This is a genomic window from Bacteroides sp. AR29 (genome assembly GCF_900217715.1).
In the GTDB taxonomy this organism is placed as follows: domain Bacteria; phylum Bacteroidota; class Bacteroidia; order Bacteroidales; family Bacteroidaceae; genus Bacteroides; species Bacteroides uniformis.
In genome coordinates this window covers 1-57671 of sequence record NZ_OBMS01000002.1, presented here as the reverse complement: position 1 = coordinate 57671, position 57671 = coordinate 1, and the positions used below count along the sequence as shown (strand labels likewise).

40 protein-coding genes (1 of these 40 running past the window's edge) are annotated in these 57671 nt (G+C 46.0%); 8 read left to right on the top strand and 32 right to left on the bottom strand.

Going from position 1 to position 57671, the window contains the following annotated elements:
* The 11 genes from CSD97_RS00200 to CSD97_RS00150 form a co-directional block, all read right to left on the bottom strand.
* On the bottom strand, positions 1 to 4013 hold the 5' portion of the coding sequence (locus CSD97_RS00200; protein ID WP_098031796.1) for a hybrid sensor histidine kinase/response regulator transcription factor. The gene continues 10 nt to the left of window position 1, outside the view; 4013 of the gene's 4023 nt are visible here — the first part of the coding sequence; it begins with the start codon at positions 4011 to 4013; its stop codon lies off the left edge, out of view.
* Positions 4014 to 4185: 172 nt separating this feature from the next.
* A complete protein-coding gene (locus tag CSD97_RS00195) occupies positions 4186 to 4395 on the bottom strand; it encodes a helix-turn-helix transcriptional regulator (RefSeq protein WP_098031795.1) in 210 nt (69 codons plus the stop codon).
* 43 nt (positions 4396 to 4438) lie between these two features.
* Positions 4439 to 5080 (bottom strand): DUF2975 domain-containing protein, encoded by a 642-nt coding sequence (locus CSD97_RS00190; RefSeq protein ID WP_005830526.1) that lies wholly within the window; start codon positions 5078 to 5080, stop codon positions 4439 to 4441.
* A 15-nt stretch (positions 5081 to 5095) separates the two neighbouring features.
* Positions 5096 to 5701: a DUF2975 domain-containing protein gene (locus CSD97_RS00185; RefSeq protein ID WP_098031794.1), complete on the bottom strand. Its 606-nt coding sequence runs from the start codon at positions 5699 to 5701 to the stop codon at positions 5096 to 5098.
* Positions 5702 to 5724: 23 nt separating this feature from the next.
* Entirely contained in the window at positions 5725 to 6393 is a 669-nt protein-coding gene (locus tag CSD97_RS00180) for a DUF2975 domain-containing protein (RefSeq protein WP_009037683.1), read from the bottom strand.
* On the bottom strand, positions 6390 to 7184 hold the full coding sequence (locus CSD97_RS00175; RefSeq protein WP_016272429.1) for a type II CAAX endopeptidase family protein: 795 nt from the start codon (positions 7182 to 7184) through the stop codon (positions 6390 to 6392). Before CSD97_RS00175 ends, CSD97_RS00180 begins: the two co-directional genes overlap by 4 nt.
* 181 nt (positions 7185 to 7365) lie before the next feature.
* Positions 7366 to 7851 (bottom strand): DUF3836 domain-containing protein, encoded by a 486-nt coding sequence (locus CSD97_RS00170; RefSeq protein WP_016272428.1) that lies wholly within the window; start codon positions 7849 to 7851, stop codon positions 7366 to 7368.
* A 225-nt stretch (positions 7852 to 8076) separates the two neighbouring features.
* Positions 8077 to 9018, bottom strand: coding sequence for a bifunctional riboflavin kinase/FAD synthetase (locus tag CSD97_RS00165; RefSeq protein ID WP_098031793.1), 942 nt, complete (start codon positions 9016 to 9018; stop codon positions 8077 to 8079).
* Positions 9002 to 9622 (bottom strand): HAD family phosphatase, encoded by a 621-nt coding sequence (locus CSD97_RS00160; RefSeq protein WP_098031792.1) that lies wholly within the window; start codon positions 9620 to 9622, stop codon positions 9002 to 9004. Before CSD97_RS00160 ends, CSD97_RS00165 begins: the two co-directional genes overlap by 17 nt.
* 2 nt (positions 9623 to 9624) lie before the next feature.
* Positions 9625 to 12309, bottom strand: a complete 2685-nt coding sequence (locus CSD97_RS00155; protein WP_098031791.1) for a calcium-translocating P-type ATPase, PMCA-type — start codon at positions 12307 to 12309, stop codon at positions 9625 to 9627.
* Between the two features lie 90 nt (positions 12310 to 12399).
* Positions 12400 to 13566: a HAMP domain-containing sensor histidine kinase gene (locus tag CSD97_RS00150; RefSeq protein ID WP_098031790.1), complete on the bottom strand. Its 1167-nt coding sequence runs from the start codon at positions 13564 to 13566 to the stop codon at positions 12400 to 12402.
* Between the two features lie 75 nt (positions 13567 to 13641).
* Between CSD97_RS00150 and rd the strand changes: the two genes are divergently transcribed.
* The gene (gene rd, locus CSD97_RS00145; RefSeq protein WP_005830549.1) at positions 13642 to 13803 is read left to right on the top strand and encodes a rubredoxin; all 162 of its coding nucleotides are present in this window, start codon (positions 13642 to 13644) and stop codon (positions 13801 to 13803) included.
* Here the strand turns inward: rd and CSD97_RS00140 are convergent.
* Positions 13800 to 15497 (bottom strand): Na/Pi cotransporter family protein, encoded by a 1698-nt coding sequence (locus CSD97_RS00140; protein ID WP_005834507.1) that lies wholly within the window; start codon positions 15495 to 15497, stop codon positions 13800 to 13802. The genes rd and CSD97_RS00140 overlap by 4 nt on opposite strands.
* 83 nt (positions 15498 to 15580) lie before the next feature.
* Between CSD97_RS00140 and CSD97_RS00135 the strand changes: the two genes are divergently transcribed.
* The gene (locus CSD97_RS00135; RefSeq protein WP_005834505.1) at positions 15581 to 17254 is read left to right on the top strand and encodes a nucleoside kinase; all 1674 of its coding nucleotides are present in this window, start codon (positions 15581 to 15583) and stop codon (positions 17252 to 17254) included.
* A 42-nt stretch (positions 17255 to 17296) separates the two neighbouring features.
* The gene (locus CSD97_RS00130; RefSeq protein WP_005830555.1) at positions 17297 to 18802 is read left to right on the top strand and encodes a sensor histidine kinase; all 1506 of its coding nucleotides are present in this window, start codon (positions 17297 to 17299) and stop codon (positions 18800 to 18802) included.
* A gap of 101 nt (positions 18803 to 18903) precedes the next feature.
* Here CSD97_RS00130 and CSD97_RS00125 read toward each other — a convergent pair whose 3' ends face one another.
* Complete coding sequence (locus CSD97_RS00125; RefSeq protein ID WP_005830557.1) at positions 18904 to 20277, bottom strand: aminopeptidase P family protein; 1374 nt, start codon at positions 20275 to 20277, stop codon at positions 18904 to 18906.
* Positions 20278 to 20604: 327 nt separating this feature from the next.
* Between CSD97_RS00125 and rpoN the strand changes: the two genes are divergently transcribed.
* From rpoN to CSD97_RS00100, 5 genes are all read left to right on the top strand, one after another.
* Positions 20605 to 22095: an RNA polymerase factor sigma-54 gene (rpoN, locus tag CSD97_RS00120; protein WP_005830563.1), complete on the top strand. Its 1491-nt coding sequence runs from the start codon at positions 20605 to 20607 to the stop codon at positions 22093 to 22095.
* Between the two features lie 93 nt (positions 22096 to 22188).
* On the top strand, positions 22189 to 22851 hold the full coding sequence (locus CSD97_RS00115; RefSeq protein WP_005830565.1) for a membrane protein: 663 nt from the start codon (positions 22189 to 22191) through the stop codon (positions 22849 to 22851).
* A gap of 68 nt (positions 22852 to 22919) precedes the next feature.
* A complete protein-coding gene (gcvH, locus tag CSD97_RS00110) occupies positions 22920 to 23300 on the top strand; it encodes a glycine cleavage system protein GcvH (RefSeq protein ID WP_005834498.1) in 381 nt (126 codons plus the stop codon).
* Positions 23301 to 23416: 116 nt separating this feature from the next.
* Positions 23417 to 23926 carry a 5-(carboxyamino)imidazole ribonucleotide mutase gene (gene purE / locus CSD97_RS00105; protein ID WP_057256695.1) on the top strand — a complete coding sequence of 170 codons (510 nt, stop codon included), beginning with the start codon at positions 23417 to 23419 and terminating at the stop codon, positions 23924 to 23926.
* Positions 23927 to 24040: 114 nt separating this feature from the next.
* Entirely contained in the window at positions 24041 to 25909 is a 1869-nt protein-coding gene (locus CSD97_RS00100) for a 4-hydroxy-3-methylbut-2-en-1-yl diphosphate synthase (RefSeq protein WP_081029006.1), read from the top strand.
* Between the two features lie 3 nt (positions 25910 to 25912).
* Here CSD97_RS00100 and CSD97_RS00095 read toward each other — a convergent pair whose 3' ends face one another.
* From CSD97_RS00095 to CSD97_RS00010, 19 genes are all read right to left on the bottom strand, one after another.
* Positions 25913 to 26914 (bottom strand): metallophosphoesterase, encoded by a 1002-nt coding sequence (locus tag CSD97_RS00095; protein WP_005830571.1) that lies wholly within the window; start codon positions 26912 to 26914, stop codon positions 25913 to 25915.
* Positions 26911 to 27690 (bottom strand): prolyl oligopeptidase family serine peptidase, encoded by a 780-nt coding sequence (locus CSD97_RS00090; RefSeq protein ID WP_005830573.1) that lies wholly within the window; start codon positions 27688 to 27690, stop codon positions 26911 to 26913. The genes CSD97_RS00095 and CSD97_RS00090 overlap by 4 nt, the downstream gene beginning before the upstream one ends.
* A 22-nt stretch (positions 27691 to 27712) precedes the next feature.
* Positions 27713 to 28306, bottom strand: a complete 594-nt coding sequence (locus tag CSD97_RS18980) for a hypothetical protein (protein WP_244284002.1) — start codon at positions 28304 to 28306, stop codon at positions 27713 to 27715.
* Positions 28257 to 29363, bottom strand: coding sequence for a sulfatase (locus CSD97_RS00085; protein WP_227224330.1), 1107 nt, complete (start codon positions 29361 to 29363; stop codon positions 28257 to 28259). Before CSD97_RS00085 ends, CSD97_RS18980 begins: the two co-directional genes overlap by 50 nt.
* Positions 29364 to 29382: 19 nt before the next feature.
* Positions 29383 to 31086, bottom strand: coding sequence for a family 43 glycosylhydrolase (locus CSD97_RS00080; RefSeq protein WP_227224335.1), 1704 nt, complete (start codon positions 31084 to 31086; stop codon positions 29383 to 29385).
* Between the two features lie 127 nt (positions 31087 to 31213).
* Positions 31214 to 32947, bottom strand: coding sequence for a family 43 glycosylhydrolase (locus tag CSD97_RS00075; protein WP_098031788.1), 1734 nt, complete (start codon positions 32945 to 32947; stop codon positions 31214 to 31216).
* 56 nt (positions 32948 to 33003) lie between these two features.
* Positions 33004 to 34569 (bottom strand): sulfatase, encoded by a 1566-nt coding sequence (locus CSD97_RS00070; protein ID WP_098031877.1) that lies wholly within the window; start codon positions 34567 to 34569, stop codon positions 33004 to 33006.
* A gap of 33 nt (positions 34570 to 34602) precedes the next feature.
* The gene (locus CSD97_RS00065) at positions 34603 to 36873 is read right to left on the bottom strand and encodes a glycoside hydrolase family 3 N-terminal domain-containing protein (protein WP_098031787.1); all 2271 of its coding nucleotides are present in this window, start codon (positions 36871 to 36873) and stop codon (positions 34603 to 34605) included.
* Positions 36874 to 36884: 11 nt separating this feature from the next.
* On the bottom strand, positions 36885 to 37736 hold the full coding sequence (locus CSD97_RS00060) for an endonuclease/exonuclease/phosphatase family protein (protein ID WP_008662617.1): 852 nt from the start codon (positions 37734 to 37736) through the stop codon (positions 36885 to 36887).
* 62 nt (positions 37737 to 37798) lie between these two features.
* Positions 37799 to 39130, bottom strand: a complete 1332-nt coding sequence (locus tag CSD97_RS00055) for a glucoamylase family protein (RefSeq protein WP_098031786.1) — start codon at positions 39128 to 39130, stop codon at positions 37799 to 37801.
* Positions 39131 to 39198: 68 nt separating this feature from the next.
* The gene (locus CSD97_RS00050; protein ID WP_229075205.1) at positions 39199 to 40707 is read right to left on the bottom strand and encodes a RagB/SusD family nutrient uptake outer membrane protein; all 1509 of its coding nucleotides are present in this window, start codon (positions 40705 to 40707) and stop codon (positions 39199 to 39201) included.
* Between the two features lie 25 nt (positions 40708 to 40732).
* Positions 40733 to 43738 (bottom strand): TonB-dependent receptor, encoded by a 3006-nt coding sequence (locus CSD97_RS00045; RefSeq protein WP_098031784.1) that lies wholly within the window; start codon positions 43736 to 43738, stop codon positions 40733 to 40735.
* Between the two features lie 173 nt (positions 43739 to 43911).
* Positions 43912 to 45063 carry a glycoside hydrolase family 172 protein gene (locus CSD97_RS00040; protein WP_243634936.1) on the bottom strand — a complete coding sequence of 384 codons (1152 nt, stop codon included), beginning with the start codon at positions 45061 to 45063 and terminating at the stop codon, positions 43912 to 43914.
* Positions 45064 to 45081: 18 nt separating this feature from the next.
* Positions 45082 to 46263: a glycoside hydrolase family 172 protein gene (locus CSD97_RS00035; protein WP_229095740.1), complete on the bottom strand. Its 1182-nt coding sequence runs from the start codon at positions 46261 to 46263 to the stop codon at positions 45082 to 45084.
* A 50-nt stretch (positions 46264 to 46313) separates the two neighbouring features.
* Positions 46314 to 47879 (bottom strand): arylsulfatase, encoded by a 1566-nt coding sequence (locus tag CSD97_RS00030; protein WP_098031782.1) that lies wholly within the window; start codon positions 47877 to 47879, stop codon positions 46314 to 46316.
* A gap of 47 nt (positions 47880 to 47926) precedes the next feature.
* The gene (locus CSD97_RS00025; RefSeq protein ID WP_098031781.1) at positions 47927 to 50578 is read right to left on the bottom strand and encodes a glycoside hydrolase family 2 TIM barrel-domain containing protein; all 2652 of its coding nucleotides are present in this window, start codon (positions 50576 to 50578) and stop codon (positions 47927 to 47929) included.
* A gap of 152 nt (positions 50579 to 50730) precedes the next feature.
* The gene (gene bglX / locus CSD97_RS00020; protein ID WP_098031875.1) at positions 50731 to 53022 is read right to left on the bottom strand and encodes a beta-glucosidase BglX; all 2292 of its coding nucleotides are present in this window, start codon (positions 53020 to 53022) and stop codon (positions 50731 to 50733) included.
* A 167-nt stretch (positions 53023 to 53189) separates the two neighbouring features.
* On the bottom strand, positions 53190 to 56024 hold the full coding sequence (locus CSD97_RS00015) for a hypothetical protein (protein WP_098031780.1): 2835 nt from the start codon (positions 56022 to 56024) through the stop codon (positions 53190 to 53192).
* Between the two features lie 120 nt (positions 56025 to 56144).
* A complete protein-coding gene (locus CSD97_RS00010) occupies positions 56145 to 57542 on the bottom strand; it encodes a DUF5723 family protein (protein ID WP_098031874.1) in 1398 nt (465 codons plus the stop codon).
* Positions 57543 to 57671: the final 129 nt, after the last annotated feature.

Genomic DNA, 57671 nt, shown 5'->3' with positions numbered 1-57671 from the left:
ACACTCTCTCGATATTCTTTTGGAGTCATATTATACTCTCTTAAGAATAATCGATAGAAATAAGCCTTGTTATTGAAGCCACATTTATACATAACCTCCAAAACTGTTTCATTCGTTGTTTTCAATAAATGTTCTGCTTGTTTCAAACGCATCTTTCTAATAAAATCTGTAGGAGTCTCGTTCTTTATATCTTTCAATTTACGATATAGCTGCATTTTACTGATGCCCATTTCTAAGGTAAGAGTTTCCAAAGAGAAGTCGTCATTACCCATATTTGCAGTGATAATCTTCGTCAAGTTGTATATAAATTCTTTATCTTCCTTATGAATCAGTTTTCCATCTACGTATTCAATAGAAGATATAGGAGAATTAAAATAGTCTTTCAATCCCTTACGATTACTCAACAACTGTCTGACAGTAGCCAACAAATGTTTCTCATGAAAAGGTTTAGTTAAATACGCATCGGCTCCTATATGCGCACTCTCTATCTTACTGTCAACCGAAGCATCAGACGATAATAAAATAATTGGTATATGAGCAGTCAGCTCCTGAGCTTTTATCTGCTCAATTAGTTCAAAACCATTCATCCCAGGCATAATAATATCACAGATAACTAAATCCGGAATCCGCTTCTTTAGTAAATCCAAAGCATCTTTACCATCGGTAGCTGCCAATACATTGTACTGCTCTTGCAATATATCCAATAGGAGTATCCTAATTTCATCGTCATCATCAACTATCAACAATGTATTCAAGTCATTTTGCAAGTTTACTTCCACATCTTGTTTTTCAACGAGCACTTTCTCTGATGGCAATTCAATCCTTGGCGACTTCGCAGTCTCCTCTACCTTCGAACGAGAAGCAGACTTCTCCAACATAGGAAACTGCAAAATGAAAGCAGTATATTCATTCAATTTACTATCTATTTTAATCGAACCTTTCATTAAATCGACCAAGGTCTTACATAAAGCCAACCCGATGCCAGTCCGGGTTTCAACCCCACTCAAAATCTGATCTTCAAGACGATCAAGCACTTTAAAACGGTTAAAAACCAAAGATTGCTCTTCTTCCTTAATACCCTTACCCGTATTCTTTATTATTAAATGTAGATATCCGTCTATCAAAGTCATATTCAACGATACGGTTCCCTTGTCAGGGGTATATTTAAAAGCATTAGACAGTAAATTAAACAAGACTTTCTCAAATGCACTCCGATCTGTATTCCAAGTTCTTACATCAGGAGTAATCTCTATAGTAAAAGTTATCTCTTTTTCTTCTGCAATATCCACAAAGTTGCCAGTAGTATTAGCAACCAGTTCCCACATATCTACATCCTGTACATACAATTCCAAATATCCAGTCTCTACTTTACGGAACTCCATTAATTGCTGTATCAGCGACTGCATACGTTCTGCATTCGACTTTATCACAGACAAATATCGTTTCAATACAGGGTTGTCACCGCACAATTTGAACAACCTTTCAGAAGGGCCATAAATAAGCGTCAACGAATTGCAAAACTCATGAGCTATATTAGTGAAAAAACGAAGTTTAGCCTGATGAATCTCTTCGGCTTTCTGATTTTCGAGCATCTCCAACTCCAACTTCCGCTTCATCTTTATCTTATGTATGGAGTTTCTATACAGAAAGCCGATACAAACCACCAATAAGACTGTATATATCAAATATGCATACCAGCTAAGCCACCATGGTGGATAAACCCGAATATTCAAAGTGTAGCCATCTTGACTCCATTCTTTATTTGCATTGCAGCATTTCACATATAAGGTATATTCTCCCGAAGGCAGATTGTTTAAAACAATCGTTCCAGACGTGCCCAAATAGGCCCAATCCTTACTATACCCCTCCACCATATAAGCAATCTCACATTTTGAGCTTTGTATATAATCAATAGGTACAAATCTGAATGTTACCAGATTTTCCTTATGATTCAGCTTCAAGTACTTTTTTTCATCCAACCGATCTTCAATCTGTACCTCGTCATTATTGATAGAGAAGGCCGTCAGATAGAGGCTTGGCATATAAGTATCTTCTTTAATTTCCAAAGGATTAAACTTGCTGTAGCCATTCATTCCTCCAAAATAAAAATAGTGGGAGTAAGGTGATTGATATGAAGCTCCGTCAGAAAATTCATCATCCTGTAAACCATCAGTCAGAAAATAAGATACTATCTTCTCTCTTTTACTATCCAGGCGGGCCAACCCACGATTGGTACTGACCCACAAATTACCAGCCTCATCCTTTAAAATGCCATGTATTGTATTGTTAGGAATACCTTCTTTTTCCGTATACCATTGAAATAAACTATCTTTTCTGTCAACCAAATGATTCAATCCATTACTTGTCCCCACCCATAACGAATTATCTGTATCTTCATAAAGACAAAGAACATCATCATTACTGATTGTCTCTTTTTTCGCCGAAGAGTGGCGATAATGAGCGAATTGTTCTGTTGCAAAATTCAAGTAGTTCAAACCACCACCTCGGGTAGCTACCCATAGGCCTTCTTTTCCATCTGGCAGAACAGAAAAAATAGAATTATTATTCAAGCAGTTATTACAATCAAATTGATACCGGTATTGCTTATAAGATTTAACGGAAACAGGATAAGAGCCTCTATCGAGTACAATTTTAAACAGCCCCCACCCATTTGTGCCAATCCATAAAACCGAATCACTCTGCGCACAAATAGAGAATTCACCTTTCAAGTCTGCGGGAGTCTTTTCCACTTGAATCAGTTTTTTCTCTTTTATGGAATAGTAATTCAACCCGGTTCCTTCCGTACAAATCCAAACATACTCGTCATCTCCAGTAAATGCGTAAACCGAGTTATGCAATAGTCCTTCAGTAATGGTCAGGTTCTGTACAGACTGCTCTTCTTCATTGAAAAGGAATAACCCTTTTCCCTTAGTACCAATAAATAACGTACCATCCTGGGTTTCCCAGAAAGCTCTGACCGGAGCGTTACCAAAGTTTATGGCAGGTATTTTAGAAGAGCGCATGAATTTATTTTGCTGCTCCGACAATAAAACGACACCGCGCGTGTCTGTTCCCACCCAAAGAATATGTTGTTCCCCTAAACAAAGAGAGTTGATTGAAATATCTTTCAGTAAAGCTTCCGTTGTATTACTATCAATGTCCCAACGATACAGCCCTTTCAATGTTCCAACGTAGCAATAATCATTCTGGAAAATCATGGCGGTTATCTTATCATGAAAATTAATTTCTGCCTTTCTAATCGCTTTATTGCCCGAACTAATCCTAAACAAGTTTTTTTCAATAGTTTGAGCCCAAATTATATCCCGTACAGCATCATAAAATACAGCTTCTACTTGATTGATATTCGCCACTTGCTGCATACTATCTACCAGTACTTCCTCTTCTGATATATGATGAAACTTTATGCAATACAATTCATTTGCTTCTGTACACAACCACAACCGGCTGGCATTATCAAAGAACATTTGCTTTACATTGAAAGAGATTTTTATATCCAATCGGACAAAGTCATGTTTAGACGTTTCATAGAAATAGATACCATATTCATTTACCGATGCAAAAATACGCCCTTTCATATCTTTCGCTAAAAAGAAAGAACGCTCTTTAAAAACATTTTTCCTGGTGTTTGCGCAAAAAAAGTTCTGAAACTCATCCTTATTTATATCATACCGATTTATACCATAATCTGTTGCAACCCAAATTACTCCTTTTCTTTCTTCAATAACGTTTCTGATGATATTATTACTTATACTGGGAAGAGAAGATAATAAGTCCGGTTTGAAAACTCTTATATCCCGGCTATTAAACATATTGAGTCCATCCCATGTCCCAAACCAAAGTAAGCCGCAAGAATCTTGAAAGATGCAGTTGACAGAACTGTTCGACAAGCCATCTTGATTCGTTAAATAACGCCCGTCCAATCCACTTCCCCATAGGCAGGGAGAAATAAGGCAGAAAAGAGAAATTATGAAATCTTTTATTCCAACATTCATTTGTAAGTTTTAATTTGAGTTAACAAATCACTATTATGTTTATTGCAAAGCTAACAAAACTTCGTTTACTCCCAATACTATCACGACTTTTTAATACTTCTCATCTGCATCCCTTAACAAGGATGCAGATATCAAGGTTCTGTACCAAATAGGAATGACGAACAGCCTTTCATCACTCCTTCCCTTCCTGATACTCCAATATATCCCCCGGCTGGCAATCGAGTTCCTTGCAGATTGCTTCCAGTGTAGAGAAACGGATGGCTTTAGCCTTTCCGGTTTTGAGAATAGAGAGATTGGCAGGCGTAATATCAATCTTCTCCGCCAGTTCGCCCAAAGATATCTTTCTTCGGGCCATCATTATGTCAAGGTTTACTATAATCATATAATTGTGTTCTATTTATCAATTATTCTTTTCCCACTCACACCTAAATAGTCAAGTCCTGTTCTTCCTTTATCTTCACCCCGGCGGCAAATATCTCGGTGAAAAGAATTATAATAACCAGGGATGTGAAATCCGTATCATGCGATGCAACCACTTCATAGCCCAGCAGAGCCACTTGCTTCACTGCTTCAAGATGATTCAGCCAATCGTGCAAAGTCATCAAGCCGTACAATGCAGCAAACGAATAAGTAAAGAAACGCAACCGGGCTACATTATCCGAAGTAAACACTTCCCGCTTTGAGATGGATACCAGCAAACGTATCAGACAATAGATTCCTACAAAGAAAGGAATGATGGCAAACATGGCAAAGAAGTTCACTATGGAACTCCAGACAGTGGGGACAATCACAGTGCCTATTCTCTTTACCTGATAAGGTACTGACTTATCGGCAAAACGATTCGTCAAGGAATCGACTGCTGTCGTTTCCAAAGGTCTTACATCCACATATACCTTATCAAATAAACCGGAATACTCCGGCTGTGGAGTTCCCGAATGCACATTTACACTATTGTAACCCTCAAGAAAACTATTCTTCATATCCACCCAGCCCGCTATCATCGCATAGGTAAACTCTGCAACAATGACCAATATAGCCAGGATACCCAATATACTTATCTTTTTCATAATCCTCCCCCCACATTAAACCGTTAAATCCTGCTCTTCCTTTATCTTCACGCCGATGGCGAATATCTCGGTGAACAATGCCAACAGCATATAATTGAACCAAGCATACTTGAAAGAATAAGGCAACACCTCGTATCCCTCCAGCTGCACTTGAGAAGCCAAGTCATGATAGATGCCCCATTGCTGCAACTCGAATAAAAGACTCACCGAAATCAGCGCATAGACAAAAATGCGCATCCGACGCACATTCTTGCGCACAAACACCTCGCCTTTCGTGGCAGTAAGCACCAGCCGCGCCACACTATAGAACCCGTAAAGCGCAAACAGTCCCGCAGGAAACAGCAAGAACGATACCCACCGCCACTTCGTACTACGGAAACCTTGCACCGATACCTCACTTGTATTGCAATACATGGGCGTATCCTGTGCCGCACTAATCAAAGTATCGGCAGGCAGCGTATCATCTGCCCGCACCAAAAGTGACACGGAGGGTAAGGCATGAAAATCCTTCTGGTCGCCCGCCTCATTCCAGCCGTCCATAAATCCACTAAACATATCCGTTACAACACTACCAATAAACACTACCAAAGCCAGGAAGGCACATACTCTGATTTTATTCATATCTCTGTCCGTTCTTCTTATTATTAAATCGTCAAATCCTGCTCTTCCTTCATTTTCAATCCAATGGCAAACACTTCACCTACAATCAGCGAACAAAGCCCAAGTACCAGCGTGGTAGTGCTCACCAATTCTGAGAGGCTCAGCTCGTAACCATGCAGCGAGAATACGGTATCGATACCTATAAAATCAAGATATGATGACGCAAAGGTACAGCAGAAGCTGACAACCAGTGCCATTCCCAATCGACGCAGCCGACGTACATTCCGCCAGTTGAAGATGTCGGACTTGTTGATAGAGATTATCAAGCGGATAAACAATACTACCGCCCAAAGAGAAAAGCCCAAATGCAGATATATCAGCAAATACTTTGCCACCACTTTCCCAACAGAATCATGAGAATTTACGCTGACCATCAACGAAGAGTAGGCTGCAGGCACATAACTCCTGCTTTTCTCATTGTAGACGGAATCCCTGAAGAAATCAAACGACTCCATGGAAGAAGGTATCAGGTTGACAACCTTCAGGTTCATCAGTTCCTTGTAGGCAGCAATGTCACTCCCTTTCTTTCCCAGCTCCAGTCCGGTCTGCGCCCCCATCTTGGCTCCCAGAAAGATATAGTACCCCTGCTCCAATACCGAGTAACTCAGTACAAGCATTACCACCAGGCAGAGAATGTTCAATCTTCTTTTCATAATTCAGTTGTTGTTGTATTAGTATCAGATATATTATATTTATTCAGTTGTTTCAAGGAGAGTAGAAGCAACAATATGAAAACCACTGCCCAAACCAGTACATACGGGTTACTCAGCAGATGTGTCACATCCTCCATTTCAGGATGTTTCAGGCTCAGATAGACAGACAAGCCGTTATTCATGATATGTATCAGAATACATGCCATAAGACTCCGTGTCTTATAATAAAGCCAGGCAAGCAAGAAACCGATGAGGCAAGCACCTATTATCTGAACCGGATTCAGATGAAAGATACCGAATATCAACCCGGAAAACAAGATAGCCTTTGCCGGGCTATATCTGCGAAGCAGCTCCTTGGTAATGGCACCACGGAAAAGCAGTTCTTCCAGTACGGGTCCCAAAACAGAAATACAGAGAATACCCAGCCAACCGGATTGCAGTATATCAAATGTCTGGTCCAACAAATTGGGCAAAAAAGTAAGTTCGGACATCAGAAGACCTATTATACATATGGAAGTCATTCCGGCAAGCAGGCTCCATGCCAGATAAGGGACTGACACCGGAGAATACAGATGCTTGTCTCCCGTCAGGTAGTTCTTGCGCCACAAGTACAGTCCCATGAAAACAAAGCCCAGCAGCATGGTAGGCGCCACAGCAATCTGACCAGCCTTGTCCATGTCGAAAGTTCCATAAGCGAAATACGTATACAGCAGACAGAAAGGTCCTGCAAACAGTGCTCCTATAAGCTGCATCAAAAAGTAAATCAATACTAGTTTTATTGCCGTTTTCATTGTTCTATTCGTCTAAAAGTTCGCAAAGATACACATTTTCTCTGTCAATCCGTCAAGCTGTGGCAACAAGTCCCATCAGCAGCACCATCACTGTAGAAAGTGACAATACCAATAGTGTAATACTCATAAATGCTCTTCTCATAACCTAAGCCCCTCCCTCATTTCTATATTTGTTCTTCATTTATTTCACTGCCAGGAGCAATACGTCTTCCTCTGCAGTGGCATGTTCCACCAACAGATTCCAGTCGTTGTCCTTCTTACTCCATTTGTAACTCAAGTAGTTGATGTCATCTCCCGCCTGCAGATAAACTGCTTTTTCTTTCACATCGGAGTAGGCATGCGTCTTGTTGTCCCACAAGGCATATTCCACATCCGTACCGGCTTCTGTATAATTGTAGTTCAAGCAATAGAAGCGTTCAAACGCCTGCTCAATCTCGTTCCATTTCAACGCTTCCTTCTGTATCGTACGCCCTTGGGCATCATAGATGAAATTGTATTTCAAATGGTTCTGCAGAAACTTACCGTTCTCTACTTTATATACAATCTGGGACTCCACCTGATTTCCGTTCATCACTTCATTATAGGCAAAGTTTTCCTGGATATTACCACCAAAAGCATTTATCACTACTGTCACTACAAAGATTGTTGTCATTACTAAAGTTTTCATACCGTTATTGTTTTATTAGTTCTTTATTTTGTTTTTCGATAATCATTTATCGTTTTTCGATATGCAAATAAAAGACCTTTTTTTGATATGACAAAGAAAAACAGAAAATATTTATCGAAAAACAATAAAAAAAATATGTTTTACGATAAATACACAGAAAACAAACATTTCAAACGGGAAAATACATAGAACTGCAAGGAGATAAATGACCTTATCGCCTTATGTTTATAAAGAAAGAATGGATTTAATCTCCACCTCGTCACGGTGAAGCTGGGCAATAAGTTCTTCTATACTGTCGAATTTCAGTTCAGGACGGGTGCGGCGCACAAAGGAAAGACGCATCGGCTGCTGATAAATGTCAGCATCAAACCGGAATATATGGACCTCAATACTGCGATCGGGGCCGTTCTCCAACGTAGGTCGGTAGCCAATGCTTAGCATACCGCCGTACTCCTTGCCTTCAACACAGACACGGACGGCATACACACCATCGCAGGGAATCAGCTTGTCAGAATCGGAAACACGGAGATTAGCCGTAGGAAAACCTATTTTACGCCCCACTTGATAGCCGCCGACAACCGTACCGTCCAAAAAGAAATCATATCCCAGATACTCGGCAGCTTCCGAAACGTTTCCCTCCAGCAACAGACCGCGAATAGCCGAGGAGCTGACAGTAACCTCCGTTACCGATGTCTCCTTACTATAAGAATACGCGCGCGCAAGAAGCACCTCCATACCCAATTCGCGACCATAGTGCACATAGTCTTCAAAACCCTCGCTGCGGTTATGCCCGAAACGATGGTCGTACCCCACTACCAAAGCTTGTATCTGATAGCGATCCTTCAGTATGGACATGAATTCCCGTGCCGAAAGCCGGGCTATTTCAGGAGTAAAATCAAGCATCATGCAATAATCCACCCCAGTCTTGGCAAGCAGGGAAACTTTCTCATCACAAGTGGTCAATAACTTCGGATGATAATCGGCCTGCATCACTTTACGCGGATGTACCGGAAAAGTCACGACCGACGAAGCAAGCCCACGCTCGGCAGCTACCGCACACACTTGCTCTATCAGGTAGCGGTGTCCCCGATGTACTCCGTCAAAGAAACCGATAGTGGCTACACTTGGACGGGAACCAATGTCCGATGTTTCACAAAACAACTGCATGTCTCCAATCCTCGTGGGCCTTTGGCGTATAGGTAGAAATACCCAACGCCTCCGCTGTTCGGCAATTGGCCTCAGAATCGTCAATGAAAAGAGTCTCGTTGGGAAGAATACCGGTCTCATCCAGTACTTTCTGAAATATATCGGCATCCGGTTTTGCCATCTTCATCTCATAAGAGAGATAGATATGCTCAAAAAAGTCCTCCGCACGGAAAGCCTTGTAGCGAAACGCGTGCAGACACGACCATTGCCAATGGATTTCATTGGTGTTGCTCAGCAGATAGACAACGTATTTTTTGCGCAGTTCCAACAGTAAATCCAATTTAAAAGTAGGAATACTCACCAGGAAACTGTTCCAGGCGTCATCTATCCGGGCATCAGTCACCGGTTTCCCTATCTTTCCACGAATCACTTCCCGGAACTCCGCACTGGTAATCAATCCTTTTTCATATTTCTGGAAGAAATCCTGCTGGTGATAGAGGTCCAACATGACTTCCACGTCCGGCAATCCCAGCTTTCTGAAATTCTCCAAACAGCGCTGGCGGTCCAAATCAATCAGAACTCCGCCAAAATCAATAATAAGGTTCTTGATTCCTCTTCTTTTCATCACTATTTCTGTGTTAAACGCCGGATAAGGCGAACCAGTTCACCTATCCACAAAACAAACGAAGTAGAAACGACAATCGTCATCCAAGTCATAAAATCGAGCGGCACTGTGCGGAATACAGCTCCACCAAACTGTACAATCAGTATCTGTCCGCCCAAAATGGCAAGTATAATCAGCTCCATGCCATAAGATTTAGAAATGCCCTTGAACGCCGAGTCCGAAGTGCCGAACACACGTGCATTGAACAAGTTCCAGAACTGAAGCATAACAAAGAACGTGAAGAACACAGTCAACCGATAGGTAGTCATCCCCCCCTCTTCACTGTTAAACCAGAAGAGCATTCCCATAAGTAACACCAGGAAGGCAGACCCCATTCCCAGAATGTAATACCTCATGGACTTGGTTATAATGAAATCCGTACTCTTACGCGGTTTTTCCTTCATCACGCTCTCACTGGGTGGAATGGACGCCAGGGCCAGGGCCGCAAACGTATCCATAATCAGGTTCACCCACAACATCTGCGTGACGGTCAAAGGAAGCGTCGTACCCACCAGTGAACCCAGGAGAACGATAAACAAAGCCACAAAATTGATAGTCAGTTGAAAAACAATGAAACGCTGTATATTCTTATATAGAGAACGTCCCCACATCACGGCCGTACCTATACTGTTGAAGGAGTCATCCAGCAACGTGATGTCGCTGGCCTCCTTGGCAACGGAGGTTCCAGTACCCATCGAAAGTCCCACTTGCGCATGGTTCAACGCAGGAGCATCATTCGTGCCGTCACCCGTCACAGCCACTACCGCACCTTTCTGCTGCAACAGTTGCACCAGACGCTGTTTGTCTGTGGGGCGTGCACGCGACATTATCTTCAAGTCCATCACACGGTCCAATGCCTCCTCATCCGTCAATTCGGCAAATGCAGCTCCCGTAATGCGGTTCTTTTCCGTATCCTCCGGTTTCCACAGACCAATCTGACGTGCTATCTCGGTAGCTGTACCCGGTGTATCTCCCGTCACAATCTTCACTCCGATACCTGCCGACTGGCATTTGGCAACGGCCGCAGGCACATCCGGACGGATAGGATCACTGATGGCAACCACACCGAGGAACGACAAGTCATTTTCAGCAACCAATGACACACAATCAGACGCTTCCGCATCATCCACAATCTTGAATGCAAAGCCAAGTGTACGCATAGCCATATTCTGGTAGTTGAGCAACTGAGCCTCCACTGTAGAACGGTATTCCACCGCATCCACACGCTTGCCGTCCAACATGACATCCTTGCATTTACCCAAAACAATCTCGGGAGCTCCCTTCACATACAGCACCTTCTTCCCAATCAGGGGGGATTGCACCAGGGTAGCCATGAATTTCCTTTCCGTAGAGAAAGTCAGCTGGTCGATAACCGTAGCTTTCTCACGCAGCGCCAGGTAGTCGCATCCCTGACTGCTCAGCCAAAGCAGCAGTGCCACCTCCGTGGGGTTACCCACCCCTTTCGGCTTCTCGCCAGTCACCTCTTCTTCCAGAAAAGCAGTAGAGTTAGCACTGATACCTTCCATTACCAGCTTGCTGAGGTCATCATTCCCCAGCTGCCCGTTATTCTTCAAACCATAGAAATTGGGTTCATGCACCTGCATCAGATTTTGGGTCAATGTACCGGTCTTGTCGGTACAAATCACTGTAATGGCTCCCATCGTCTCGCATGCATGCATCTTGCGCACCAGGTTGTTGGTGGAGAGCATGCGGCGCATATTCAACGCCAGACTGAGTGTCACGCTCATCGGCAAGCCTTCGGGCACAGCCACCACAATCAGGGTAACCGCCATCATAAAGTATTGCAAAGTAGCCTGCAAGGCCGGCAGCCAATCACGGAAGGTATGAAATGAAGAAAAGTCATAGACCAGTACCACATCCTTTACAAAGAAAATGAAAAAAGCCAGACCCGCTACGGAAAAGCCAATCTTTCCAATCAGATTGGCCAATTTGGTCAACTGAATATTCAGCGGAGTAGGTTCCGTATTCTGTTCGGTACTTTGACGTGCCACTTTACCGATTTCCGTAGCATCGCCCACAGCCTCCACACGCATGGTGCCATGTCCGTCCACCACCGTTGTACCGCGCAAAATGCGGTTGGAAGCATACGTAGCCTCTTCGTCAAAGTCAGCTTCTACGGTAGTTTTCGTCACTACCGGCTCACCGGTCAGATTCGATTCGTTCACTTGCAGGGAAATGGCTTCCAGCAATTCACCGTCCGCCGGAACCTCTTCACCGGTTTCCAGCACCACTATATCACCCACCACTACATCTTTACGGGGAATCTCCTGCACATGTCCGTTACGAATTACTTTCACCAAAGTTTCTTCGTTCACTGCATTCAGCAGGTCAAACTTCTTTCCGGCATCATACTCAAAGAAGAAACCGATACCGGTAGCCAGCAGAATGGCTACTATAATGCCGATAGTCTCGGCATATTCATTCTCTACAATGGAAATAATCAAAGAAAACAGAGCGGCAACCAGCAATACCCTTACTACGGGGTCCTCAAACTTCTCCAGATACAATTTCCATAAGGAAGGCCGTTTAGGAGGCGTCAATAAATTTACTCCATGTTCGTCGCGGCTCTTCCGCACTTGTTCGTCGGTCAGTCCGACATGATAATAATCATCCTTTATTGCAGTCATGCAAGTCTTTAGGTTTAATTTTGGAACGCAAAAATACAATAATAATCCGGGAAAACAATACCTATATAATGATTAGTGATTAATTGACTGTCATTGATTCTCTTTTTCCCTCACCAGTTTCGGTCTGGTTGCAGGCTCCCACGGCAATGTGAACCAGAAAGTCGAACCTGCCCCTTCTTCCGATTCCACGCCTATTTCGCCCCCCAATTTGCGGACAATGGTCTGGCAAATGGAGAGTCCCAGTCCGGTACCGTTCTTTTCCTGCTTCAGCTTGACGAAACGTTCAAAAACATGTGGCAACTTTTCCTGGGGAATACCGGTTCCCGTGTCTTTTACGTAGAAATAGAGACCTTCCTCATAGAGTCTGAATCCGAGGGTAATACTGCCTTCCTGGGTGAACTTCAGGGCATTCGTCATAAAATTGGATATCACTTGTGCAAGCCGGTTTCTGTCTGTATGCATGGTATATTCCTTCTCAGAAGCCTCCCGGACAATCTGCACTCCACTACCCAGCTCGGCCACCCGCATACGGAACTGTTGTTCCAAATCGGACATCATCTGGTTGATGTCCACATCCGAGAACACAAATTCCAATGTTCCGGCTTCTATCTTCGAGAGGTCCAGAATATCAGCAATCAGCTGTTGCAGCATTTCATTGTTACTTTGCACAATTTCCAGGAACTGTGTCTTCTCTTCGTCTGTCGATGCAGAGGCCAGCAATTCCGAGAATCCGACAATTGCGTTCAGCGGGGTACGGATTTCATGGCTCATATTCGCCAGGAACACCGATTTGGAGCGGTCGGCATTCTCTGCCTTCTCACGTGCCAGTTTCAATTCAGCTTCCACTTGTTTCAGCCGGGTAATGTCATGCACGGTAATCACCATGCAGTCGCGGTCCTCAATCTCCATATACTCGCCGGAAACATAAGCATTGCATTCCGTAGTTCTGCCTTCGCTATCCCTAAGATTCAGAATAGCTGCCAAATCCGTGAAGTTCTTTTGCACCACAAAGGCATTCTCTATGGCATTCCGCACGGGGCAGTGCTCACACAAATCGTGAGTGCCGCAACCTCCTGCTGCCGACAAGGCATTGTTACAGCGCAGAATATCTCCCACCCGTCCAGTTTCGGCAGGCTTTACAGCTCCGGTAATATCGTAGTAATTGGTGTAGAATACAGTGAAGTCGCGGTTTATCAGCAGTACATAGGCGTGCAGATTCCGCATAATCGCCCTGAACAGCTTGTCGGTCATTTTCATAAAATGTTGTTTTAATAGAGAACAAAAAGGGCTTTTAAACGTTATTATAGGAGAATAAACCTAAAAAAGAAATTTATGGAAAAGTACATTTGCACTGTATGCGATTATGTCTATGACCCTGAATTGGGCGACCCTGAAAATGGAATAGAACCGGGAACATCTTTCGAAGACCTTCCCGAAGATTGGGTTTGCCCCTTGTGTGGAGTAGGCAAAGAAGAATTTGAGAAAGCGTCCTAAGACGCTTTCTTTTCTTTTATATCGCTGCTGGCCTCCACTACATTCACCACATAGTCGCCCAGCTTTTCACATTCTGCAATGATGTCCATATAGTAAACACCCATCTGGTAATCATATTCCTTGTTGTTCACATCCAAGATATTCTGATTCTTCAGCTGATTGCGGTAATTATTGATTTCATTCTCCAAATTAAAGGACTTGTTCACATCCGCGCCTGCATGCTCCGGATGTTCCACCACGACAATCATCTGCTCCAAGGCATCATCCGTCAGCTTCATCATGAAATGAATATGCTCGTACTGCTTCTCGGTGAAATCCTGATTGGTCTGGCGCTTGCGGTTGATGGTACGTGCCAGGTTATAGCAGCTGTCGCCGATGCTCTCTATCTCCGTCACTTCACGCAGCATGGCACGTATCTGCAACTTACTTTCCGAACTCAGGCGCCCTTCGGACACTTGATTCAGATAATTGGCAATCTCCAGCTCCATGCTGTCACTGATATTCTCGTACTTCTCCACACGGCTGAACACTTTGTTGAAATCATCATCCTTCTCCGTATGCAGCAAGTCCTGCACCATTCCGAACATACGGCGGGTACGTTCGGCAAAGAGATGTATTTCCTTGCTTGCCTGCAAGATGGACAGCTCTGCCGTAGAAAGCATACCGCCCGAGATAAAACGCAAGCGATATTCCTCGTCCTGCTCCTTCATTGGAATAATGGCACAGACCGTACGTTCGATAAACTTCACGAACCATATCAATATCAGCACGTTGCAGATATTGAAGCAAGTATGGAATGCCGAAAGCTTGAAGGATACGGCCACAGCCGGATCTTTAGTACCCATCACGTTCTCTACGAACCATGACACAGCCTCGGTAAAGGGGGTGAAAAGACACAACACCCATATCACACCAAACACATTGAATACCAAATGAGCCAAAGCAGCCCTCCTCGCCTGCGTATTACCGGTCAGCGCCGCAAGGTTTGCCGTGATGGTTGTACCGATATTCTCTCCCAAAACCAGTGCTGCCCCCAATTCGAAACTAATCCAGCCGTTGGCGCACATAATAAGCGTAATGGCCATAGTTGCCGCAGATGCCTGCACAATCATGGTCAACACCGTACCGATACCCACAAAAAGGAGTATGGAGATAAAGCCCATGTCGGTATAGTCCTGCACAAATGACAGCATATCAGGATTTTGGCTCAAGTCAGGAGCATTGTTTTTCAAATAGGAAAGCCCCATGAACAAGAATGAGAAACCGAAAATAAATTCACCGACAGACTTGCGGTTACTTTTTTGAGAGAAGAGGAGAGGAATGCCGAAAGCAAGAAGAGGAAGAGCAAAGGCGGCAATGTCCACCTTGAAACCTAAAGCTGAAATAATCCATGCCGTAACAGTCGTACCGATATTAGCACCCATTATGACACCTATGGACTGTGAAAGCGTTAACAACCCCGCATTGACAAAACTTACAACCATCACCGTGGTTGCAGAGGAAGATTGTACAAGTGCTGTAATCAGCACGCCCGTCAACACACCGGTCACTCTGTTGGTTGTCATTGCGGTCAATATTTTCCGCAGTCTGTCACCGGCAAATTTTTGAAGCCCCTCACTCATAATCTTCATTCCGTAAAGAAACAGTGCCAATGAGCCGAGTAGCTTTAAAAAATCATAAAAAGAATATTCCATCTTTAATTATTTAAGGTGTTTCATTCCTTCACGTGTTATAATGTCCTATATTTAACGTGTCAACCCACTAAAAACGAGACATCATGAAACACATGTTACAAATTTGTTGCAAAAATAATAATATTTCTAAAGAATTCCCTATAGGGAGCTCACTTTTGGATATTTATTACGGTTTTAATCTAAATTTCCCCTATCAGGTAGTCAGTGCAAAAGTCAACAACCGTTCCGAAGGACTGAATTTCCGTGTATACAACAATAAGGATGTAGAGTTTCTCGACATACGTGACTCCTCAGGCATGCGCACTTATGTCCGTTCCCTCTGCTTCATTCTTTACAAAGCTGTCAGCGAGCTGTTTCCGGAAGGAAAACTGTTCGTAGAGCATCCGGTATCCAAAGGTTACTTCTGTAACTTGCGCATCGGCCGTTCCATAGAGCTGGAAGATGTGACCGCCATCAAGAAACGGATGCAGGAAATCATCGCCGAAAACATCCCCTACCATCGTGTAGAATGCCACACCACCGAGGCTGTGCGTATCTTTAGCGAACGGGGCATGAACGACAAGGTTAAGCTGCTGGAAACCTCCGGCTCGCTATATACCTATTATTACACATTGGGCGACACCGTAGACTACTACTACGGCAACCTGCTGCCCAGTACCGGGTTCATCTGGCTGTTCGACATCGTGAAGTATTACGACGGCCTGCTGCTGCGTATCCCCAACAAGGAGAACCCGAATGTACTGGAAGAAGTGGTGAAACAGGAGAAGATGCTCGACGTATTCAAGGAACACCTGCGCTGGAACTACATCATGGGGCTGAGTAACGTGGGCGACTTCAACCTGGCTTGCGAGACAGGCCATGCCACCGACCTCATCAACGTAGCCGAAGCCCTGCAGGAGAAAAAGATAGCCCAAATAGCTGACGACATCTACCACCGCGGCGAAAACGGAAACCGGGTGAAGCTCGTACTCATCTCCGGTCCATCGTCCTCCGGAAAGACGACTTTCAGCAAGCGGCTCAGCGTGCAGTTGATGACCAACGGCCTGCGTCCCTATCCCATCTCGCTGGACAACTACTTCGTAGACCGTGAAGACACCCCACGCGACGAAAACGGAAACTACGACTACGAATCACTCTACGCCCTCGACCTCGAACTCTTCAACACCCAGCTGCAGGCATTGCTCCGTGGCGAAGAAGTGGAGCTGCCCCGCTTCAACTTCAACCTCGGGAAGAAAGAGTACAAGGGCGACAAACTTCGCATCGACGAGCATACCATCCTCATCCTGGAAGGAATCCATGCCCTGAACCCTGAACTGACACCACAGATTCCCGCCGCCAGCAAATACAAGATTTATGTATCCGCCCTGACCACCATCTCGCTGGACGACCACAACTGGATTCCCACCACGGACAACCGCCTGCTGCGCCGCATCATCCGCGACTTCAACTACCGCGGCTACTCGGCACAAGAGACCATTTCACGCTGGCCCAGTGTACGTGCCGGCGAGGACAAATGGATATTCCCCTACCAGGAAAATGCCGATGTCATGTTCAACTCCGCCCTCTTGTTCGAATTTGCCGTGCTCCGCTGCCACGCAGAGCCCATCCTTACCAGTGTTCCACGGAACTGTCCGGAATACGCAGAAGCCTACCGGTTGCTGAAATTCATCAAATATTTCACCCCCGTGCAGGACAAAGAAATTCCACCGACATCCTTATTGAGAGAATTTTTAGGAGGCAGTAGCTTCAAATACTAAGTTTTTATTCTAACTTTGTGAGCAAATAAAACAAACGTACACATGAAAAAAATTATTTCGATACTTCTCTTAGCGACTTTCTGCATCTTTACTCAACTCCATGCGCAAAACCGTGCAGACGAATTGATGAAACAAGCACAAGAAAATCTTACGAAAAAAGAATATATCAAAGCCCGCTATCTATTCCTGCAAGCCTACAATGCCTTTGCCACGCAAGACAAGTATGCCCAGGCAGTGGAATGCGGCGTCAATGCCAGCGCCCTCTACCATCGGGAGAATTACTATAAAGAAGCTTTTGAACTGCTGCGCGGTGCCGAGCAAGTGGTGGCAACCGGCGAACAGAAAACGGGCAAGGCCATGCCCAACCTACGTTTCCGCATCAACAAGGAACGCCTGCAGATGTACATCAACCTGAAAAATCCCGCACGCGCCAAGGAACAGCTGACCAAACTGGAAGAGACCGCCAAAGCCTCTCACAACGACTCTCTGAGCAACGACCTGCTTTATACGCAGGCCAACTATTACTACACCTTCGGCATGAACACACAAGGTGATGCGGCTACCAACCGCCTGATAGGGCAATATAAGGAACAGAAGAACTACGCCAAAGTAGACGAATGCTACAAGACTCTTATCAGTATCGCCCGCAAAGCAAACAATGCCGGACTGGTGGCACGCACCTACGACAAGTACATCCTATGGACCGACTCCGTAAAGGCGCTTACCGCCCAAGAGGAACTGAACGCCCTGAAGAAGAAATACGATGAAAGCCTGGCCACTATCCAGGAGAAAGATGATTCCCTAAGCGCCAAGCAGTACATCATCATCGGGCTTTGCATACTCGCCGCCATCCTTGCCGCCGCACTGGTATTCGGCGCCATCGTATTGCTGCGTTTCATCATCCTCACCCGTAAACAGAAGAAGGCCATCAGCATTGCTAATGAGCACAATGAGCTGAAAACCAAATTTATCCAGAACATTTCCGCCCAAATGGAACCGACACTGGACACGCTCGACGCCTCACTGCCGGGCGTAAAAGCCCTGCATGCATTCTCCAACCATATCCAGGAACTGTCCGAATTGGAAACCACCTTGTCCGAACCCTACGAAGTGCAGGAGAAGAATATCTCCACTTTCTGTGAAGGCATCATGGACAAAATCAAAGGAATGACACAAGAAGATGTCACCCTGACCGTGAATGCCCCCAAATTGAATGTGAAAATCAACCCTGAGCAACTGGAACGCGTCTTGCTGCATTTGTTGGAAAACGCCGCCGAGTACACCCCTGCCGGAGGAAAAATATGGCTGGACTTCAAGAAACGCGGTGCGCACACCCACCAGTTCATCATCAGCGACACCGGTTGCGGTATCCCCGAGGAGCAACGCGAAAACATCTTCAAGCCTTTCACCGAAGTGAAAGACCTGACGCAAGGCGACGGCCTGGGACTCCCCATCTGCTCACTGATTGCCACCAAGATGAACGGCAGCTTGACACTAGACAGCAGCTACAACAAGGGAGCACGGTTCGTACTGGAACTGCACGCATAAACCATACATAATACAATCTGTATGACCCCTAAATTTGAGAGCCGCTTGCCACCGGCATTATCGGGACAAACGGCTCTCTGTGTATATTAAGGATGTGGTTGTCAACGCAACGCTTCCACCTCTTCCGGTGTCAACGGAATTTTCTTGCCCAAGCGACGTGCTCCCGTTTCGGTAATCAGATAATCCTCCTCATTACGGATGCCGCCGAAATTGCGGTATTCTTCCACCTTATCGTAGTTGATGAAGTCCATGAACTTCTTCTCTCCTTTCCATAAGTCAATCAGCTCGGGGATGAAGTAGATGCCCGGCTCAACCGTATGCACAAAGCCCGGTTCCAGAGGGATGGCAAGACGCTGGCTCTTGCGGCCGAACTGCGTACTCTTGGGCTGACCGTCATAGCCTACCCAGAGCTCACCCAGGTTCTCCATATCGTGCACATCCAACCCCATCATATGACCCAGTCCATGGGGATAAAACAAGGCATGCGCCCCTTCGCGCACGGCATCTTCGGCATTGCCCTTCATCAACCCCAGCTCTTTCAGCCCCTCCACCATCACTTGGGCGGAAAGCTCGTACACCTTCATATAGGGAATGCCCGGGCGAAGCGCTTTAACAGACTCCAGATGCATGGCGTTCTGGATTTCGTAAACGGCACGCTGGCGTGGAGTAAAAGTCTTGTCCGCCGGCACGGTAGACGACATGTCACCACAGTAACCCGAAGGCAGCTCGGCGCCGGCATCAATCAAGAAAAGGTCTCCCGGTTGCACCCGGTTGCCGTGATAGTGGTTATGCAGGGTCTGGCCGTTGACAGTAGCAATCGTGGCAAAAGACAGCTCGCAGTTGTTCATCTCGGCGATACGGTTCATTTCGGCCACAACCTCGTATTCGTACATGCCCGGACGAAGCACCTTCATTGCGGTGATGTGCATGTCAGCAGTCACGTCGCATGCCTTTTCTATTTCCGCTATTTCTTCTGCCGACTTGTAGTTGCGCTGTGCCACCACCGCACGGATAAACGGCACAGACCCTTCCTGACGTGCCGGAGGAACACCCAGCCAGTCCATCAGTTTCAACTTATGCTCGGCACGATAAGGGGGCAAATAATGGATGGTCTGTCCCTTCTGTACAGCCTTGTGCAGATAACCGACGATGTCGGCAAAAGGACGGGTTTCGGAAATTCCCACAGCAGAAGCCTTTTCGTGAAGGGTGGGCTGGGTACCCATCCAGACAATATGGTCGATGGTCAGCTCATCGCCAAAAATGATTTCTTTATCTTCATCTATGTCGATGAGAGCTGACAGCCCGGCAAACGACAAGCCAAAATAGTAGAGAAAAGTGGAATCCTGGCGGTAACGGAAAGTATTGTCCTCATAGTTCAAACCTTGTTCATCGTTACCCAAAAACAGTAACACTCCGGAGCCTATCGTTTTTTTCAGCTGGGCCCTGCGCTGCACATACGTTTCTTTAGCAAACATAACATTCCTTGTTTTAGTAGTTATAGGACAAAGATATAGATAATCTTTGAAAGAAGATAATACAAAAAGGAGATTAATCTATATAGTTCATAATCAGAAGACTATTTTGCCAACGTTTTTCAAGCCTTTGGCAAAGTTTTGCCACCGCGTTGGCAAAGTCTTGCCATAGGCATGGCAAAAGTTTGCCAAGCTATTGGCAAAAGCTTGTTTTCTCTTTTCTTGTTAAATATCATCAGAGAGGTTTCGTGTTATCGAACTATTCACTATTTTTGCGGTAAATATCTGAAAGAAGATGCACAATGAGTGCATTGAATAATTTATAAAAATATGGCACAAGGCTCCCGACAAGTACAGACCCAAGCGCAACAGCAGATACAAACGCTGTCGCCGCAACAAATTCTGGTGGTAAAGCTGCTGGAACTTCCCGCCGTGGAACTAGAGGACCGCGTACGTGCCGAACTTCTGGAAAATCCGGCACTGGAAGAGGGTAAGGAGGATACTCCTGGCGACGAATACCCCGACACACCCGATGCGGAAACCGGCTCAGAAGATGGTGGAGACACTAGCTATGATTCTTTAAGCGATTATCTGAACGAAGACGATATCCCCGACTACAAGCTGCAGGAGAACAACCGCAGCAAAGGGGAGCAGGCAGAAGAAATTCCTTTCTCCGACGCCACCTCTTTCTATGAAACCTTGCGCCAGCAGCTCGGCGAGCAGGACTTGACTCCGCACCAGCGCGAACTGGCCGAATATCTCATCGGCTCGCTGGACGACGATGGCCTGCTGCGCAAATCGCTGGACAGTATCAGCGACGAACTCGCCATCTACGCCGGTATCGACGCTTCTCCCGAAGAGCTGGAAGAAGTATTGAAGATTATACAAGACTTCGACCCCGCCGGTCTGGGCGCCCGCACCCTGCAAGAGTGCCTGCTCATCCAGATTCGACGCAAGGAAGCGCAACGGCCCATGCCCTCGCCTCCACAATACTATATAGAAGAAGATATTCTTACCCAGTGCTACGAAGAGTTCACCCGCAAGCATTGGGACAAGATTATGCAGAAATTAGGTATCAGCGAAGATACCCTGCAACAAGCCGTTAAGGAAATCTGCAAGCTGAATCCCCGTCCCGGTGCCTCGCTCGGCGAAGCCATCGGCAAGAACATGCAGCAGATTGTGCCCGACTTCCTGGTAGACACTTATGACGACGGTACCATCAACGTGACACTGAACAACCGCAACGTGCCGGAACTGCGCATGAGCCGCGACTTCACCGAGATGGTGGAAGAACACACCAAGAACCGGGCCAACCAGTCTAAGGAATCCCGCGAAGCCATGATGTTCCTCAAACAAAAAATGGATGCCGCACAAGGTTTCATCGATGCCGTGAAGCAACGCCAGAATACGCTGATGACCACCATGCAGGCCATCATAGACCTGCAACGTCCTTTCTTCCTCGAAGGAGACGAGTCATTGCTCCGCCCCATGATTCTGAAAGATGTTGCCGAACGTACCGGGTTGGACATCTCGACCATCTCCCGTGTGAGCAACAGCAAGTATGTACAGACCAACTACGGCATCTACCCGCTGAAATTCTTCTTCAACGACGGCTACACAACCGAAGACGGCGAAGAGATGTCTGTACGCGAAATACGCAAGATACTCAAAGAGTGCATTGACAACGAGGACAAGAAAAAGCCTCTGACCGATGACGAACTGACCGAGCTGCTGAAGGAGAAAGGCTATCCCATAGCCCGCCGCACGGTGGCAAAGTATCGCCAACAGATGAATATCCCCGTGGCAAGACTGAGAAGATGAGAGAAAAGGATGAGCGATTAGGGATTAAGGTTTAAAGATTAGTGCATTCAAATAGTAAATTGTAAATAGTCAAATCGTAAATAAAATTAGGTTGTGGAAGAGCATATTATAGCAGATAAAACTTTAATCAGAACAGCGAAAGTGATTTCGGCGGTATTCACACCGTTCTCCATCCCTTTCCTGGCATTTCTGGTTCTGTTTATATTCTCGTACCTGCGCATCATGCCGTTGCAGTACAAGTTGATAGTATTGGGTGTGGTGTATTGCTTCACCATCCTGATGCCTACACTGACTATCTTCATCTTCCGCAAAATCAACGGTTTCAGTCCGGAAGAACTGGTGGAACGAAAAAGGAGATACATTCCCTTTATTCTGACCATCACTTCTTATGTATTCTGCCTGCTCATGATGCACCGGCTCAATATCCCGTGGTACATGACCGGTATCATACTCTCCGCCCTGGTAGTGATGATAATCTGCGTCATTGTCAACTTAAAATGGAAACTGAGCGAACACATGGCAGGCGCCGGAGCCGTAATTGGCGGACTGGTAGCTTTCAGTGCCTTGTTCAGCTACAATCCCGTATGGTGGCTATGCCTCTTTATACTGGTGGCTGGCGTGTTGGGCACCGCCCGCATCATCCTGCGACACCACACCCTGGGCGAAGTTATGGGAGGCTTTGCCGTAGGGCTTATCTGCTCGTTGCTGGTACTCCACCCGCTGAGCAACATACTGTTCCGAATCTTCCTCTTTTAAGAGCCTTGTTTAATTTTTAATTTTCAACTTTTAATTTACATAGTATCAACCCTTAAAAACTAATGATCATGAATTTCCCGACTAATGTAAAGTACACCAAAGAACACGAATGGATTCGCCTGGAAGGTGATGTAGCCTATGTAGGTATTACCGATTATGCACAAGAGCAACTGGGTGACATTGTGTTTGTCGACATCCCGACCGAAGGTGAAACATTGGCTGCCGACGAAGTGTTCGGTACCATCGAAGTAGTAAAAACCATATCAGACCTCTTCCTGCCCGTAACCGGTGAGATTCTGGAGCAAAACGAAGCCCTTGCCGACCAGCCGGAACTGGTAAACCAGGACCCATACGGCGAAGGCTGGCTCATCAAAATCAAACCCGCCGCTGATGCCGACTTCGACAGCCTGCTGGATGCCGAAGCCTACAAAGCGCTGATAAACGAATGAAATGAAAGGATTAGGGGTTAGCGATTAGCACCGGACGGAATGATAGCGCAGTCCCTAACCCCTAATCGTTAATCCCTAACCCTTATAAAATTAACCCTTTAATAATTTAAAGATTCATGTCTCCAATCGTTAGCATCATCATGGGTAGCACTTCCGACCTCCCCGTTATGGAGAAAGCCGCGCAATTGCTCAATGACCTGCATGTACCGTTCGAAATGAACGCTCTCTCTGCCCACCGCACACCGGAAGCAGTGGAGGAATTTGCCAAGAATGCCCGTCAACGCGGCATTAAAGTGATTATCGCTGCTGCCGGTATGGCTGCCGCCCTGCCCGGCGTCATTGCTGCCAATACCACACTGCCGGTAATCGGGGTTCCCGTAAAAGGGGCCGTACTCGATGGCGTAGATGCCCTCTACTCCATCATCCAGATGCCTCCGGGCATACCGGTAGCCACCGTTGCCATTAATGGTGCCATGAACGCTGCCATCCTTGCCGTACAAATGCTGGCATTGGGCGATTCCTCATTGGCCGAAACATTTGCCACCTACAAAGAAGGGCTGAAAAAGAAAATAGTCAAGGCAAATGAGGACTTGAAGGATGTGAAGTACGAATACAAAACCAATTGATTTACGATTGGATGATTTACGATGTACGATTGAAATTACTTCTTGGTATCTTCAATCGTACATCGTAAATCATCCAATCGTAAATCTTTTAATCCTTTAACTGTAAATATCATCGTGGATCTATTTAACTATTCCCGACGGGAAACGTCAGAAGTAAACATCGGAGCCACCCCTATGGGCGGCTCCAATCCTATCCGCATACAAAGTATGACGAACACCGCTACGCAGGACACAGAAGCCAGTGTAGCGCAAGCCAAACGTATTGTCGATGCCGGAGGAGAGTATGTACGCCTCACGGCCCAAGGCATCAAAGAGGCTGAAAACCTGATGAATATCAACATAGGCCTACGCCAGGACGGATATATGGTGCCGCTTGTGGCCGACATTCACTTCAACCCGAAGGTAGCGGACGTAGCAGCGCAGTATGTAGAAAAAGTCCGCATCAATCCGGGAAACTATGTGGATGCAGCACGTACTTTCAAACATTTGGAGTATACCGATGAAGAGTATGCCCAGGAGTTGCAGAAGATACACGACCGCTTTGTACCCTTCCTTAATATCTGCAAGGAGAACCATACTGCCATCCGCATCGGCGTGAACCACGGTTCATTATCCGACCGCATCATGTCGCGCTATGGCGATACACCGGAAGGTATGGTGGAATCTTGTATGGAGTTTCTGCGCATCTGCGTACAAGAGAATTTCACGGATGTGGTCATTTCCATCAAGGCATCCAATACAGTGGTCATGGTAAAGACAGTACGCTTGCTGGCAGCCGTCATGGAGCAGGAAGGTATGCGATTCCCGCTGCATCTCGGTGTAACGGAAGCCGGAGACGGAGAAGACGGACGCATCAAATCGGCCTTGGGCATCGGCGCCCTGCTGGCAGACGGCTTGGGTGACACCATCCGGGTTTCCCTGAGCGAAGCTCCGGAGGCGGAAATCCCCGTAGCCCGCAAATTGGTGGACTATATCGTGCAGCGCCACGACCATCCTTATATCCCCGGAGCAGATGTGCCGGAATTCAATTATCTCTCTCCCACCCGCCGCGAGACTGCCGCCGTACACAATATCGGCGGAGACAATCTGCCCGTGGTCATTGCCGCACGCTTAGACGGGGACATGGACTTCAATCCGCAATTCATGCCGGACTATATCTATACGGGACGTTCCATCCCGGAACAACTTCCGGAAGGCATGCAATGCATCATCGATGCCGATGTCTGGATGGAGCACAGTAACGGCAGAACGGAACCGGACAATGCCTGGCCTGCCTTTAAAGGAGACCAGCTTCCTTTCCTAAGCAGCTGCGGCGCTTCCTTGAAATTCCTCTTCATCACGTATATGGGGCTGAATGACGAAGCCATCGCCTGCCTGAAGTATCATCCGGAAGTCGTATTGATTTCGCAAAGCAATCATCCCAACCGGTTGGGAGAGCAACGCGCCCTGGCACACCAGATGATGAAGGAAGGCCTGAAGAACCCGGTAGTCTTCTTTGAACACTACGCAGAGAGCGAATTGGAAAATCTGCAAATCAAAGCGGCGGCAGACATGGGAGCACTCATCTTCGACGGTCTGTGTGACGGTATCCTTCTCTTCAACCAAGGAGAAACCATAAGCGGCAAAGTAGTGGATGCCACTGCTTTCGGTATCCTGCAAGCCGGACGTGTACGTACCAGCAAGACCGAATACATCTCTTGTCCCGGCTGCGGACGCACCCTCTACGACCTGGAAAGTACCATTGCCCGTATCAAGGCAGCCACCGGCCATCTGAAAGGACTCAAGATAGGAATCATGGGATGCATTGTCAACGGCCCCGGAGAAATGGCAGACGCCGACTACGGCTATGTGGGCGCCGGACGAGGCAAAATCAGCCTCTACAAGAAGAAGGAGTGTATCGAAAAGAACATTCCCGAAGAAGAGGCGGTAGAAAAGCTGATAGAACTGATAAAAAGTAACGGAGATTACGCTGAAAGGACTTAAGTCTCAGCGCAGATATTCGTCAAAGTCCACCTCTCTGAACTTAAAGTTATGATGTTCGGAGGGGTGGTAGGCTTTATTCCAAGTCGAATAGGTCTTCACATCTATCTCCCTTGTCTTCCGGTTAAAAGTTACAATGCGTAAGTAGCCCTCACCTCCCAATCTACTGCCTTCCACACCACGCTGATAGTTTGCCAGCATCTGATACACTTTATTTCCCTCTTTCCCTATAGAGACCAGCGTGCCGACTCCGCTTTTCAAGACATGCCCACAAAAGACAGCTATCACATTGCGATGTTTGAGAAGCAATTTCTCCCAGATTCCAGCACCATCGTTCACTGTGCGCCCAGACTCTTTACCGATGCCATATCCTTGAGGGCGCCACCAGTCTTTCCCGTCATGCAACGTACTGTCACAATACAAATAGGCGTGTGTATTCAATATGACAAGCTTATCCGGATGAATACCCACTATGGAATCGGCCCATTGCAGAGCCTCATCAGAAGGCCCGAATTCCAGATTCAAGACCAGCCAATCGGTATCGCCCGACCTAAGGTTTATGTAATAGTTATCCAATGTCTTTCCATCCGCACTGCCTCCCCAATAACTCTTCTGCTTATAGTCAGAAAGAGGGAAATACTTGTTGGCCATTGCAGTGTTATGCACGTCCGAAAACTTACCGGGCTTACTGCCAATATCGTGATTTCCCCATACGACAGAATAAGGTATTCCTGCTTGGCTAATACGATGAAAGGCTTTCTGCATATACGCCCATTCCACCGGAGAATTATCTTGTGTCAAATCTCCCACTTGGAACACGGCATCTATTTTCTTACGATTGGCAACCAACCAGTCCACTTGCGAATCAAAGACCTCCGGACATTGTTCCAGATAAGTCTGCGTATCCGGCAATACCACAAAAGTACTTACCCGACCAGAAGTGATGCAAGAAGTAAAAAAAGCGCCCCCTAAAAAGAGAATTCCGATAACAGACAATACTCTCATCATTTTTTCTTCTGATTAAACAGCCAACCCATAAACTCAGAATCATTGAACGCCGGTGTCCAACTGCCATGATTGACTCCAGGGAATTCGATATACTCAACATCGGCACCGGCAGCCTTCAAGGCCTTGTAAGCCTGACGCGAACCTTCTACCGGAACAATGTTATCGGCATCTCCGTGATAAATACGGAACTTCACGTCTTTGGCGGCAGAAAGCCTTGCCGGATTCACAATACCACAGATGGGAACGGCTGCGGCAAAAACTTCGGGATAACGTATCGCCAAATCAAACGTCCCCATACCGCCCATGGAAAGTCCCATCACATAAATCCGGTCTTTATCCACCTGGGGCATAGCCAAATAGGTATCCAGCAACTCCTTCAATGTGCGGAATATACGCGTAGGCTCCTGTACCTCGGGCATTTCTCCAGGTACAAACGACTTGGGACGACCCACATAAGCCCAATAATCTTCCTTAGGACACTGGGGAGCCAATACAAAAGCCGGATATTCTTCTCTGTTCACCGGATTGAGCCACATCTGCCCACCATGCACCAATTGCTTTTGATTATCATCTCCTCGTTCGCCCGCACCATGCAGAAAAAGCACCAACGGATATTTCTTCCCTGCCTTTTCTGCTTCGGGACGCAGCAAACGGTACTTCAACGAATCTCCCTGCGAAGAGACATACACTTTCTTTTCATACTCTCCATACAACTCCTGCGCATACATACACACAGACATCAACAGCATCAAGGCTGTACAAACTGTATTCTTCATATCCTACAAAATTAATGTTCAATTAAAAGTCTACTATCTCACTCTTCTTATATCCCACCCGGAAAGCCTGCACTGCCACCCGGTCTCCCTTATGGACAACAAACGGCTCAACATATAGATTCCAATGTTTCTCTCCATTCCGTCCCCGACCATTCAACTGATAGGCATAAGAGACTCCAGGAGTGGAACACTCCAGCTTAACCTGCCCCCCCTTTTGTACAATCTGCGGAGCTGACACGAGCGGCTGTACGCCGTCCGGCCACATAGTTTGTACTATTTCCGGTTCTGTCAGCGGACGACATTGCCAATATTTCCTTTCCCACTGCCGATATACCTTCCGCAAACGGTCAATGTCTTTCCGGTAAGCCGGATCATCAATCAGATTGCACATCTCATGAGGGTCTTTCTCCAAATCATAGAACTCTTCACGCGGACGGGGCCAAACAAACCAGCTTTCCTGATTCTCATCGAGCGCGCCTTCTTCATGGAGTTGAAGCATACGGCGCATCATCGGCATGTTCAGACGAAATCCTACCGGCTGATAGCCGGGCTGATTGGGAGTATAATTACAGATATAACGATAACGGCAATCGCGCACGCCCCCCCTGCTGGTCATAGCACTTATCCATACGGTCGCGTGCAGCAAAAACATAGTGCCGCGATGGCGAAGCATATTTTCCTGCAAACGCCTTGCCATCCATATAGGCAGGAGGCTTGATGCCCGCCAATGAAAGAATCGTGGGTGGAATGTCAATGATACTGCGAAGTCCATCATCAATACTGCCGGCCAACCGTCCGTCCGGATAACGGATAATGAGAGGAATATGGGTACCAACCTCTGTTATTTCACGCTTCTGCCGAGGAAGCGGTCCACCATTATCCGAATAAAAGATAAGAATGGTATTATCCCACTCGCCTGCCGCTTTCAATTCATCAATCATCTGGCGGACAAAACAATCCACGCGGTAAATATTGCTGTACATGACAGCAATATCGCGGCGCACAATGCTGTCCTCAGGATAATAGGGTGGCAACACCACATCGTCGGGAGAGACGTAAAGCGTATCTTTCGCACTTTCCCACACCTTTTGCTCATGCGAGGCAAGGGTATTGAATATAGCGAAAAAAGGCATCCCTTTAGGACGGTTGCGCCAATGCGCCTGCCTGCCACATTCGTCCCAAGCGGTCAAAGGCGGAAGAAACTGATAGTCGGTTTTCGGGTTGTTCGTACAATAATAGCCAGCGGCACGTAACAGCTCGGTATAGCACTTTATTCCCTCGGGTAACACAATATCGTAACCGGTTACCGCCGGTGGACGTGCAATCTGCCCCCCTTGCGTACGCATATAGTTGGCATTGATATGCGTGGGATACATTCCCGTAATAAGTGCCGCACGCGAAGGAGCACTAACACCCACTGTCCCATAAATGCTGGTATAGCGTATACCCTCTGCCGCAAGGGCGTCAATAGTCGGAGTCACTGCCACACTGTCACCGAAACAGTGCAGCCAAGGACCGATGTCTTCACATACCACACAAACAATGTTTGGGCTAACAGCATCTCCATCCTCTGTGGTAGAGACAGGAATCCCACCGGCCTTGACCTCCTGCGATACAGTACAAGCAGCCCAAACGGCACTACCATATAAAAAAGAGTGTATTATCTGTTTCATTACTGTTCATTTTATACAATCAGTGCGCCTCTCGAAGAAAGACACGTTGCGAAATACCATTTTCATTGAATGCCTCGATGGCAAAATAATATTTTTGTCCCACCGTGAGGGCACGTAAGTCTAATGAATTATCGCCATATACCATCCACGAACTATACAATTTATCAAGAGCAACACCCCACAATACATTATAGCCTTGCGCACCCTTCACCGCTTTCCAAGAAATGCGGGCATTACGTTCGTCCGCTTCACGCACTACCGTAAAACCTTTTACCGTAGCCGGTTTTTTCCCACGTCCCAAACCGAACACGCGAATATCCCCCATTGCCAGATTCTTGCCCGGCACGTAATGGTGGCGATAACGAATATAGCGTGCTTCTATCGGTTGATCCAGTTCTATGTAATTATGAGGGGCATCACGGAAACTGTTGCGATAGTCCACCAATACCCGCCAACGGGCACCATCCACCGAAGCTTCTACAAGATAGCGTTGCCGGAGGTTTGGCATACGTCCCCAAAATCCGGTTTCCTCATAGTCAAAGAAATTCAGTTGCAAGGCATACACGTCACTCACTTCTTCAAGGTCTATCTCCACCCATTGCTTATCGTCATTTTTTCCGGCCACCCAGAAGGTTTTCAAGTTCTCGTCCGTCACATTTTCCACCGGATAACTTTCCAATTGCGAAGAAGCCTTCACGGGTTTGCCATAAGAAAGCAACATCCAGCCCCGGAAACCACCGCTTGTCGTCTGTCGCGAAACCTGGTCGGGAGAATAGTGAGGATAGTCACCGAAGTAAGTATCAGAGTACATCACACCGTCTTCATCAAAAAATGTAGGAAACATACATAACCTACGCTCAAACTTATAATTAATGGACAGATGGATTGTACCGAAATGCCAGTATATTCCTCCCGGACCACAAACCGTACTTCCATGCCCGGCACCGGTAGCAAATCCTCCCGGCTTGTAGCAGAACGGATTATGAGCCGCGTACTGAAAGGGACCCAAAGGAGATTTTCCTACATAAACACCGTCACCATACACATTGAACTGAGTGCCCGGAGCGGCATATTGCAAATAATATTTCCCATTGTGTTTCGTCATCCACGCACCCTCGATGAATGGCTTGATGTCACTGGTATGATTTTCGCCAAAACGTTCCCACCCATGAATGTCAGGACGGAGAAAGAGCAGTGAATCCGGCTTTTTCGCTATCGGCAGGAATTTATTCTTCATATCAAGTTCCTTACCACGGATAGGCCAACGGTTGGAAGACCCCCAATACATATAAGCACGTTCATCATCATCAATGAAAAGGGCAGGATCCTGAAGGTCGTGGAGTACCGATGGCACTGCCTTCCAGTCCCCCCGTTTGGGATTATCGGTATACAGTATGCTCATGGCTCCGGATGGATTCCCACAAACATAGAGTACGGAATCTTTATAATTATGGGCAGCAGGAGCATTGCAACCTTCGAAATACCATTTTTCGGGAGTAATAAAGTCCCAATTCAGCAAGTCCTTGGAATGCCAGTAACCCCAGGAACGGGTAACGAACATATAATACTCCCCCCGAAACTCCACTACAGCAGGGTCGGCACCCGAACGATAGGACTTGCCCAAATGGGAATTGTGAAAAGGATAAGTATAGTCCAGATTAAGAGGGTTACAGTAGGTAGTAGTACGATATTGTGCATGTAATGAACCGACGAACAACAACATCAACCAAGCGATGCAATACGACTTTTTATCCATAGTTTTATTAAGCTGACAATAAACAAAATACACATAAAACGACAAATGAGGGTGTGTCAAAACGGTTGATGGCACACCCTCATTTTACAACACATTATCTCACTTCTTTAACGGCAGAAATTTGAGATACACCGCTTTCATTGAAAGATTCGATAGCAAAATAATATTCCTGGTCGGTAGAGAGACATTTCATCAGATGCCTACACTCGTCACCATACACCATCCAAGAACTGTAAAGCTTGTCCGGCGCAATACCCCAAAGGATGTTGTATCCTTGTGCACCTTTCACCGGTTTCCAAGTCAGCGTGATGTCACGACGATCTTCGTGACGGTGAGGGTCAAATGTCTTCACTTGAGCAGGCGCCTTACCTTCGCCCAGACCGAAAATACGGATGGCAGAAATGGAAAGGTGCGGTGTAGGAACATGAATGTTTTTGTAACGTACATAACGTACCCGAGCAGGGGTTTCCAATTCCACGTAATCGTGCGGAGTATCCTTGAAACTATTGCTGCGGTTGACGAGGCGCGTCCAGTTGATGCCGTCCACAGAACCTTCGATGGTATAACGGTGGCGTAGGCCGGGATAACGGCCATACATGTCACTCTTATAATCGTTGTAATTCACCTGAATAGCGTTTACAGTGGCAGGTGCCTGAAGGTCTATCTCCACCCACTGTGTTTCATCGTTGGAAGAAGCCAGCCAATAAGTCTTGCAATTCTCGTCCGTCAATCCGGCAGCAGTATGACCTTCTACAGCCGAAGAACCTCTGGCAGGCTTGTTGTAAGAAAGAAGCATCCAGCCGCGGAACTCCCCTTTCTTTCCCGGCACAGTAGGTGCATAACGGGGATAATCTCCAAAACGGGTGTCACAATACATGATGCCGTCTTCGTCAAAATAAGTAGGGAACATGCAGAGACGGCGTTCCCAGTGCATATTAATGGGCAGAGCCATAGAACCGAAATGCCAGTATTGCCCACCCGGTCCGAGCACCGTACTTCCATGACCGGCACCGTTGATATAACCGCCAGGCTTATAGGAAATGGGGTTATGTTTCTGATAGGTATAAGGTCCCATCGGATGGTCGGCCACATATACACCATCGGCATATACATTGAACTGAGTGCCCGGAGCGGCATATTGCATGTAATACCTCCCGTTGTGCTTTGTCAACCACGGTCCTTCGATATAGCCGCCCAGCACGGTATCGGCATGATTTTCTCCAAAACGTTCCCAACCATGTTTCTCTGGGTCGAGATTGAAAAGTTCCAGCTTCTCGCCTTCTTGTATGAAACGATGGTTCTTGTTGAGCTTCATGCCGCGAATGGGCCACTTGTTGGAAGAGCCCCAGAACATGTAAGCACTGCCGTCATCATCAAGAAAAAGGTCAGGGTCTTGCAAGTTGGTGATGATTGCAGGAGTGGCTTTCCAGTTACCCGACTTGGGGTTGTCGGTATAAAGCACACTCATCACACCCGAAGGATCGCCACAGACATAAAGTACTGAATCCTTGTAGTTATGTGCCGCCGGAGCGTTACAACCTTGTGGATACCAGTTTTCCCCCGGATTGATAAAATTCCAGTTTTGCAAATCCGTAGAATGCCAGTAGCCGTGCGTACGGGTAACGAACATATAATATTCTCCACGAAACTCTACTACGGCAGGGTCGGCACCCGAGCGGTAGGAGATATCTTTCGAAGAATTGTATATCATATAGGTATAGTCTACATTCAGCGGATTACAATAAGTATCCATGTGCATGTCCTGCGCCAAAAGGGGAGACGCCAAGCATAATAATGCCAGCAGCAGATTAGTAATCAGTCTTCTCATTATCTTTTATCTTTATTATCAGGTTATTAATGTTCAATATGTCTTCCGGTAGCTTTTCAGCGGCATAACTCCTGCGGCACATCGTATTCTTTTTGCAAGCGTGCCAGTTCAGCCTTCAGTTCGGTGGTAATCTTCTCCATTCCCTTCTTCCCATAAAGATTGTGCATTTCTTCAGGGTCTGTCTTGAGATCATAAAGTTCCCAATTGTCATCCACGTAGAAGTGCATCAGCTTGTAGCGTTCCATCTTCACACCGTAATGGGCACGCACGCTGTGGAAGCCGGGAAACTCATAATAGTGATAGTACAAGGACTTACGCCAGTCGCGCGGTGTCTTACCTTTTTCCACCAGTTCCTTGAACGAAACGCCCTGCATGTCCTGCGGAATGGAGATGCCGCACATATCAAGGAAAGTAGGAGCAAAGTCGATGTTCTGGGTCAGACCTGTAACTTGCGTACCCGGTTTGATATGTCCCGGCCAGCGCATCACCATCGGCATACCAAAAGACTCTTCGTACATGAAACGCTTGTCAAACCAGCCATGTTCGCCCAAGTAGAAGCCTTGATCGGTGGTATAGACTACAATCGTATTCTTGTCCAACCCCGTACGTTTGAGATAGTCCAGTATCTCGCCCACACTCTCGTCCACACTTGCTACACAAGCCATGTAGTCTTGCAGGTAACGTTGGTATTTCCATTCAGCCACTTCCTTAAATGAACGTGGCTTGGAATAGAACTCATTATTTCGATCGCGGTAAGCATCAAGGGAACGGCGGCGTTCTTCCGGTGTCATTGTTCCCATGAAAGCGTGCGGCCAAGGGTCAAAGAGCAGGCTGTCGCTATCGATACCCGCAACCATCTTCAAATCGTGACCTTCGTACATGTCACGGTATATATTCATCTTCTGCATCTGTGCTGCGTAACGTCCCTCATAGGCATCGTAATAATTATCGGGAAGCGGGAACTTGGCGTGTTCATACAAACGATAATGCCGTTCGGCAGGTACCCAATTGCGGTGAATGGCTTTGTGGTGCATCATCAGGAAGAACGGCTTGTTCTTGTCACGACCGTTGTCCATCCATTCCTCACAATATTGAGTGATGAGGTCGGTCACATATCCTTTATGAATAGTAGTGTCCCCCTCGGTAATGAACTGTGGGTTACAGTATTCGCCTTGGTCATTGAGAATCATCCAATGGTCAAATCCCGTCGGCTTGGAAATAAGATGCCATTTACCGATGACGGCAGTCTCATAGCCGCCTTGTTGCAACAGTTTAGGCAACGTCTGCTGAGAGCCGTCGAAACCTAGTGCCCAATTCTTCATGAAGCCGTTCTTATGGCTATGCTTGCCAGTAAGTATCGCGGCGCGACTGGGGCCTGAAATAGAATTACAGCAATAATTATTCCAGAACACAGCTCCTTCCTGCCCGATACGGTCAATATTAGGAGTAGGTGCCACTTTACCTATAGGATGACCATAGATACTCATAGCCTGCTGTGCATGGTCATCACTCATGATAAAAATAATGTTAGGACGTTCACCGTCTTGCCTGCCTTGTTCCTGAGCCTGAACAGCAGGAACCAATGGAAGCATGGCAAGTCCTAAAGATAGTTTATGATTCATCATCTTCAATGATTTATAAGATTTTTCAATTTATCATATCAACGTAAAAACAGATTCATTCCGCTCATCTGCCGACGATGTTCCTACCCAGAGCCGGAATTCCCCCGGTTCCACCTGCATCTTCATATCAGCACCACAAAAGGCAAGGTCTTCTTCAGTCAGCACAAATGTCAGCGACTTCTTCTCGCCAGCCTTGAGATACAGCTTTTGAAAACCCTTCAATTCTTTCACCGGACGAGTCACACTTCCCACAAGGTCGCGAATATAAAGCTGTACCACCTCTTCACCACCGACTTTACCGATATTGGCTACATCCACTGTAACGGTAAGTGTTTCCCCCTTTTTCAGCTCCTCCTTGTCCAATTTCAAGTTATCCACCTCAAAGCTAGTATAACTTAAGCCATATCCAAAAGGATAAAGCGGAGAATTGGGACAGTCAATATAAGAAGACTTGTAGTCCATCTTCGGATTGTCCGGAGGAAGCGGTCGTCCGGTGTTCTTGTGGTTATAGTAAAGCGGGAGCTGCCCCACCGAACGTGGAAAACTCATTGTCAGCTTTCCGGCAGGATTATAGTCGCCTGCGATGACATCGGCAATGGCATGACCACCCATCGTGCCCGGATACCAGGCTTCGAGAATAGCATCCATATTCTCGTCCTCCCAAATAAGTTCCAGCGGACGACCGTTCATCAATACCAATCCGATGGGCTTACCCGTTTTCTTAAGTTCCTTCAGCAAGTCGCGCTGCGAAGCAGGCAGGGTGATGTCCGTGCGGCAAGCAGCCTCGGCACTCCAGTTCTGGTCTTCACCGGCAGCAACCAGAATGACATCTGCCTGACGAGCCACGGACACAGCTTGTGCAAATCCTGCAGTTCCAGGCTTGCGAAGATCGCAGCCTTCGGCATAAAGAAAACGTACGTTCGAGTTTCCGTACTTTTTTTCCAACCCTTCAAAAAGAGTGACACTCCGTTGACGGTCTCCCCGTCCACCCCAACCACCGTTCACACTGTTACGTTCTTTCACCATAGGACCTATCAAAGCTACAGTCTTACGTTCGGAGGGTTGTATCGGGAAAAAGTTATTCTCATTCTTCAACAATACTACCGACTTACGAGCAGCATCGCGCGCTGCTTCCAAGAACTCGGGTTTCATGATAGTAGCCTTCTCACGCTCCTCATTCAGATAGCGGTAAGGATCGTCCATAATGCCTAAAAGGAATTTCATCTCCAGAATGCGGCGTACGGCATTATCAATGGTTTCTTCGTTCACCTTGCCCTCTTTCACGGCTTGCAGCAGATGTGCATGAAACACACCTCCGGTCATATCCATCTCGATGCCCGCATTGGCAGCCAACTCGGCGGCATGAGCCTCGTCGCGTGCCACGCCATGGGGAACAAGCTCATTGATAGCCGTATAATCCGTCACTACAAAACCGTTGAACCCCCACTCATCACGAAGCACATCCTGATAAAGGAATTTACTGGAAGTGCAAGGCACACCGGAAATCTCATTGAAGGCAGTCATGAAAGTAGCCACACCCGCATCTTTGGCAGCCTTGAAAGGCGGGAAATAAATATCGCGCAAAGAGCGCTCAGACACATCAGTCGTATTATAATCACGACCAGCTTCAGCAGCACCATATGCACAGAAGTGTTTGGCGCAAGCCAGCATCTTGTCCAGCCGCATCAAGTCTTCGGGCTTCTCACCCTGGAAACCGCGTACACGTGCGGCAGAGAGCAATGAACCCAGATAAGGATCCTCACCAGAGCCTTCCATTACCCGTCCCCAACGTGCATCACGTGAAATGTCCACCATGGGGGCAAAAGTCCAGTTAACACCCACTGCCGAAGCTTCGGCAGCGGCAATGGACGCACTTCTTTCTGCCAGTTCAGCGTCCCAGGCACACGACTCGGCCAAAGGAATAGGGAATATCGTTTTAAAACCGTGTATCACATCGAAAGCAAAAAGCACTGGAATCTTCAACCGGGATTCCGCTAGCGCCGTCTCTTGTGTCTTGCGGATGGCGGCAGAAGAAGTGGCATGGAAAAGACTGCCTATGTATCCTTTCTTCAATAGAGGTTCAATGTCCGTATTTACTTGCGGACCGGTCACAATATCGCTCTTGGCAGAATATTGGGTCATCTGACCTATTTTCTCTTCAAGTGTCATCAAGGCAAGTACAGAATCGACACGCTCTTCTATCCGTTTGTCACCGCTGTAACTCTGCCAATCACCGGCTCCTGAAGTACATGCCATACCCACAGAAAGTATCAGGGCAGCTCCAATCAATAATTTCTTTTTCATAGTAAATGCTTTTATAGTTTTAAGATAGCCATTACGGGAGCATGATCGGAGAGATAGCCGTTGTCCGGCTTATCATCAATGGTTCGGTAACGCTCCACCTCTACAGCACCTTTTATAAAAATAAAATCTATCAACCTACGTTTCTCTACCGGGATGCGCCCGAAGTCATGGAAACTCCATGTCGGTCCGTAAGCGACTTTCGCCGTAACGCAAGCATTCTTCATTCCACCTTCCGTCAATACAGTGACCGGCTCGGAATCTACCGTTCCATTAAAGTCTCCGGTAACAATTACCGGAAGGTCACCCGCCATTTGTTTTATCTTCTCAAGTATCAGCACGGCACTTTCGCGACGTGCCACTTTACCTACATGATCGAAATGAGTATTGAAAGCAGCTATTTCCCTACCACTCACCTTGTCTTTCAGTACCGCCCAAGTCACAATACGCTCGCAAGCCGCATCCCAGCCTTTCTTTCCGATGGAATCAGGAGTTTCACTCAGCCCAAAATTTCCACTCTTCAATAGTTCGAAACGGTCTGTCTTATAGAAAAGAGAGCAATACTCACCTTTCTCTTCTCCATCTGCACGACCTACACCGAGAGCGGTATATTGCGGAAGACGCTCCTTCAAGTCATCGAGTTGGTTCTTCACCACCTCTTGCATGCCTATAATGTCCGGAGCATAATAAGCAATCATTTGTGCCGCATGGTCCTTGCGGTATTTCCAATTGTTCATACTGTCCGCCACATGATCCAAACGGATGTTGAACGACATCACCTCTACTTTGGCTTCCGGTTGCCTGCCGCACGAGGCGACAAGCAATGCGAAAACAACCAATACACTATTGATAAACACGTTTTTCATGGTTACAAACCTTTTTAATCTATGTAAAACCTAATCAAAATCAAAGAATCCTATCAAACAACCTAATCGACCTTGTTCAAATAAGGAGAAGTAAAGCCTAATCTCCTCAAACCCTTCTGGACATCGGGATGACTCATGAAAAGTTTCCAAATCAAACCGGTACGATAGTTCTCTATCATCACAATAATCGGCCCTTGGTCAATGGCAAGATACGAAGGTGCAAACCAATTCTCCGTCAAATTGAACGCATCCTTGAAACCATATTCACCCCAAAGACGGTCACCCAACTCTTCATAGAAATAACGCATGGCTTCCAAAGAATATTCAGGTGCATATGGAATAGAGGAAAGAGCAGCGGTAGGCGTAATCACACCACGGTCATTACCGGGACTATGGGCAGAATAACCTTTGTCACCGTCACTGGCAGTCAATCCCCAACATTTTTCGCCGTAACCCTTGTAACCCTTCGGATTGTCAATGCAGTAGGCACGGTTAATCAAGGTATGAGCCTTCATCTGTTCCTCGTAATCGGCATAACGATCTTTCAAGCCACGTGGGTCAAGCCCCATGTAAGAATAATGAGTGAAGAAGAGAGGACCTCCCTTTCCGTGGTTGTTTCCAAGAGGAAGCTTGATGCCGTAATACTCCCGACCGTTCAGAAAAGTATTCGCATTGGCCCAGCCTTTATGATAAACGCTCTCGGCAATCGGATAAGTAGGGGAAGACGCGCCCAAAATGTAAACAATGTGACACTCGTTATGACCTTTAATCTGATGATTCATCGCCCATCCGTTGTTTGGCGACCAATGCCAATACATCACATCTTGTCCCTGAGTAAAAAAGTTCCATTCTGCTTGACGCCACAGATTATTGATTATCCCGCGGATACGGTTTTCCGTTGGATTATCCTTTGTAAAATACTGATGGGCAGCCAACAAGCCTTCGAACATGAAAGCGGATTCTACAATATCCGCTCCATCGTCCTTACGACTGAAAGGAATGGTCTTGCCGGTTTTACCGTTCATCCAATGTGCCCACATGCCGTGATAGCTGTCGGTATTCTTGTCGCTCAGAAAGCGGACTATCTTCAACATACGTTCAGCGCCCTGTTCGCGAGTGACAAAACCACGCTCTATGCCGACAATGATAGCCATCACTCCGAAACCCGAGCCACCGATGGTAGCTGTCTCGGCACCTCCGTTGCTCCGTTCATGTGCCAATCCTGATTCGGGATGGGCAAAATCCCAAAAGTAACGGAAAGTTTGCTTCTGGACAAGAGTCATGAGTTCATCATCGGAGAGTTGCTTTTCTGTCACATCAGATGGTGGATTTATGGCATTTACCGAGCACGAACAAACCCCAAAAAACAAGAAAAAAAGAAATATATTTTTCATAATACCTATTTTTAAACATTTTAACCACATAAGAAGTAGGAGTAGCCTAAGGCTACTCCTCACACACCTTATTTATTTTGCTTCAATATTCCTTGAGAAATATCAATCTGCTTCTGTGGAATGTAGAATGTAGAATGCTGGCTCATATTGAAGTTTGTCTTTCCATGGGCCTTCAGCATCTTTTCCGCATATCCGGGAACAACTTTATCAGCACGAATCAAATCAAAGAAACGGTGTCCTTCCATTGCTAATTCAATGCGGCGCTCATTCCATATGATTTCACGCAACTTAGCTTTATTCCTCTCTGTTATTTTAGGTAATACAGTGGGATCATCACCGGACTTACGAGCACGGTCTCTGACCAATTCCAATTTAGCCAGGGCGTCATCTACTAATGGATCGCTTTCACCATTTGCCAACTCATTGCAGGCCTCAGCATACATTAACAGTACATCCGCATAACGCAGAAAATACAAGTGGCAATTTTGTTTAGCAAAATTATTGGCATTCCAATAAGTTGTAGGCCACATTGTCTTTTTATTGGCGCGCGGTTGTACTCCCGGTTCGTCCTTGAAGTTTATAACCCCAACTCCTTCCATATTTTCGCCATCGTAAATGATAGTAGCCTCCCGTCTCGGATCACCTGATTCATAAGCCTTATCCAAAGATTCTGACGGAGAACAGAATCCCCAACCTTTGAAACCTCTGACACCTTGCCACTTCACATATTCGGAAGCCTTATCTCTCGTCTTGTCTGATCCCCACAAATACTGGTCGGCCAGCATCACTTCATCAGAATAATAAGAATCCGGGCTAAACAAATCACGGTAATTGTGATGCAGGTTATATTCTCCCCTACTTATTACCTGCCCTGCATATTGTTTTACACTTGCATAATCTTGACGGAACAAATAAACTTTAGCCAACAAGCCTTCTGCAGTTCCTTTCGTAACTCTTCCTCGCTCAGCAATCCCCCATTCATCACGGGTTGGCAAATTCATTGCCGCATAAGACAAGTCATCAATAATCTGCTGATAAATAGCTTCTTCAGAAGCGCATGGCTGATCGTATTCATCGGGATTCTGAACTTTAGTAACCAAAGGTACGCCACCGTAAGTTCTCACCAAGTTAAAGTAAAAGAAACCACGGAAAAAACGCGCCTGTGCAATGCTTCTAATCTTTAACTGCTCATCTTTCAACACATCCAAATTATCCAATGCTACGTTACAGAATCCGATTCCTTTATAATTGCCAGTCCACCAGCCGTTCAATTCAGAAGTATAAACATCATAAGTAAAATCATTCAATGAATTCACGCGAGCATAACTACCATCTGCCGGTGAACTTCCTGTATCAGAATTGTCACTCGGCACCTCCATAATGCCAAACCAAGAAAAGCCGATCAAGTCCCAACTTTTCATTTGAGAATATATAGCATTAATTCCCATCAAAGCACCTTCTTCTTCCCCGAAGAAAATATCTTGCGTCAATTTCCCTTGCGGCTTTGTATCCAAAAAATCAGAACAAGAGGTAAAAACCAATGCTGAAGCTAATAAAAGTGAATATATCTTTTTCATAATCATTTCCTATTTTTATTTTCCATTAGAATGTAAGATTCAAGCCAAAACGGCAGGTAGCGGTAATCGGATAAATATCACGGTCAAGCCCCCCTAAGATTTCAGGAGTAAATCCGTTATAATTCGTAAAATAAAGCAGGTTATTACCTGAGAAGTACAATCTCAAATTCTGGATATGCACTTTTTGCATCAAGTTTTTTGGGAATGTATATCCAAATTCCACAGTCTGTAACTTCACATAGTTGCCACTCTCAACATAACGGTCGGAAACAAAATAATTGTTACCCTCAAATGTCATGCGCGGAATGGAAGTATTCCTATTGTTTTCAGTCCATCTATCCAAGAACGAACGATCCCAGTTATCAACACCAGCATTTCTTTCAGCTTGTTTGGCATTATAAATCTTATTACCAAAATTACCCTGCAAATCAATTGACAAATCAAAGCCTTTCCAAGCGGCAGTTATACCCAAACCACCGATAAACTTCGGAGTAGGAGAGCCTAAATCCGTACGGTCTTCAGCAGTTATATATCCATTGCCATCCGTATCTGCATAAATCAGATCACCCGGAGCTACATTTGCCTGATACTTCTTCTTCGCATCACCGGAAGCAGCCGCAGCCATCGCATTATACTGCTCAATCTCCTCATTACTTTGGAAAATACCAATAGTCTTGTAACCATAAAAATACTTGATTGGCATTCCTTCTTCTGTCATATGAACACTTTTTCCGGAACCTATATCCCCACTGGTGATACGTTTACCTCCCAAATTAGTCACCTCATTCTTAATTGTAGTTCCAGTCAAGCGGATGCCATAACGAAAATCCTTAAACGAGTCTTCCCATTTCACCGTAAAATCAAGTCCAGAGTTACGTACTGAGCCCACGTTTGTTTCTACAGAGGCAAGTCCTACAGAAGCAGGAACATCCACATTTACCAACATTTCTTTTGTATCTCTTCTGTAATAGTCAAACTCTAAAGAAAAGCGATTATTGAACAAGCCTAAATCAAAACCAAGATCCAACTGCTCTGAACGTTCCCAATGGATTTGTGTATTATAAAGAGAAGTTACAGTACCACCAGAATAATAATCACCACCAAATACAGCATCATAAGTAGGGGCTACATTAGCCAATGCATAATATTTGTCATTACCAATCTTATCATTACCAATTTGCCCCCAGCTACCTCTAATCTTCAAGTTACTCAACCATTCAACATTATCTTTAATAAAAGCTTCTTCAGAAATCCTCCATCCGGCAGCTACTGACGGAAAATATCCCCAACGGTTATCCGGTCCAAACTTCGAAGAGCCATCGGCACGTATAGAAGCCGTCAACAAATATCTGTCCATTAAAGCATAGTTGGCACGGAACAAGTAAGACATCATGGCTTCATGTTTTCCATTATTCTCAAGTCCACGTGTATCGCTTGAAGACTGATCCAAATACCAATAGTCTTCCACTTCTGAGAAGAAACTACGTCCTGACCCGCCTAACTTTTCATTAGTGTATTTTTGAGCAGTAATACCACCCAAAAGATTCAGACGATTTTTATCATTGATTTGCCAATCATAAGTCAAGATATTCTCCCACAGCCAAGTAAAATCTCTAGTCCATGTTTTAGACAAGCTGTTCTCATCTACCTTTTGATACTCCGAGATATAATACTTAGGAGTAAAATTACGACTTCTACCATTAATATAATCAATGCCCAAGCTGGTCTTAAAATTCAACCCTTTAATAACTTCCCAATTCAAGAATGCACTACCCACAATTCTATCTTTCCAATTATCACTATTCATATAATGGAGGGTAGCAAGCGGATTAGCAGTAGATGCCACCTGAGGATCGGAGAAATTACCATTCTCATCATAAGGAGTAATGATAGGACTCAGTTTATAAGCAGATTTTACAACTCCCTTATTTTCATTTTTTGTATGACTAAAAGAAGCCGATAAGTTATGCCCGATAGTCAAATGTTTGTTTATTTTATATGAATTATTGGCACGCAAAGTAAAACGGTCATAAGAATTTTCCTTTATGATACCATCCTGTTGGAAATATCCGGCACTCAAATTATAACGTACCTTTTCTGTTCCGCCACTAACAGCAACTTGATAATCACGGACAGACGCTACTCGGAAAATCTCATCGAACCAATTGGTCCCTTTTCCGAAAGAAGCCGGGTCATCATAAACAAGACCGCCATCTGGATTAATATTCAAGTTAGCTTCATTTTGCAGCATAGCATATTCAGAAGCCGTACACATCTCAAACTTACCGCTATTTTGGAACTGAAATCCTTCACTGGCAGTAATGTTCACCTGTGCTTTACCTTCAGCACCTTGCTTGGTGGTAACAATGATTACACCGTTAGCACCGCGAGAACCATACATGGCAGTAGCAGAAGCATCCTTCAATACCTCCATGGACTCAATATCATGGTTACTCAGGAATGATATATCGTCCATAAACATTCCATCAACCACATAGAGCGGATTGCTATTATTAGTAGTACCGATACCACGAATGCGCACTTCAGGAGAGCTACCCGGAGCACCGCTTGCAGAGATAAATACACCGGACACACGACCTTGCAATGCGTTAGCCACATTAGGTGTAGAAATCTTTTTCAAATCATCGCTCTTGATAGAACCAACAGCACCGGTCAAGTCTGATTTACGCTGTACACCATAGCCTACAACTACAACTTCATCAATCAACATATTGTCTTCTTGCATTACTACATTAATAGTAGTACGACCATTCACTGCTATTTCTTGGTCTTTCATACCAATATAGCTATAAAGCAAGACAGCGTTACTGGGAACATTGGTAATCTTATAATCACCATCAAGTCCAGTAACGACTCCTTGTTGAGGAGCCCCCTTTACCGAAACTGTAGCACCAATAACAGTCATTCCCGTCTTGTCGGAAACGACACCCGAAACCGTAATTTTGTTCTGCGCCATCGAAACAACGGCAAACAACAACATCACACATGTAATTAATAAATTTTTCTTCATTTTGTATTGATTTAAAATTCTTTTGCAAAAGTATAGGAGCAATTGATGTATGTCAAAAAACAAACTACCACAAGATTACCACAACCTGCTCAAGCACTACAACGTAACTACTACAGCATTGTATAAAACACTAATTCCCAACAACATACACTAGGAAGTTATTTAAAGATTATTCAGACTGCAGGCCTATCCAAATAGAAATATGCTGTTGAAGTTACATGATCTTGGCGGTAGAAATTAACAAATCCTGGCGGAAAGTCTTTATCCGTGATATGTAGGTCTGAATCTTCATCTAATAAACGATAGAATTTCAGTTTACCGCTTCTATCTATAGTAACCGGTACAAGAGGAACCTTCGCCTTGTACAGTTCGAGTACCTTTTGATATGGAGCACCTCCAATCTGCTGCAATGTAACTCTTATATCATGACGAAAATAAATCGGGTCCTGCACGTGGAAACGATACATACTCCACCAACAACTGTCCGCATTTGCAATCGGACAACCTTGATAACGGTGGGAATACTCGCCCTGCCCCCAAGCCGTACCAATATAGTCTTCAACTCCCGTACCACTCAATGTGGGAAATTCCTTATCTCCGTCAATGTAGAACTTGATTTCACCTTCTCCCCACCAAGTAGTTTCATACGCCTTATTGGCAAAGATACCCAAGCTTACCCCCAAAAAGCGCCCCTTGCCCGATAGTTGGGGAAGAACAGTATAATCCACTCCCAACTTGGTGGATTTGTCTTCACGCCAGACAGCATGAAAATAGCTCATCTCCGAATCCCATTCCGGCAATTTAGTAAAGTTGATATCATAAAACAAGTGTGTCAGGTCCTCATCCGAGGTATTCACAAACACCACTTTGGCACCGATGCGGTAAGGCATCGGAATAGAACAGTTAAAAGAACGCTTCTCCGGATTAGAAAAGAAACAGTTCTCAAAACGAGATGTACGTGACAGCGGATTCCCAAAAAAATCTCCCAATGGGACATCCACTGCCGGAACAACAGAATTATCCCAATAAAACTTGATACGCAACGCACGAAGCATCTTAGGGTTACGTTTGCTGACTGTCAGCCAAATACGGTTAATGATCCCGGGTCCTTGCTGAGACAACAAAACACAGCTGTCTCCCGCCATGATTCTGCCGAAAGCACTTCCTTTTGCACCTTTATTGACTTGAGCTGCCGTTCCCTTGGCACCGGTAGGATTTTCAAAACTTGTCCACCGCGTTTCATGACCTTCAGGCACTTTCCATATTTGGGCATGCCCCAAAAGAGTAAATGCTAATAAAACAGATATAACTAATAATGTCTTCATTTCATATCCTCCAGCAATTTATTCATTTCCCCAAAGGTCAGCCTTATTCCCTTTATTCTTTCTCCACTCATGACGCCATTTGTGCATCATCACATTGTTTACCATCGGCTTCAGCTTACGGCCCGCCTTGTCGGGTATGGTGGGAACAGCCGTCGCCTTGTCCTGATACCAGTAGGCAACGGTGGCCAGGTCGAGGGTCAGGCAATTGTTGTGCCCATGCTCAATGGTGGCTTTCAGCCCTTTCTCAAAGAAGACGGGATCTTGAATAAAGAACCGATAGACATGTGTACGCCCCAAGAATCCGACATCATTATTCACACGTGGATAGCCGAAGTAGATATGCTGGTAGGGCTCTTTCGGGCACCAGGCGGTGTTGAACAAATCTTCCGTACCGGTTCCTATCAAGGAAGACTGTTTTTCACCGTCGATGAACCACATGTCATCGCCTTCACCATACCACATGGGGGTAGGGCACTGTACATAATAATTCAATCCCACAAAATGGCCCTTTCCCTTGATATCGGCAAACACATAATTGTCGGCTCCGTCCTTATTCTCCGTCTGCTTACCCACGGAACCCCACTCGGTCTCCCCCTCGGGAAGCGCTTCGGTAATCTCACGGTTGAACCACGCATGGAAACGCCCCATGTCCTTGGGCAGTTCCTTCATCTCCACATAGTCTATGTAGTAGTAGAAGGCGCCGATGTTGACATCCGTCTGATTCTCTATCTCAATGCGCGCACCTTTGGCAAAAGGCATGGCGAAATAGCTGCACAAACCCGTACCACCGTTGGGACCGGAAGAAAGTGCAAAAGAAGCATAGTTATACTGTTCGTTCCATCCCTGGCCGAAAAAGGGACCGATGGGGGACACGACAGAAGGTTCGTCGCTGCCGTCCCAGTACATCCGAAGGATGATGTCGTTACGGGAAAGCTGGCGCGGTCCCGGAGACATCGTTATCCAGATATGGTTGATTACGCCTGCCCCCTTGATGTCGGCCAAGACAGCCGTTTCGCCCGGCTTGATGGCCTTCAGGTGGTCACGGTTGTTGCCCGTACGGTCATAACTGCTGACACGGCGGTTGCGCAAGCCTTCCTTCATCTTGGCAAGGTCATACATTTCACTAGACATATTGGTCTGCGCAAAAGCGCTGCCTACTCCCATCAAAAGGGAGAATAAACCTACAAAAAACTTTTTCATCACGGTATTCTTCATTTTTCAAATTATGTTTTTCATCAATCTATCGGTTGTCACTTTCTTGTGGCATCCGACTTCCTTATCTTCTCCTCCAGTATCCGCGCCAGCCTGCGTGCCACTTTGGGATGCTGTTCATACACATTTGTGGTCTGGTATGGGTCTTCCTCCAGATTGTAAAGCTGCACAGAGGGTGCATCCGGCTTTATCCGGGCATTTTCTATATCGCTGTTCACCCGATGGGTGAGCTGGAAAGCGGATGCCCCGCCCAAGTCATGGTCACCGACATTCTTTCCGGTAAATCCGCCGCTGTTTTGCGCCGGAATATAGACCCACTTCCCTTTGCGAATGGAAAGATGGCTCTTTTGGGAAGGACAGATTATAATATGGTCCCGAATCATTTTCCCGGGATTTCCGACAAGGGCAGGAAGCATGTTGAAACTGTCCGGCCCGTCCTGCTCCTGCAATTCATATCCTGTGAGGGCAGCCAAAGTGGCAAGCATGTCAACATTGGACATCAACTGGTTGGATACGCTGCCCGCAGGAATCCTGCCCGGCCAGCGGACAATCATAGGAATGCGATGCCCGCCTTCCCAAGCTCCGAACTTGAAACCAAGAAGCTTGCCGTTGATATGGTGTCCTGCCTTCCAAGCTCTCTGCCCTCCATGATTCAGCATTCCTCCGTTGTCACTGGTGAAGATGAGCAGAGTATTTCCCGCCAGCCCTTCCTCATCGAGGGTACGCATAATCTCGCCTACCACCCAGTCCAATTCATGGATTGAATCACCGTAAGGTCCTGCCTCACTGGTACCTACAAAGCGTTCGGCCGGTGTAAAAGGATGATGGATGTTGGTGGTAGCATAATACAAGAAGAAAGGTGAATCCTTATGTTCCTTTATCCACTGCACGGCCCGGTCTTTCAAAGTAGTGGCTACAGCCCGGTCTTTGTACAAACGGTGCGCAGCCGTGGCTCCACCAATAGAGTTGATACCGAATTTTTCATCGAACTCCTCCGTTTCTGCCCTCTTGCCTCTTACAAACGGGTCGTTGGAATCATAACCCACCACATGATGGTTCTCCACATAAACAAAAGGTGGATGACTGTTGAGAATAGGCACACCGAAGTAATAATCGAATCCCAATTCAAGTGGTCCGGGAGCCAGTTCCTTGTTCCAGTCCATCTTTTCGTCCGTACGGAATCCAAGATGCCACTTCCCCACGATGGCAGTGGAATAGCCGGAACGTTTCATCACATCCGCAATTGTGGTGCGTGCCGTATCAATTTGCAGAGTCTGATTCAGGAAGATTGCCCCCCAAATATCCTCACGGCAAGGATATTGACCAGTCATTAGTCCATAACGTGAAGGCGTGGAAACAGCCGAGGATGAATGAGCGTCCGTAAAGCTACGGCCCTGCGATGCCAGACGGTCTATATTGGGAGTCTTGACCTTGGTGGCACCGTAACAACCAATGTCGCCATAGCCCAAGTCATCAACGTTGATAATGATTACATTGGGCTTGACCTCAGTGGAAGCCGGAGATTGCTGCGCGACGGCAGGCAAAGCGCTGAATCCCATCCCTACTGTGAAGGAGAGGGACCCGGTGAGAAGTTTGTGTTTCATGTTTCACTCAATTTATCGGTTAATACAACATCCTTGCAAATAGAAGGTCAATGAATCCTGAATATCTTTATCCCATTCAAGAACGTCATTCCCTTCACCGCCTCAAAGTCCACTGTAAGGTTTCCACCGGTTACGGCAATACGCAATTTCTTGGATATGCAACGGTTCCCGCCTACTTCTATCGCCGGAGAGAAATGGCTCAACCAAGGCCGACCGTTGACAGAAACATTGAAGACACTGCCGCGGAAATCGGCATTGTCTAGGGTAGCGACAGCTCCCAAATCGTAAGTCACCCGTTCGGAACGTGCGTTCAGGTCAGCAAAAAGAAGTTCCACTTCATAGTCGCCGTCGGGCAAGTCGAAGCGATAGGCTTTGATGCCCTTGCGTTTGGTCTGGAGCAAAGGAACGTTACGGGTGTCTTTCACTTCGGCAGTGGTTCCGATACGTCCCGGAGAACGGCGGAAAATCTCTCCACCTATGTAGCCCCAACTCCCAGGAGTATAAGCTTGGTCGGGAAGCCAGCAAAGATCACTCTTGTTATCCGTAAAGAAACAGTTGCTGCCCACGTTCACTGCAAGTTCCAGCTGTCCGGAGCCGGCTGCCGCGATATAGCGAGGCTGCATCTTCACAAAAATGTCCGAAACCTGCTCCACCTTCTTCCCTTGATAGATGCCGGATGCTACAAGCGTGTTTCTTCCCACAACAAGAGGTACCCGCCACCCAGCATGGCAATTCTCAATGTCTTGTACAGAGAGTTTTTTCCCATTGACAGACAGCTCTACCTTATCCAGATTGGAATACACTTTCACCGGATGTTCCACTGCTTCGCCGTCCGAAACCACAGTCCGATGCTTCCAGTCATCCACAGCAATGTGCAGCACCGGAATATCCTTACGCAAAAATGCCTGAAAATAATAAAACACATCTTTAGGCCGGCGATCATTGTACATCAGCCCTTTATTATTAATGTGTGGCGTAGCCTCCTGGCGATTGGCAGAACTGAAATCAATGAAATTCCACTCTGTGGCGCCGACTATGAACGGCCGCCTCATGATAGCGGGCAGATAGTATTCGAGGTACAACTGCTGCCATTGCATGGAGAAATCGAATATCTGCGGCTCGAGCGACTGCAAGCGCGGGTCGGAACCGGCACCGAACTCACTGATTATTAACGGACGGTGCGGGTATTTACGATGCTCTTCGTCCACAAAGCGGTCGAAAGACTTGAAGTCGTTCTCATACCAGCCCTGATAAAGGTTCCAACCGGAAATGTCGGTGATATTGCTGAGACCGATTTTATTGTAAATCTGATTGCCGTGGTAGGCCATCGTACTCAGACGGTAGGGGTCTTCCCTCTTCAGAGTTTCCTCCAGATGCCGGGCAAGCGCCAAGGTATTCTCGTAGAAACCGTTGAGCCGTTGTTTCTTCACCCGATACTGCAGCTGGATGACAGCCTCGTTCATATACCCCCACATAATGACGGACGGATGGTTGTAATGCTGGCGAATCATTTCGCGCAAGGCGCTTGTGGCATTCGCACGGAACTCGTCACCCAAAGCTATCAAATCTACTACCGGAATCTCCTCCCATACCAGCATGCCGAGTTCGTCGCAAGCACGCAACACGGCATCGTCCTGCGGGTAATGTGCCAGACGGACAAAGTTCACACCCATGTCTTTCAGCAACTGCATATCCCTGCGGTGCATCTCATCCGAAAGCGCTATGCCCATCGGCATCTGGTCCTGATGACGGCAAGCTCCCATAAGTTTCAGGGGTTCCCCATTCAACTTGAAGCCTTCCTGCGCATCCACGCTGAACCAGCGGACCCCCAAAGGGACACGTGTCTCATCTTTCAACACCTTGCCACGCACATCTTTCAAAGAAACTTTCACGCTGTACAGATAAGGGGAATCGGGCGACCACAACTGTGGCTTTTCCAACTGTAACCGCTCCTCGAAGGCGAACGCCCCGTCGGCATCTATCCGGACGCTGCGCAAAGATTGGGCTACGGTCTTCCCATCGGTATCCAGCACCTCGACGTCCAACTTCAACACCGCACGCCGCACATCACGGTTCACCAAAGTCCCACGCACACTGATTTCCGCCCTATCCTCACTCACGGAAGGCAAATCGACATAAATGCCCGTAGAGGCATAGTCGGTAAGGCTGATGTGCTGCTTTGCAGCACTGATGAGCCACACATTGCGGTAGATGCCGCCAAAGATGGTGAAGTCGCCGGACAAAGGAGGTATCCGGTCGTTCTGATTATTGACGTGCACCATCAGCAGATTCGGGGCATCAGTCCTTACTTTATCCGTAATGTCTACGGTAAAGGCAGAGTAACCTCCTTTGTGGGTAGTGAGCAGCTCGCCGTTGAGGTACACATCTGCCAGAGAATTGACAGCATCAAATTTCAGGTAAAGCTGCTTATCCCGCATCTGCGCGGCATCCGTACGGAACTCTTTCTTATACCAGGAAGAAGCCCTGCGGTAGTTACGGGTAGAATAGGCATCCGTATTCCAGGTATGTGGCAGATGTACCTGTTCCCAACCTTCCTCATGACATCGCACTTTCTGGAACCGATTGTCATTATACGCAACATAATACCAGCCGTCATTGAAACTCTGAACCACCCGCCCGGCATTGACAACCGGGTACATGGTGGACAGACACAATATTAATAAAAATATTTTCTTCATGTTTTTCAATAGATTATATTATTCCACACAAGTCAGGCAAATACTGCAAGAATGCTGCATATAGTTTGCAGTGAAAATGCAGACAATATGCAGCAACAATGCCATCTCAACGCAGTGTCTCGAATGCTGCATATTGCCGCCTCGGGAATCAGTTAGAGTAACGTGAACGTTGCTTTCTTTACGTCCCGGCTATTTCTGCCAATCATCACCTCAAAGTTACCGGACTCGCATACAAAATCAAGATTGTAGTTGTAGAACTTCAGCAATTCGGGGGTAATCTTGAAAGATACTTTTTTAGATTCGCCGGCTTTCAGGAAAATCTTTTCAAAGCCTTTCAACTCTTTCACCGGACGGGTTACACTTCCCACAAGGTCACGAATATAAAGTTGAACCACTTCTGCACCGTCTCTCTTGCCGGTATTGGTCACAGTCACGGTAGCAGTCAGTTCGCCCTTATCCGTCATGCTAGTCTTGTCCAAAGCCACGTCGCTATAAGAGAATGTTGTATAGCTCAAGCCGAAACCAAAGGGATAAAGCGGTTCATTGTCTATGTCTATATAGTTGCTGCGGAATTTCTGGAACCATGCACCGTCGGCAAGAGGGCGGCCCGTGTTCTTGTGGTTGTAGAACAAAGGAATCTGTCCCACGCTCTTCGGGAAAGTCGTAGTCAGCTTCCCACTCGGATTCACATCACCAAACAATACATCACCGATGGCAAAACCTGCCTCACTGCCCGCAAACCATACATTCAGAATGGCCGGCACGTTTGCCTGCTCCCAGTTCAGTACCAGCGGACGACCGGTAAACAGCACCAGTACCACCGGTTTTCCCGTTTTCAATAATTCCTGTAACAGTATGCGTTGGGTGTCCGTCATTTCAAGATTCGTGCGGCAACTGCTCTCTCCACTCATTTCCGAAGACTCACCGAGCGCAGCCACAATAACATCCGATTTGGCAGCCACGGCAAGAGCCTCGTCCAGCAACTCCTTGTCCGAACGATTGTCACGGTGTAAAGAACGTCCGAACATAGTGGCACGTTTCTCATATTCGGCATCACTCATCAAATTACAGCCTTTCGCAGTCAGTATTTCGGCTTTACCGCCTGCTACCGCCTTCAAACCTTCAGCCAAAGAAGTAGCATTCTTCAATACGGCAGCCACACTCCAAGTACCCGGCATATTACTGCGGCTGTCTGCCAACGGACCTACCACAGCAATAGTGCCCTTCTTGGCCAGCGGAAGCACATTACCCTCGTTCTTCAGCAACACCAAGCTCTCCGAAGCAATCTTACGCGCAACGGCACGATGCTCTTTGGTAAAGATTTGCTTCTTGGCACGCTTCACATCACAGTATTTATAAGGATTATCGAACAAGCCCAACTTGTACTTAGCTTCCAAAATACGGCGACAAGCCACATTAATTGCTTCTTCTGTCACTTTTCCTTCTGTCAATGACTTCTTGAGCGTACCAACAAATGCATCGCTCACCATATCCATATCTACACCAGCATTCAGCGCCAACGCGGCAACAGTCTGCGTATCGCCCATGCCATGGTCGGTCATTTCTGTAATTCCGGTATAATCTGTCACTACAAAACCGTCAAACCCCCACTGCTTACGCAATACATCCGTCATCAACCACTTGTTTCCAGTGGCAGGAATGCCATCGACCTCATTGAAAGAGGCCATCGCACTGCCCACACCGGCATCAACCGCCGCCTGATAGGGCAACATGTATTCATTGAACATGCGCTGATGGCTCATATCTACTGTATTATAGTCACGTCCTGCCTCACCGGCACCATACAAGGCAAAATGCTTTACACAAGCCATAATCTCATCATTACGGCTCATATCCTTTCCCTGATAACCACGTACCATGGCCTGCGCAATGGCTGCTCCCAGAAACGGGTCTTCACCGTTGCCCTCGGACACACGCCCCCAACGGGCATCACGGCAAATATCCACCATCGGACTGAATGTCCAGCAAATACCGTCGGCACTGGACTCAATGGCCGCAATACGCGCCGATTCTTCAACCGCCTTCATATCCCATGTACACGACAATCCCAAAGGAATGGGAAACACCGTTTCATATCCATGAATAACATCCATACCGAATAAGAGAGGAATACCCAAACGACTTTCTTCAACCGCCTGCTTCTGTACATCGCGGATACGTTCCACACCTTTCAGATTGAAAAGCCCGCCCACTTCACCGGCACGAATACGTTTGGCCACATTACTACTTTTAGCCTGACCGGTCGTAATCTCACCGGTAACCGGCAGATTCAACTGACCTATTTTCTCTTCCAGGGTCATCTTCTTCATTAAATCGTCAATGAAACGATTCATATCGACCGGAGATTTCTGCGCATACGCACTAACGGCAGTAAACATCAACAAGGCTAAAAATGATTGTAACTTGAAAAGTAAATGCTTCATGTCTTTCATGCTTTTAATTTATAGAAATATTATTTTGCTGCAAATAAAAGAAAAGCATGCGACAACCTCCACATCCCGCACTACAATAAAAGTACATCCATCACTAAAAAACAAAATAGGAAGTACAATATTAGTACTTCCCCCATTAATATTTTACTGTAAAACAGTTATTTAAAATTTATAAGGAAATCAGTTAGACTTTCTTCCGGAAGCAGATTGAATTTCTTGCGCAACCGGTATCTTGCAGCATCAACCCCACGCGTGGAAATATTGAGCAACTTCGATATCTCCTTTGTCGGCATATTCAAGCGAAGCAATGCACAAAAGCGCAAATCTCCTGAAGTCAAATCTGTATATTGAAGTTTCAGATTACGGAAGAAGTTTTCGTGTATACGGTCAAAATTAGCCTGAAACATAGTCCAATTCTCTTTATCGGACACTATATTGCTATTAACTAAAGTGAGCAGCTTATCCAAGTTCTTACGGCCATACTGCCCCGACAACTTTTGCCGCTGTATCTCTTCTTTCAAGGAATTCAGAAATTCCTGATGGGCGATATTTGTCATTACCACACTGGACAACTCCTTGCTTTTAAAACGCAAATCGGCCTCAAGCTGCTCCTTTTCCAACTCAACAATCTTCTTCTCTTGCCGCTCGAGTTCTGCCTGATGGGCTACGCGCTGCCGTTCAATCACACGGTCTTTCTTTTTCTTCACGAAACGGTAGACCAGATATTGCAACAAAGCCAACAGACACAATCCTGCCAAGATATAACTTCCCACAGCCCAATAAGACAAGTACCACGGAGATAATATCTCAAAAGGAAGCTCTACCGATGCCAAAACCCTATCAGTATTATATATCTCAGCTTGGAAAATATAATTTCCATAAGGAAGACGGGCATACATTTTCTGCAAACTGCGTCCACTGGGCACCCATTGTTCGGAATAGCCATCCAACTTATATCTTACCTTATAAGTATAATCACTATAAACCGGATAACACAAGGTAAAACTCACTGTATTAAATTCGGACTCCACCCGGACTCCCGGCTGCGCCACCAATGTTTTCCGCTCACCACTGAATTCATCAATAGCCCGCATTCCCGAAATCCATAAAGAACGTTTGACTCGGGATTTATACAACGAAGAACTATCCGTCTCAATACGGGCAATGGCATTGTTCAGGCAAAGATAGGAATGATTATTTCTCTTGTCATAAGCCACGCTTCCACGCTCTTCCACTGCCAGACCGTCAAACAAAGAATATGGAATCCGGAGTTCTATATCGAAAGTATTTATCGCACATTTCACCAAATACACCGTTCTGTCCCCTACAAACCAATAACGATCTCCACTTGCACGACTCACAGTCTTGATTTCCCTCAATTCCGCCAATTGTTCATTCATCGTTTCATAAGGAACAATCGAGTCGGTCATATCTTCATAAGTATAAAAGTATTCTCCATTAGAAAAAACCACCCGACCATTGATTTTAAAAAGCGTGAAACTTCCACCCTCTACTTCTCCCAAACTCTCATACTTCCGCACATCCTTTACCAGCTTCATATCCGGATCAATCCGAAAGCGATACAAACCATTCCTTAAGTGTTTCGCCCAGATATTCCCCTGATGGTCCACTTCTATATGGCGAATCATGTGACTGAACCCACGTAAGGACCGAGTAAAATAATACTCTCCCGAAGCAGTTTCCGTATATAAATTCAAAAGCGCATAAGTCCCCTCCAATAAAAAAGACTGTTCCTTCAATTCAATCTTTTCCATACACATCCCTCCCTTTGCGTCAGCCACCTGCTTTGACTTCAATCCCGATATAAGGAAAGTACCCTTGTTGTGTCCGCAAAAAATCTGTTTTCCCCATTCATCGACGAACCACGCTTGTTCTTCCAAGCCCGGAACCAATTCAGCCTTTCCATCCTTAAGCCAATAAAGTCCTTGATTAGAAGCAATATAAGCTTCATTTTCCCTTACTAGAACATCATATACCATACCTATTTTACGAAACGGAGGTTCATAATAATAGATTAGAGAATTATTGTGTATATAGGCAATACCTTCATCCAAAGCTGTCCATATATTATTGTCATCATCACAATACAACTTCAAAACAGTATTGTTCTGTAGTTTATTATCCGTATTGACCTTCCAAATCAGCTTTCCTTTTTTATCCAACGCATATATGCCATCGGATATTGTGCCAACAACGTAGCAACTGTCTTTGGTCATCACCGCACGATTAATGGTATGCTTCCTGAATACATCATCACATTCGGTTTCCCATTTTTCCACCCTCCCATCTCGATAGAGAAAACCTCCCTGATTACGGGTAAGCATTAAAACCGCATCATCATAAGGAAGCCCGGCCAGGACATCGCTATTCCCAAATGCCTTTCTGGGAATAAGTTCTTCCATTTTCCTGCCAGAAAAGACACAAAGTCCACCATTTATTCTTTGAGAATAAAAAGTATTTCCAACCTGAAATAAGTTCAGAGGAAGACTCTTCATCCGAGTACCTTCCACCGAATTTCCATTATAAAAAAAGAGAGAACCAAACGATTGAAAAACAATTTCTCCTTGAACGCAAACAATGTTCCAGATTTCATCGTTATGAAAAGTAAAATCCTTCACCTCATCTTTTAGCGAATGATATTCAAGGGTATTATAAGGAGTACGGACAAAATAACCGAATTCTTCGTAAGAGCCTACATAAATTCTTCCATCTTTACTGATATATATAGCACGCACAATTCCTTTTGTCGGTAATTCATACAACCGCCAAGCACTTCCATCAAATTCCAGCAGTCCATTATTATTGCCAAAATACATCACCCCTCTTTCATCTTGTGCAATAGACCAATTCTGAATACCGGCATTATAATCCGACACCGAATAGCTCCTCACTATAGGAGAAAAAGGTATGGGTGAAGCTTGCAGCAAACTACTGAAAACCAAAGACAAGAGAAACGTTATTGCAATTCTCATGAGTACTGTTTATAGGTATTTACCAGCAAAGATAAAGCTTTTTGCGTTTTCGTAAAAACAAAATCGCAGATTATCCTCTTTTATAGAAAGATAACCCGCGACAACTGATAACTCACTTTATTAATTTTCAGCCGTTTTCTGTTTTCCCAAAGGAATAGAAACCCCCAAGTAAGCATTGACATTCTTCGTATTCTTGCCAAAGAACATATAGTCTGTTCCCGCAAAGAAAGGACCCAGTTTCAGTGCCAGACCGAAGGTTTTACCGGCTCCTTGAAGTACGGAATAGCTGGCAGCTACATTGAAAGCATTCGTCGGACGGATGCAGGCAGAGAAAGTCAGCTCATTCAAAGTTTTCGGTTTGGCAAAACGACCGGTATACAAGGCACCCACTACCAGCCAATCATTCAGTAAGGCATATTCAGCGCCAAGAACCATTGTAGAAGTCAATCCACGGGTACGGCTCTTCTCAGAAGCCTCCTCCGTCTTGAGCTGCAACATGTCATAGTTAAGAATCTCGCCGCTGTTCACAATATTCATGAACTCCTGCTGCGAGGCCGGGTCAAGAAGATCATAAGTCTGCTCTGCATTGGCTCGCGCTATACTGGTATTCGATTTAGACCATTTGATAAAGCCCAAATCAAGAACTGAAGCAGAAAGTGTCAATTTATCCAGTAACTTGTAAGATACTCCCAAATCAATAGCCCCACCATATCCGGCAAAACCAAAACTGCCAAAATCGATTTCATCGATATAATCACCATTCTCATTCTCGGGAAGTTCTAACAGCTTTGACGAGTTCTCCAAAGTTGCATCCACTTGAATGGAAGCTTTACTCGTCACTCCTGAAGAGCCGACAGAAGGAGTTTCCACATGAATCTGGTTGATGTTCAGCTTTAAGTTACCGATACCCAGCAGCATCTTCACCTTACCACCTACAGCCAGTCGGTCTGTGATATTCCTTGCAAAGCCAAGGCCGACTTCCGCATAGGAATTTATCTCAAGCTTCTGTCCATTAATGGTTTCGTTAATACCCAAATAGTCAGAAATATTGTCACCGAACTCCCGGCTGCTCATGTTATTCATAAACTGGAACATGGTTTTCGGTATGGCGGCACCGATATCATTACGCAACCCCACATTGACTGACCAGAAGTTCTTTCCTTTATACCACCCGGCAGACAGAATGTCGGTACTCAAATTCACATTCAAGTTATTGGTAGCATCCAGTCGGTTCATAAAGTCATTGCTCATGAAATAGTCGCTATCATCACTGTTCTCAATAATGTCCATAATATCCCTATACCCCAGGGAACTGGAGTTGACGGTAGCATTCAACGAACCTATCACGGGAATATTCAGATAACCGCGTCCCGGCATCAAGGCCGGATTGAGCTGCATACGCTGGTTACTTCCTTCCATAAAGTAGGAAGTGCGCAGGAACTGGGCTTGTCCGGAAAGAGAGAAGCAAAGCAACAATACCACAAACAGCCATACTCTCAGAGAATTCAATTGTTTCATAACCTTGTCAATATTTTCATTATCACCTGCAAAAATCATTAGTGTCCCGTTAAAATGGGACGAGTTAAACAATTAATCAAATAGCCCCGGAATAAGGGGATTATTTAGATCTTTGACATCATTGAAATT

Bases quoted from the DNA above. Each gene is read 5' to 3' on its own strand.
- CSD97_RS00195 (WP_098031795.1), bottom strand. From the start codon at position 4,395: ATGATTATAGTAAACCTTGACATAATGATGGCCCGAAGAAAGATATCT.
- CSD97_RS00190 (WP_005830526.1), bottom strand. From the start codon at position 5,080: ATGAAAAAGATAAGTATATTGGGTATCCTGGCTATATTGGTCATTGTT.
- CSD97_RS00185 (WP_098031794.1), bottom strand. From the start codon at position 5,701: ATGAATAAAATCAGAGTATGTGCCTTCCTGGCTTTGGTAGTGTTTATT.
- CSD97_RS00180 (WP_009037683.1), bottom strand. From the start codon at position 6,393: ATGAAAAGAAGATTGAACATTCTCTGCCTGGTGGTAATGCTTGTACTG.
- CSD97_RS00175 (WP_016272429.1), bottom strand. From the start codon at position 7,184: ATGAAAACGGCAATAAAACTAGTATTGATTTACTTTTTGATGCAGCTT.
- CSD97_RS00170 (WP_016272428.1), bottom strand. From the start codon at position 7,851: ATGAAAACTTTAGTAATGACAACAATCTTTGTAGTGACAGTAGTGATA.
- CSD97_RS00165 (WP_098031793.1), bottom strand. From the start codon at position 9,018: ATGCAGTTGTTTTGTGAAACATCGGACATTGGTTCCCGTCCAAGTGTA.
- CSD97_RS00160 (WP_098031792.1), bottom strand. From the start codon at position 9,622: ATGAAAAGAAGAGGAATCAAGAACCTTATTATTGATTTTGGCGGAGTT.
- CSD97_RS00155 (WP_098031791.1), bottom strand. From the start codon at position 12,309: ATGACTGCAATAAAGGATGATTATTATCATGTCGGACTGACCGACGAA.
- CSD97_RS00150 (WP_098031790.1), bottom strand. From the start codon at position 13,566: ATGAAAATGACCGACAAGCTGTTCAGGGCGATTATGCGGAATCTGCAC.
- rd (WP_005830549.1), top strand. From the start codon at position 13,642: ATGGAAAAGTACATTTGCACTGTATGCGATTATGTCTATGACCCTGAA.
- CSD97_RS00140 (WP_005834507.1), bottom strand. From the start codon at position 15,497: ATGGAATATTCTTTTTATGATTTTTTAAAGCTACTCGGCTCATTGGCA.
- CSD97_RS00135 (WP_005834505.1), top strand. From the start codon at position 15,581: ATGAAACACATGTTACAAATTTGTTGCAAAAATAATAATATTTCTAAA.
- CSD97_RS00130 (WP_005830555.1), top strand. From the start codon at position 17,297: ATGAAAAAAATTATTTCGATACTTCTCTTAGCGACTTTCTGCATCTTT.
- CSD97_RS00125 (WP_005830557.1), bottom strand. From the start codon at position 20,277: ATGTTTGCTAAAGAAACGTATGTGCAGCGCAGGGCCCAGCTGAAAAAA.
- rpoN (WP_005830563.1), top strand. From the start codon at position 20,605: ATGGCACAAGGCTCCCGACAAGTACAGACCCAAGCGCAACAGCAGATA.
- gcvH (WP_005834498.1), top strand. From the start codon at position 22,920: ATGAATTTCCCGACTAATGTAAAGTACACCAAAGAACACGAATGGATT.
- purE (WP_057256695.1), top strand. From the start codon at position 23,417: ATGTCTCCAATCGTTAGCATCATCATGGGTAGCACTTCCGACCTCCCC.
- CSD97_RS00095 (WP_005830571.1), bottom strand. From the start codon at position 26,914: ATGATGAGAGTATTGTCTGTTATCGGAATTCTCTTTTTAGGGGGCGCT.
- CSD97_RS00090 (WP_005830573.1), bottom strand. From the start codon at position 27,690: ATGAAGAATACAGTTTGTACAGCCTTGATGCTGTTGATGTCTGTGTGT.
- CSD97_RS18980 (WP_244284002.1), bottom strand. From the start codon at position 28,306: ATGACCAGCAGGGGGGGCGTGCGCGATTGCCGTTATCGTTATATCTGT.
- CSD97_RS00085 (WP_227224330.1), bottom strand. From the start codon at position 29,363: ATGAAACAGATAATACACTCTTTTTTATATGGTAGTGCCGTTTGGGCT.
- CSD97_RS00080 (WP_227224335.1), bottom strand. From the start codon at position 31,086: ATGTTGTTGTTCGTCGGTTCATTACATGCACAATATCGTACTACTACC.
- CSD97_RS00075 (WP_098031788.1), bottom strand. From the start codon at position 32,947: ATGAGAAGACTGATTACTAATCTGCTGCTGGCATTATTATGCTTGGCG.
- CSD97_RS00070 (WP_098031877.1), bottom strand. From the start codon at position 34,569: ATGAATCATAAACTATCTTTAGGACTTGCCATGCTTCCATTGGTTCCT.
- CSD97_RS00065 (WP_098031787.1), bottom strand. From the start codon at position 36,873: ATGAAAAAGAAATTATTGATTGGAGCTGCCCTGATACTTTCTGTGGGT.
- CSD97_RS00060 (WP_008662617.1), bottom strand. From the start codon at position 37,736: ATGAAAAACGTGTTTATCAATAGTGTATTGGTTGTTTTCGCATTGCTT.
- CSD97_RS00055 (WP_098031786.1), bottom strand. From the start codon at position 39,130: ATGAAAAATATATTTCTTTTTTTCTTGTTTTTTGGGGTTTGTTCGTGC.
- CSD97_RS00050 (WP_229075205.1), bottom strand. From the start codon at position 40,707: ATGAAAAAGATATATTCACTTTTATTAGCTTCAGCATTGGTTTTTACC.
- CSD97_RS00045 (WP_098031784.1), bottom strand. From the start codon at position 43,738: ATGAAGAAAAATTTATTAATTACATGTGTGATGTTGTTGTTTGCCGTT.
- CSD97_RS00040 (WP_243634936.1), bottom strand. From the start codon at position 45,063: ATGAAGACATTATTAGTTATATCTGTTTTATTAGCATTTACTCTTTTG.
- CSD97_RS00035 (WP_229095740.1), bottom strand. From the start codon at position 46,263: ATGAAAAAGTTTTTTGTAGGTTTATTCTCCCTTTTGATGGGAGTAGGC.
- CSD97_RS00030 (WP_098031782.1), bottom strand. From the start codon at position 47,879: ATGAAACACAAACTTCTCACCGGGTCCCTCTCCTTCACAGTAGGGATG.
- CSD97_RS00025 (WP_098031781.1), bottom strand. From the start codon at position 50,578: ATGAAGAAAATATTTTTATTAATATTGTGTCTGTCCACCATGTACCCG.
- bglX (WP_098031875.1), bottom strand. From the start codon at position 53,022: ATGAAGCATTTACTTTTCAAGTTACAATCATTTTTAGCCTTGTTGATG.
- CSD97_RS00015 (WP_098031780.1), bottom strand. From the start codon at position 56,024: ATGAGAATTGCAATAACGTTTCTCTTGTCTTTGGTTTTCAGTAGTTTG.
- CSD97_RS00010 (WP_098031874.1), bottom strand. From the start codon at position 57,542: ATGAAACAATTGAATTCTCTGAGAGTATGGCTGTTTGTGGTATTGTTG.